The organism is Kocuria carniphila (genome assembly GCF_004136555.1).
In the GTDB taxonomy this organism is placed as follows: Bacteria; Actinomycetota; Actinomycetes; order Actinomycetales; family Micrococcaceae; genus Kocuria; species Kocuria carniphila.
Genome location: NZ_NOIT01000015.1, coordinates 57,672 through 106,172, shown reverse-complemented (window position 1 = coordinate 106,172; position 48,501 = coordinate 57,672). Strand labels below are relative to the sequence as shown.

At 64.2% G+C, this 48,501-nt stretch carries 43 protein-coding genes, 3 tRNA genes, 1 pseudogene and 1 riboswitch (1 of these 48 cut by a window edge); of the genes and pseudogenes, 16 read left to right on the top strand and 31 right to left on the bottom strand.

All coding sequences use genetic code 11. The annotated features are described in order from the left end of the window. Positions 1-73: 73 nt before the first annotated feature. Positions 74-952: pseudogene (locus EWV37_RS12040) on the top strand (HAD-IC family P-type ATPase); the annotation flags it as partial. 123 nt (positions 953-1,075) lie between these two features. Here the strand turns inward: EWV37_RS12040 and EWV37_RS12035 are convergent. The 5 genes from EWV37_RS12035 to EWV37_RS12015 form a co-directional block, all read right to left on the bottom strand. Continuing rightward, positions 1,076-1,837 carry an IclR family transcriptional regulator gene (locus EWV37_RS12035; RefSeq protein WP_129701823.1) on the bottom strand — a complete coding sequence of 254 codons (762 nt, stop codon included), beginning with the start codon at positions 1,835-1,837 and terminating at the stop codon, positions 1,076-1,078. Between the two features lie 168 nt (positions 1,838-2,005). Beyond that, positions 2,006-5,896, bottom strand: coding sequence for a DNA-directed RNA polymerase subunit beta' (locus EWV37_RS12030; protein ID WP_095796567.1), 3,891 nt, complete (start codon positions 5,894-5,896; stop codon positions 2,006-2,008). Between the two features lie 64 nt (positions 5,897-5,960). Beyond that, positions 5,961-9,470: a DNA-directed RNA polymerase subunit beta gene (gene rpoB / locus EWV37_RS12025; RefSeq protein ID WP_095796566.1), complete on the bottom strand. Its 3,510-nt coding sequence runs from the start codon at positions 9,468-9,470 to the stop codon at positions 5,961-5,963. A gap of 306 nt (positions 9,471-9,776) precedes the next feature. Further along, complete coding sequence (gene ctaD / locus EWV37_RS12020) at positions 9,777-11,501, bottom strand: aa3-type cytochrome oxidase subunit I (RefSeq protein WP_095796565.1); 1,725 nt, start codon at positions 11,499-11,501, stop codon at positions 9,777-9,779. A 207-nt stretch (positions 11,502-11,708) separates the two neighbouring features. After that, positions 11,709-12,452 carry an MBL fold metallo-hydrolase gene (locus tag EWV37_RS12015; RefSeq protein WP_129701821.1) on the bottom strand — a complete coding sequence of 248 codons (744 nt, stop codon included), beginning with the start codon at positions 12,450-12,452 and terminating at the stop codon, positions 11,709-11,711. A 208-nt stretch (positions 12,453-12,660) separates the two neighbouring features. On the opposite strand from EWV37_RS12015, the gene EWV37_RS12010 reads away from it, so the two are divergent. Together EWV37_RS12010 and EWV37_RS12005 are read left to right on the top strand one after the other, a co-directional pair. Next, complete coding sequence (locus EWV37_RS12010) at positions 12,661-13,710, top strand: iron-containing redox enzyme family protein (protein ID WP_095796563.1); 1,050 nt, start codon at positions 12,661-12,663, stop codon at positions 13,708-13,710. Beyond that, entirely contained in the window at positions 13,707-14,096 is a 390-nt protein-coding gene (locus EWV37_RS12005; protein ID WP_238663246.1) for a CDGSH iron-sulfur domain-containing protein, read from the top strand. The genes EWV37_RS12010 and EWV37_RS12005 overlap by 4 nt, the downstream gene beginning before the upstream one ends. Before the next feature lie 169 nt (positions 14,097-14,265). On the opposite strand, the gene gcvT is transcribed toward EWV37_RS12005, so the two are convergent. From gcvT to EWV37_RS11965, 8 genes are all read right to left on the bottom strand, one after another. Further along, the gene (gcvT, locus tag EWV37_RS12000) at positions 14,266-15,411 is read right to left on the bottom strand and encodes a glycine cleavage system aminomethyltransferase GcvT (RefSeq protein WP_129701819.1); all 1,146 of its coding nucleotides are present in this window, start codon (positions 15,409-15,411) and stop codon (positions 14,266-14,268) included. Beyond that, positions 15,411-18,308, bottom strand: a complete 2,898-nt coding sequence (gcvP, locus tag EWV37_RS11995) for an aminomethyl-transferring glycine dehydrogenase (RefSeq protein WP_129701817.1) — start codon at positions 18,306-18,308, stop codon at positions 15,411-15,413. Before gcvP ends, gcvT begins: the two co-directional genes overlap by 1 nt. Positions 18,309-18,478: 170 nt before the next feature. Then, a riboswitch (glycine riboswitch) is annotated at positions 18,479-18,582 on the bottom strand. Positions 18,583-18,734: 152 nt separating this feature from the next. Next, positions 18,735-19,121, bottom strand: a complete 387-nt coding sequence (rplL, locus tag EWV37_RS11990) for a 50S ribosomal protein L7/L12 (protein WP_095796560.1) — start codon at positions 19,119-19,121, stop codon at positions 18,735-18,737. A gap of 126 nt (positions 19,122-19,247) precedes the next feature. Beyond that, the gene (gene rplJ, locus EWV37_RS11985) at positions 19,248-19,781 is read right to left on the bottom strand and encodes a 50S ribosomal protein L10 (protein ID WP_095796559.1); all 534 of its coding nucleotides are present in this window, start codon (positions 19,779-19,781) and stop codon (positions 19,248-19,250) included. Positions 19,782-20,102: 321 nt separating this feature from the next. Next, entirely contained in the window at positions 20,103-20,936 is an 834-nt protein-coding gene (gene fdhD / locus EWV37_RS11980) for a formate dehydrogenase accessory sulfurtransferase FdhD (RefSeq protein WP_129701815.1), read from the bottom strand. 6 nt (positions 20,937-20,942) lie between these two features. Next, on the bottom strand, positions 20,943-21,989 hold the full coding sequence (locus EWV37_RS11975; protein WP_238663245.1) for a molybdenum cofactor biosynthesis protein MoaE: 1,047 nt from the start codon (positions 21,987-21,989) through the stop codon (positions 20,943-20,945). Next, complete coding sequence (gene moaC, locus EWV37_RS11970) at positions 21,986-22,468, bottom strand: cyclic pyranopterin monophosphate synthase MoaC (protein WP_095796557.1); 483 nt, start codon at positions 22,466-22,468, stop codon at positions 21,986-21,988. Before moaC ends, EWV37_RS11975 begins: the two co-directional genes overlap by 4 nt. After that, positions 22,461-23,759: a molybdopterin molybdotransferase MoeA gene (locus EWV37_RS11965; protein ID WP_095796556.1), complete on the bottom strand. Its 1,299-nt coding sequence runs from the start codon at positions 23,757-23,759 to the stop codon at positions 22,461-22,463. Before EWV37_RS11965 ends, moaC begins: the two co-directional genes overlap by 8 nt. A 45-nt stretch (positions 23,760-23,804) precedes the next feature. Here EWV37_RS11965 and moaA point away from each other — a divergent pair, with 45 nt between their 5' ends. Genes moaA through EWV37_RS11950 form a run of 3 tightly spaced genes read left to right on the top strand, consistent with a single transcriptional unit; the run spans position 23,805 to position 26,410 of the window. Continuing rightward, positions 23,805-24,881 (top strand): GTP 3',8-cyclase MoaA, encoded by a 1,077-nt coding sequence (gene moaA / locus EWV37_RS11960; protein WP_095796555.1) that lies wholly within the window; start codon positions 23,805-23,807, stop codon positions 24,879-24,881. A 7-nt stretch (positions 24,882-24,888) separates the two neighbouring features. Next, complete coding sequence (locus EWV37_RS11955) at positions 24,889-25,152, top strand: MoaD/ThiS family protein (RefSeq protein ID WP_095796663.1); 264 nt, start codon at positions 24,889-24,891, stop codon at positions 25,150-25,152. After that, positions 25,145-26,410, top strand: coding sequence for a molybdopterin molybdotransferase MoeA (locus EWV37_RS11950; RefSeq protein ID WP_238663244.1), 1,266 nt, complete (start codon positions 25,145-25,147; stop codon positions 26,408-26,410). The genes EWV37_RS11955 and EWV37_RS11950 overlap by 8 nt, the downstream gene beginning before the upstream one ends. A gap of 8 nt (positions 26,411-26,418) precedes the next feature. Here EWV37_RS11950 and EWV37_RS11945 read toward each other — a convergent pair whose 3' ends face one another. The 6 genes from EWV37_RS11945 to EWV37_RS11920 all read right to left on the bottom strand — a co-directional run bounded on the left by EWV37_RS11945 (position 26,419) and on the right by EWV37_RS11920 (position 30,443). After that, complete coding sequence (locus EWV37_RS11945; RefSeq protein WP_129701813.1) at positions 26,419-27,573, bottom strand: GNAT family N-acetyltransferase; 1,155 nt, start codon at positions 27,571-27,573, stop codon at positions 26,419-26,421. Between the two features lie 202 nt (positions 27,574-27,775). After that, complete coding sequence (rplA, locus tag EWV37_RS11940) at positions 27,776-28,486, bottom strand: 50S ribosomal protein L1 (RefSeq protein WP_095796552.1); 711 nt, start codon at positions 28,484-28,486, stop codon at positions 27,776-27,778. A gap of 90 nt (positions 28,487-28,576) precedes the next feature. After that, positions 28,577-29,005, bottom strand: a complete 429-nt coding sequence (gene rplK, locus EWV37_RS11935) for a 50S ribosomal protein L11 (RefSeq protein WP_016995820.1) — start codon at positions 29,003-29,005, stop codon at positions 28,577-28,579. A 135-nt stretch (positions 29,006-29,140) separates the two neighbouring features. Next, entirely contained in the window at positions 29,141-30,001 is an 861-nt protein-coding gene (gene nusG, locus EWV37_RS11930; protein ID WP_095796551.1) for a transcription termination/antitermination protein NusG, read from the bottom strand. A 44-nt stretch (positions 30,002-30,045) separates the two neighbouring features. After that, positions 30,046-30,309, bottom strand: a complete 264-nt coding sequence (gene secE / locus EWV37_RS11925) for a preprotein translocase subunit SecE (RefSeq protein ID WP_129701811.1) — start codon at positions 30,307-30,309, stop codon at positions 30,046-30,048. A 61-nt stretch (positions 30,310-30,370) separates the two neighbouring features. After that, positions 30,371-30,443 (bottom strand) — tRNA-Trp (locus EWV37_RS11920). 243 nt (positions 30,444-30,686) lie between these two features. On the opposite strand from EWV37_RS11920, the gene EWV37_RS11915 reads away from it, so the two are divergent. Together EWV37_RS11915 and EWV37_RS11910 are read left to right on the top strand one after the other, a co-directional pair. Further along, positions 30,687-31,895: a pyridoxal phosphate-dependent aminotransferase gene (locus EWV37_RS11915; RefSeq protein WP_129701809.1), complete on the top strand. Its 1,209-nt coding sequence runs from the start codon at positions 30,687-30,689 to the stop codon at positions 31,893-31,895. Next, positions 31,896-32,282: a hypothetical protein gene (locus EWV37_RS11910; RefSeq protein WP_129701807.1), complete on the top strand. Its 387-nt coding sequence runs from the start codon at positions 31,896-31,898 to the stop codon at positions 32,280-32,282. Between the two features lie 74 nt (positions 32,283-32,356). Here EWV37_RS11910 and ppk2 read toward each other — a convergent pair whose 3' ends face one another. Then, the gene (gene ppk2 / locus EWV37_RS11905; RefSeq protein WP_095796548.1) at positions 32,357-33,268 is read right to left on the bottom strand and encodes a polyphosphate kinase 2; all 912 of its coding nucleotides are present in this window, start codon (positions 33,266-33,268) and stop codon (positions 32,357-32,359) included. Between the two features lie 182 nt (positions 33,269-33,450). Here ppk2 and EWV37_RS11900 point away from each other — a divergent pair, with 182 nt between their 5' ends. Next, a complete protein-coding gene (locus tag EWV37_RS11900) occupies positions 33,451-34,482 on the top strand; it encodes a 6-phosphofructokinase (RefSeq protein WP_129701805.1) in 1,032 nt (343 codons plus the stop codon). A 147-nt stretch (positions 34,483-34,629) separates the two neighbouring features. Here the strand turns inward: EWV37_RS11900 and ygfZ are convergent, their stop codons facing one another. The 3 genes from ygfZ to EWV37_RS11885 form a co-directional block, all read right to left on the bottom strand. Beyond that, positions 34,630-35,853 carry a CAF17-like 4Fe-4S cluster assembly/insertion protein YgfZ gene (gene ygfZ / locus EWV37_RS11895; protein WP_095796546.1) on the bottom strand — a complete coding sequence of 408 codons (1,224 nt, stop codon included), beginning with the start codon at positions 35,851-35,853 and terminating at the stop codon, positions 34,630-34,632. Continuing rightward, on the bottom strand, positions 35,850-36,458 hold the full coding sequence (locus EWV37_RS11890; RefSeq protein ID WP_095796545.1) for a nitrobindin family protein: 609 nt from the start codon (positions 36,456-36,458) through the stop codon (positions 35,850-35,852). The genes ygfZ and EWV37_RS11890 overlap by 4 nt, the downstream gene beginning before the upstream one ends. A 116-nt stretch (positions 36,459-36,574) precedes the next feature. Further along, positions 36,575-37,183 (bottom strand): hypothetical protein, encoded by a 609-nt coding sequence (locus tag EWV37_RS11885; RefSeq protein WP_129701803.1) that lies wholly within the window; start codon positions 37,181-37,183, stop codon positions 36,575-36,577. Positions 37,184-37,392: 209 nt separating this feature from the next. On the opposite strand from EWV37_RS11885, the gene EWV37_RS11880 reads away from it, so the two are divergent. The 7 genes from EWV37_RS11880 (at position 37,393) to asd (ending at position 43,171) form a co-directional block, all read left to right on the top strand. Then, complete coding sequence (locus EWV37_RS11880; protein WP_129701802.1) at positions 37,393-38,076, top strand: winged helix-turn-helix transcriptional regulator; 684 nt, start codon at positions 37,393-37,395, stop codon at positions 38,074-38,076. A gap of 34 nt (positions 38,077-38,110) precedes the next feature. Further along, on the top strand, positions 38,111-39,034 hold the full coding sequence (gene mshD, locus EWV37_RS11875) for a mycothiol synthase (protein ID WP_129701800.1): 924 nt from the start codon (positions 38,111-38,113) through the stop codon (positions 39,032-39,034). A 91-nt stretch (positions 39,035-39,125) separates the two neighbouring features. After that, a complete protein-coding gene (locus tag EWV37_RS11870; RefSeq protein WP_129701798.1) occupies positions 39,126-40,073 on the top strand; it encodes an NUDIX hydrolase in 948 nt (315 codons plus the stop codon). A gap of 122 nt (positions 40,074-40,195) precedes the next feature. Next, positions 40,196-41,017 carry a thymidylate synthase gene (locus EWV37_RS11865; RefSeq protein WP_129701796.1) on the top strand — a complete coding sequence of 274 codons (822 nt, stop codon included), beginning with the start codon at positions 40,196-40,198 and terminating at the stop codon, positions 41,015-41,017. Continuing rightward, positions 41,014-41,562 carry a dihydrofolate reductase gene (locus tag EWV37_RS11860; RefSeq protein ID WP_129701794.1) on the top strand — a complete coding sequence of 183 codons (549 nt, stop codon included), beginning with the start codon at positions 41,014-41,016 and terminating at the stop codon, positions 41,560-41,562. Before EWV37_RS11865 ends, EWV37_RS11860 begins: the two co-directional genes overlap by 4 nt. An 85-nt stretch (positions 41,563-41,647) precedes the next feature. Further along, positions 41,648-41,992 carry a GNAT family N-acetyltransferase gene (locus EWV37_RS11855; RefSeq protein WP_095796538.1) on the top strand — a complete coding sequence of 115 codons (345 nt, stop codon included), beginning with the start codon at positions 41,648-41,650 and terminating at the stop codon, positions 41,990-41,992. A 42-nt stretch (positions 41,993-42,034) separates the two neighbouring features. Continuing rightward, the gene (gene asd, locus EWV37_RS11850; protein WP_095796661.1) at positions 42,035-43,171 is read left to right on the top strand and encodes an aspartate-semialdehyde dehydrogenase; all 1,137 of its coding nucleotides are present in this window, start codon (positions 42,035-42,037) and stop codon (positions 43,169-43,171) included. 8 nt (positions 43,172-43,179) lie between these two features. Here asd and EWV37_RS11845 read toward each other — a convergent pair whose 3' ends face one another. The 8 genes from EWV37_RS11845 to EWV37_RS11810 form a co-directional block, all read right to left on the bottom strand. Then, a complete protein-coding gene (locus tag EWV37_RS11845) occupies positions 43,180-43,590 on the bottom strand; it encodes a PGPGW domain-containing protein (protein ID WP_095796537.1) in 411 nt (136 codons plus the stop codon). A 14-nt stretch (positions 43,591-43,604) separates the two neighbouring features. Next, positions 43,605-44,723, bottom strand: a complete 1,119-nt coding sequence (locus EWV37_RS11840; RefSeq protein ID WP_095796660.1) for a UDP-N-acetylmuramate dehydrogenase — start codon at positions 44,721-44,723, stop codon at positions 43,605-43,607. Between the two features lie 17 nt (positions 44,724-44,740). Next, the gene (locus tag EWV37_RS11835; protein ID WP_095796536.1) at positions 44,741-45,217 is read right to left on the bottom strand and encodes a MaoC family dehydratase; all 477 of its coding nucleotides are present in this window, start codon (positions 45,215-45,217) and stop codon (positions 44,741-44,743) included. Next, entirely contained in the window at positions 45,217-45,666 is a 450-nt protein-coding gene (locus tag EWV37_RS11830) for an FAS1-like dehydratase domain-containing protein (RefSeq protein WP_095796535.1), read from the bottom strand. The genes EWV37_RS11835 and EWV37_RS11830 overlap by 1 nt, the downstream gene beginning before the upstream one ends. 100 nt (positions 45,667-45,766) lie before the next feature. Beyond that, positions 45,767-45,840 (bottom strand) — tRNA-Met (locus tag EWV37_RS11825). Between the two features lie 55 nt (positions 45,841-45,895). Continuing rightward, positions 45,896-45,967 (bottom strand) — tRNA-Thr (locus EWV37_RS11820). A gap of 115 nt (positions 45,968-46,082) precedes the next feature. Then, positions 46,083-48,080, bottom strand: coding sequence for a DEAD/DEAH box helicase (locus EWV37_RS11815; RefSeq protein ID WP_129701792.1), 1,998 nt, complete (start codon positions 48,078-48,080; stop codon positions 46,083-46,085). A 156-nt stretch (positions 48,081-48,236) separates the two neighbouring features. Further along, on the bottom strand, positions 48,237-48,501 hold the 3' portion of the coding sequence (locus tag EWV37_RS11810) for a DUF2079 domain-containing protein (protein ID WP_238663243.1). 1,328 nt of this gene lie beyond the right edge of the window; only the last 265 of its 1,593 coding nucleotides appear in the window; its start codon lies beyond the right edge, outside the window; the stop codon is at positions 48,237-48,239.

Sequence of the window (48,501 nt, the reverse complement as noted above, 5' to 3'; positions counted from 1 at the left end):
CACGCCAAAAAACGGCTCAGTGCCGATCCGGGATATCGGCCGCCGGCCCTAACCTGAGTCGGTGGATCGAGGCTTAGCGGCAGCGGCCGAGTCCGACAGTGAACACCCCCTCGCTCGTGCCATTACCCATGCAGCCCAGCAACGCGGTCTGGAACCACCTCGAGCCAGGAACTTCACGTCCTCCCCAGCCATCGGGGTTAGGGCCACCGTCGACAACATGGTCATCGAAGTTGGGGGCCCGTACCTTCTTGAGCAGCGCTCCTTCAAGGAGTTACCCATCTCAGCGCAATGGCGAAATGAGGGTGCGATCATCCTCCACGTCATTTCCGACGGTCAGGTGATCGGTGCTTTGCGTCTCGCCGACGCAATCCGCACCGAGTCACGCGACGCCGTTGACGCTCTCCACGCTCAGGGCGTTCAGGTCGTCATGATCACCGGCGATGCAGAGGCCGTGGCTCAAGCGGTTGCCGACGAGCTTGGTATCAACCGTGTCTTCGCCGGCGTGCACCCCGAGGACAAAGCCATGAAGGTCGCGGAGCTCCAAGGCGAGGGCCGCAAGGTTGCGATGGTCGGCGACGGAGTCAACGATGCTCCTGCGCTGGCCCAGGCCGACGTCGGCATCGCCATCGGCGCGGGCACGGATGTCGCCATCGGATCGGCCGGAGTCATCCTGGCTAGCTCCGACCCCCGTTCGGTGCTCTCGGTGTTAGAACTTTCTCGTGCGAGCTTTCGGAAGATGAAGCAAAACCTCTGGTGGGCTGCCGGGTACAACTTGATCTCCGTACCTCTCGCCGCGGGCATCCTGGCTCCGATCGGGTTCGTTCTGCCCATGAGCATCGGCGCAATCCTCATGTCCGCATCGACAGTCGTCGTGGCACTCAATGCTCAATTACTGCGCCGTCTCAACCTGGCCCCGGAAGTTAGCACTGATCACATGCTCCACAGCCGGTAGACATGAGGTCGGGCTTCGGGCCCTTCCCTCACGTCCGCTCAATATGCGGCGGCTGTGGACGCACAGACATTCATCCAGGACGCGGCAAAGGTTTCTGCTACAAAGGACAACCTTTGACAGTTGTTACAGTGCGCCCATGGCACGGGAGATTCCGCGCGAGGCAACCCTTAACGTTTGCACGACGCCGGGCACTTCTGCCGGGCCCATATCCTCGAGCGCCATGACCACGCCCAGCGCCACCGGGCGGTGCCACTGTGGCACCCGTACCGGCACCGAGATACCACCGGTTTCCTGGTCAATTCGACCGCGTTGCAGGGCATAACCGCGTTGCGCGAAACGGCGCAGGTCAGTCATCAGACGATCCGTAGGAATCCCCTCGGGAAAACTGTCGTCGCGCACCCGCTGGCAATATTCCGTGACGAAAGACTCCGAGTATTGGGACATCAGCACCAGCCCCGCCGCCGATTGGTGCAGGGGTAACCTGCCCGCCACGTTCGAGCGCAGCGGCACATCCGACTTCTTGCCGAGGATCCGCTCGGCGAACAGAACGTCGTCGCCTTCCACGACTCCCACGTGCACGTGCTGTCGAAGCACCGCGTGGACGTCCGACATGAACGGGATGGCAACCGACGCCAGGTCCTCTGCCAATGCGGCCCGGGAGGCCAGTTCCCACAACCGGGTCCCCACCCGATAGCCCTGCCCGCGGGCGGACTCGATCCAGCCGATCTGCTTCATATCTGTCAATAAACGGTGTGCAGTGGACGTGGGGAGCTGAGCAGAACTGGCGATGTCCTTGAGCTGCAACACCGGGGTCTCTGAACCGAACGCCGCCAGAATCCGTTCCACGCGAGCGAGAACCGAATCACCCGACGTCGAATTCGCCATGTCGCCCTCCTGCCCCGCCAAAGCGGGCCCTGCCCGTGCCAGTACCACCACCAGAATTACCTGTACCCAGCGTAGTCTCCCGGACAACGCCGAAGGCCGGCCCCCACATCCTTGGGGACCGGCCTTCGGTCGAACGAACTACGGCAGCTCAGCTACCGCGTCGTGTGATCAGTTGGTGCCGAAGTCGTAGTCATCCAACGGGATGGCCTGGAACTCCGAACCCAACGCACCCGAGTTCTCCTCGGCGTAGCTGAAGTCAGCGAACGCGGAAGGATCGGTGAACATCGAGGCCTTGGCCTCTTCGGTGGGCTCCACGTCAACGTTGTTGTAACGTGCCAGGCCGGTACCGGCCGGGATGAGCTTACCGATGATCACGTTCTCCTTCAGACCCAGCAGCGGATCCGACTTACCTTCCATGGCCGCCTGCGTCAGAACGCGGGTGGTCTCCTGGAAGGACGCGGCGGACAGCCACGAGTCGGTCGCCAACGAAGCCTTGGTGATACCCATGAGCTCCGGACGGCCCGCTGCGGGACGCTTGCCCTCGGCCACCGCACCGCGGTTGGCCTCCAGGAAGCGCACGCTGTCCACCAGCTCACCCGGCAGCAACGCGGTGTCGCCGGACTCGATGATGGTCACGCGCCGCAGCATCTGACGGACGATGACCTCCACGTGCTTGTCGTGGATGCCCACACCCTGGGAGCGGTACACGCCCTGGACCTCGTCCACCAGGTGCTTCTGAGCCTCACGAGGACCGCGAATACGCAGCACCTCCTTGGGGTCAACCGCACCGGTCACGAGCTGCTGACCGACCACCACGGAATCACCGTCGTGCACGAGCAACTTGGCGCGACGCAGCACCGGGTAGGCAAATTCCTCGTCGCCGTTGTCCGGGACAATAACGATCTTGAGGGACTTGTCGGTGTCCTCGATGCGCACGCGGCCGGCCACCTCGGAGATCGGGGCGACACCCTTGGGGGTACGCGCCTCGAAGAGCTCCTGAATACGGGGCAGACCCTGGGTGATGTCACCGTCCGAGGAGGCAACACCACCGGTGTGGAAGGTACGCATGGTCAGCTGAGTACCGGGCTCACCAATCGACTGCGCAGCCACGATGCCCACGGCCTCGCCGATGTCCACCAACTGGTTGGTGGCCAAGGAGCGACCGTAGCAAGCAGCACACACACCCACGGCGGACTCACACGTGAGCACGGAGCGCACGCGGACCTCGTCGATACCGGCGGTGAACAGCTTATTGATCAGGGCGTCGGACATGTCCTGTCCGGCCTCGGCCACGATCTCGCCGTTGGCGTCGACCACGTCCGTAGCCAGCACACGACCGTGCACGGTGTTCTCGACGTCCTCGTGCAACGAACGCACACCGGACTCGTCGGTCTCCGAGACGGGCAGCACCAGACCACGGCTGGTCTGGCAGTCCGCCTCGCGAACGATGACATCCTGCGAGACGTCGACCAGACGACGGGTCAGGTAACCCGAGTTGGCGGTACGCAGCGCGGTATCGGCCAGGCCCTTACGAGCGCCGTGGGTAGCGATGAAGTACTCCAGAACCGACAGGCCCTCGCGGTAGGAGGACTTGATCGGACGGGGCATGATCTCGCCCTTGGGGTTGGCCACCAGACCACGGATACCCGCGATCTGACGGACCTGCATCCAGTTACCACGTGCACCCGAGGACACCATGCGGTTGATGGTGTTGCTCGCGGTCAGGTTGTTACGCATGGCCTCGGCGACCTCATCGGTGGCCTTGGACCAGATGTCGATCAATTCGGAACGACGTTCGTCGTCATCGATCAGACCCTTGTCGTACTGGCCTTGGATCTTCGCGGCCTGAGCCTCGTAGCCCTCCATGATGGCGGGCTTCTCCGGCGGAGTCGCGATGTCCGAGATCGCCACGGTCACACCCGAACGGGATGCCCAGTGGAAACCGGCGTCCTTGAGCAGATCCAAGGTGTGAGCCACCTGGGTCATGGGGTAACGCTCGGCAAGATCGTTGACCAACGACGACAGGTGCTTCTTGTCGGCGACGTTCTCGTCCCACGGGTAATCCTCGGGCAGCGTTTCGTTGAAGAGCACGCGACCCAGGGTGGTCTCGACGAGGGCGGGCTGGCCGGGTTCCCAACCTTCGGGAGCCTCCCAACCGGCGTACGGCACGAAGTTCTCAAGCTCGATCTTGACCTTGGAGTTCAGGTGCAGCTCGCCGGAGTCGTAAGCCATGATGGCTTCGGCCACCGATGAGTAGCTGTTGCCTTCACCGGCCCAACCGTCACGAACGGTGGTCAGGTGGTACAGACCGATGATCATGTCCTGCGAAGGCAGGGCGATCGGCTTACCGTCCGAGGGCTTCAAAATGTTGTTCGAGGACAACATCAGGACCCGAGCCTCGGCCTGAGCCTCCGGGGACAGCGGCAGGTGCACTGCCATCTGGTCACCATCGAAGTCAGCGTTGAACGCACCACATACGAGCGGATGCAGCTGAATGGCCTTACCTTCAACCAGCTGCGGCTCGAACGCCTGAATACCCAGGCGGTGCAGGGTGGGAGCACGGTTCAGCAGAACCGGGTGCTCGGTGATGACCTCTTCGAGGACATCCCACACCTGCGGGCGGTAACGCTCCACCATGCGCTTGGCGGACTTGATGTTCTGAGCGTGGTTGAGATCGACCAGGCGCTTCATCACGAAGGGCTTGAACAACTCCAACGCCATCTGCTTGGGCAGACCACACTGGTGCAACTTCAGCTGCGGACCCACCACGATGACCGAACGGCCCGAGTAGTCCACACGCTTACCCAACAGGTTCTGACGGAAACGACCCTGCTTACCCTTCAGCATGTCGGACAGCGACTTGAGCGCACGGTTACCCGGTCCGGTGACGGGGCGGCCGCGACGGCCGTTGTCGAACAGCGAATCGACAGCTTCCTGGAGCATGCGCTTCTCGTTGTTCACGATGATCTCGGGAGCACCAAGATCCAGCAGACGCTTCAAACGGTTGTTGCGGTTAATCACGCGGCGGTACAGGTCGTTGAGGTCCGAGGTGGCGAAACGGCCACCGTCGAGCTGAACCATGGGACGCAACTCCGGCGGGATCACCGGAACGGCATCCAGGACCATACCCAACGGGGAGTTGTCGGTGGTCAGGAACGCATTGACGACCTTGAGGCGCTTCAGGGCACGGGTCTTGCGCTGACCCTTACCCGTGGCAATGGTCTCCTTGAGAGACTCGGCTTCCGCAGCCAGGTCGAAGGTCTCCAGACGCTTCTTGATGGCCTCGGCGCCCATGGAGCCCTCGAAGTACATGCCGTAGCGATCCACCATCTGGCGGTACAGGGCCTCGTCACCCTCGAGGTCGTTGACCTTGAGGTTCTTGAAGCGGTCCCAGACCTTTTCGATGTGATCGATCTCGCGGTCGGCGCGCTTACGCACGTTAGCCATCTGACGATCGGCGGAGTCACGCAGCTTGCGCTTCTCGGCGGCCTTGCCGCCTTCTTCCTCGACACGAGCCAGCTCGGTTTCGAGGTCACGGGCGATCGCAGCGATGTCTGCGTCGCGGGTGTCCTCCATCTGCTTCTTCTCGCGGTCGATGGCAGCCTGCAGGTTGGGCAGGTCGTCGTGACGGGCCTGCTCATCCACGGAGGTGATCATGTAGGCAGCGAAGTAGATGACCTTTTCGAGGTCCTTCGGAGCCAGGTCCAGCAGGTAACCCAAGCGCGACGGAACGCCCTTGAAGTACCAGATGTGGGTGACGGGAGCAGCGAGCTCGATGTGGCCCATCCGCTCACGACGCACCTTGGCGCGAGTCACCTCGACGCCGCAGCGCTCACAGATGATGCCCTTGTAACGGACACGCTTGTACTTACCGCAGTAGCACTCCCAGTCCCGGGTGGGGCCGAAGATCTTTTCACAGAACAAGCCGTCTTTCTCGGGCTTGAGCGTGCGGTAGTTGATGGTTTCGGGCTTCTTGACCTCGCCGTAGGACCAGCTACGAATCTGGTCCGCGGTGGCCAGGCCAATACGCATGAGGCCTAGTGAAGAATCGTTGGACATAAGGTCCTGTCCCTCTTTCTAAAAATCCTGAAGTTGTTCGTGCTTACCGGTTACGAGTGGGGAATCAGACCTCTTCGACCGAGCTGGGCTCGGAGTGCGAAAGGTCAATGCCGAGCTCGTCGGCTGCACGGAAGCTGTCATCTTCGGAATCACGCATTTCCACTGCGTTGCCGTCCGCCGAGAGGACCTCGACGTTCAGGCACAACGACTGCATTTCCTTGATGAGCACCTTGAAGGATTCGGGCACACCCGGTTCGGGGATGTTCTCGCCCTTGACAATGGCTTCGTACACCTTGACGCGACCGTGAACGTCGTCGGACTTCACCGTGAGCAGTTCCTGGAGGGTGTACGCGGCACCGTACGCTTCCAGCGCCCACACCTCCATCTCACCGAAGCGCTGACCACCGAACTGAGCCTTACCACCCAGGGGCTGCTGGGTGATCATGGAGTACGGACCGGTGGAACGAGCGTGGATCTTGTCGTCCACCAAGTGGTGGAGCTTCAAGATGTACTGGTAACCGACGGACACGGGGTCCGGGAACGGCTGGCCGGAACGACCGTCGAACAACCGGGCCTTGCCGCTGCGGTCGATCAGACGATCGCCGTCGCGGGTCGGGTTGGTGTGATCCAACAGGTCGAAGATCTCGTCCTCGCTGGCGCCGTCGAACACCGGGGTGGCCACGTTGGTGGGGCCGGAGCTCTTGGGGAAGTTGGACAGGCGGTCCAACCACTCGGGGTTGCCTTCGATGTTCCAGCCCTGCTTGGCGAGCCAACCGGTGTGAACCTCGAGCACCTGGCCCAGGTTCATACGGCCGGGCACACCCAGCGGGTTCAGGATCACGTCAACGGGGGTACCGTCCGCAAGGAACGGCATGTCCTCCATGGGCAGGATCTTGGAGATCACACCCTTGTTACCGTGACGACCGGCGAGCTTGTCGCCGTCGGTGATCTTGCGCTTCTGGGCCACGTACACGCGAACCACCTGGTTCACGCCGGCGGGCAGGTCGTCGTCCTCGTCGTCGCGATCGAACACGCGGACGCCGATCACGGTGCCGGACTCGCCGTGGGGCACCTTCAGGGAGGTGTCACGCACTTCGCGGGACTTCTCACCGAAGATGGCGCGCAGCAGGCGCTCCTCCGGGGTCAACTCGGTCTCACCCTTGGGGGTCACCTTGCCCACCAGGATGTCACCGGCCTGAACCTCGGCACCGATGTGGATGATGCCGCGCTCGTCCAGGGCGGAGAGCACTTCCTCGGACACGTTGGGGATGTCACGGGTGATTTCCTCGGCACCGAGTTTGGTGTCGCGGGCATCGATCTCGTGCTCCTCGATGTGAATCGAGGTCAGAACGTCCTCGGAGACCATGCGCTGGGAGAGGATGATCGCATCCTCGTAGTTGAGGCCTTCCCAGGACATGTAGGCAACCAGCAGGTTCTTACCCAGTGCCAGCTCGCCCTGGTCGGTCGAGGGGCCGTCGGCGATGACCGTACGGTCCTCGATCCGCTCGCCCTCGGAGACGATCACGCGCTGGTTGTAGGTGTTACCCGGGTTCGAACGAACGAACTTGTTGATCGGGTAGAGCTTGGTGGTGCCGTCGTCGTTGAGAACCTTCACCTGATCGGCGGAGACCTCTTCGACCACACCCGGCTTGATGGCCAGAACGGAGTCGCCGGCGTCCATAGCGGCGTAGCGCTCCATACCGGTACCGACCAGCGGTGCTTCCGAGACCAACAGCGGCACAGCCTGACGCTGCATGTTGGCACCCATCAACGCGCGGTTGGCGTCGTCGTGCTCGAGGTACGGAATCAGGGCGGTGGCCACCGACACCATCTGGCGCGGGGACACGTCCATGAACTCGACGTCCGAAGGCTCGACCAGCACGGCTTCACCGGAACCGTCAGCGGCACGTGCCAGAACGGCGTCCTCGGCGAAGTGACCGTCCTCGGTCAACGGTGCGTTGGCCTGCGCGATGGTCACGCCACGCTCGTCGTCCGCGGTCAAGTAGCTGACCTCGTCCGTGACCACACCGTTGACCACCTTGCGGTAAGGGGTCTCGATGAAGCCGAACGGGTTGATGCGCGCGTAGGTCGCCAACGAACCGATCAGACCGATGTTGGAACCCTCAGGGGTTTCAATCGGGCACATCCGGCCGTAGTGCGAGGGGTGCACGTCACGGACTTCCATGCCGGCGCGGTCACGGGACAGACCACCCGGGCCCAGCGCGGAGAGGCGACGCTTGTGCGTCAGACCGGCCAGCGGGTTGTTCTGGTCCATGAACTGCGACAGCTGGGAGGTTCCGAAGAACTCCTTGATGGCGGCAACAACGGGACGGATGTTGATCAGGGTCTGGGGCGTGATGGCCTCGACGTCCTGAGTGGTCATGCGCTCGCGAACCACGCGCTCCATACGGGACAGGCCCGTGCGGATCTGGTTCTCGATGAGCTCGCCCACCGCGCGGATGCGACGGTTACCGAAGTGGTCGATGTCGTCCACGTCAACGTGAATTTCGCGCGGCTCCCCGTCGCGGACACCCTCCATGGTGCTGCCACCGGCGTGCAGGGTGACCAGGTAACGAATCATGGCCACGATGTCGTCCACGGACAGCACGGAAGCGTCCGCATCCGTGAAGGCCTTGTCCAGACCCAGCTTGCGGTTGATCTTGTAGCGACCCACCTTGGCCAAGTCGTAGCGCTTGGGGTTGAAGTACATGTTGTCCAGCAGGGACTGGGCAGCATCAACCGTGGGCGGCTCTCCCGGACGCAGCTTGCGGTAGATGTCCAGCAGGGCATCCTCGCGGGTTTCGGTGGTGTCTTTCTCGAGGGTTGCGCGGATCGAGTCGTACTCGCCGAACTCCTCGAGGATCTTGGATTCGGTCCAGCCCAGTGCCTTGAGCAGAACGGTCACGGACTGCTTACGCTTGCGGTCCAGGCGAACGCCCACCTGATCGCGCTTGTCGATCTCGAGCTCGAACCATGCGCCGCGGGACGGGATGATCTTCGCGGAGAAGATGTCCTTGTCCGAGGTGCGGTCCTGGCCCTTTTCGAAGTAAGCACCGGGGGAACGCACCAGCTGAGAGACGACCACGCGCTCGGAACCATTGATCACAAAGGTTCCCTTTTCGGTCATGAGCGGGAAATCGCCCATGAACACGGTCTGCTGCTTGATCTCACCGGTGGTGTTGTTCATGAACTCGGCCTTGACGTACAGCGGCGCCGAATAGGTGGCGTCACGGTCCTTGCACTCGTCCATGGTGTATTTGGGGTCGTAGAACTCCGGCTCGGAGAACGACAGGGACATGGTGCCCTGGAAGTCCTCGATGGGGGAGATCTCTTCGAAGATGTCCGACAGGCCGGACGTGGTGGCCACGCCGGTTTCGCCGGTCTCCTGGGCCTGTGCCAAACGGGCCTGCCAACGCTCGTTGCCCACCAGACGGTCAAAGCTGTCCGTCTGAAGTGCAAGCAGGTTGGGGACGTCCAGCGGCTCGTGGATCTTTGCGAAGGAAATTCGGCGAGGAATGTTATCGCTCGTGGGGTGATTGGCGGTGACGTTCGAATCGGTGCTCGAGGCGACCAAGATGTGATCCTTCCACAGACATGCAGTGAATTCGCGAGGTTCCCGAGATGAGAATTGGGGGCCGGTGTTGGCTGATTGCGCAACACGCCCCGGTGGCGCCCACCGCTATATGAAGGCACGCATGTATAAGGGACAACGCAAGCTATCAGTCTAGGACTTTTTTTCCACTTTGTCCAGACCCGTAGTGGACGGACGGGACAACTCGTCGTAAGATACCCCGCCCCTCCGGTTTCCGACCTCCCCTTCCGTGCCGAACCCCCACCCAGGACGACGACGCCGCTCGGCCGGGTTTCGCGGCCGGGGTCATCAACTGCCGCGTGTTCCGACACCCCCGGCCACCGGTTTCCCGGCGTCGAACTGTTGACTGGCAAAGGCCGCCAACTCCGGATGATGTAAATCCAGGGCGGGCCGTTCGGAGCGAATGCGGGGCAAGGATGCAAAGTTGTGGCGCGGTGGCGGGCAGGACGTGGCCCATTCCAACGAACAGCCGAAGCCCCAAGGGTCGTCCACCTCCACTTTCTTGGCGTGCCGGTGGGTGACGTACACGTTCCAGAAGAACGGAATCATGGACAGCCCCAACAGCATGGCTCCGGCGGTCGAGAGTTGATTCATCCACGTGAACCCGTCCTCCGGCAGGTAGTCCGCGTACCTGCGGGGCATACCACTGACCCCCACCCAGTGCTGGATGAGGAAGGTCATGTGGAAGCCGATGAACAGCATCCAGAAGTGGACCTTACCCAGCCGCTCGTTGAGCATCTTGCCGGTGAACTTGGGCCACCAGAAGTAAAAGCCAGCGAACATGGAGAACACCACGGTGCCGAACACCACGTAGTGGAAGTGCGCGACCACGAAGTACGTGTCAGATACGTGAAAATCCAGGGCGGGCGTGGCCAGGATGATGCCCGTGAGCCCTCCGAAGAGGAACGTGAAGAGGAAACCGAGGGCCCACAGCATGGGCGTCTCGAACGTCACCGAGCCTTGCCACATCGTGCCGATCCAATTGAAGAACTTCACACCGGTTGGCACCGCAATCATCATGGACATGAACGCGAAGAAACTCAGCGCCACCGCTCCGGTGACGAACATGTGGTGGGCCCACACCGTGATGGACAGCGCGGCGATCGCGATGGTCGCGAAGACCAGACCCTTGTACCCGAAAATCGGTTTCCGGGAGAAGACCGGAATGATTTCGGACACGATGCCGAAGAACGGCAGGGCGATGATGTACACCTCGGGGTGACCGAAGAACCAGAACAAGTGTTGCCACAGGATGGCGCCGCCGTTCTCCGGATCGAAGATGTGTCCTCCCATGCGCCGGTCCATACCCAGCGCAAACAGCGCGGCGGCGAGCGGTGGGAACGCCATGATCACGAGCATGGACGTCAGCAGGATGTTCCACGTGAAGATGGGCATGCGCCACATGGTCATCCCAGGAGCGCGCATGCAGAGGATCGTGGTGATGAAGTTGACGCCGCCCAAGATGGTGCCGAAGCCCTGCAGTGCCAGCCCGAATAACCACAGGTCTCCACCCACACCAGGGCTGAAGGTCGTGTCATTGAGCGGGGCGTACGCAAACCATCCGAAGGACGCCGCACCCTGCGGAGTGACGAACCCGGCCATTGCCACGAGGGACCCGAACAGGAAGAACCAGAACGCTAGCGCGTTGAGCCGGGGGAACGCGACATCAGGGGAGCCGAGTTGAATGGGCACCAACACGTTGGCGAAGCCGATGAACAGCGGTGTTCCGAACATCAGCAACATCAAGGTGCCGTGCATGGTGAACAGCTGGTTGTACTGCTCCTTGGTCTCCAGGATCTGCAGACCGGGATCGAAGAGTTCGGCGCGGATCAACAGTGCCATCACACCGCCCACACAGAAGAAGGCGAATGACGAGATCAGATACATGTATCCGATCGTCTTGTGATCGGTCGAGGTGAGCCAGCCGACGATCATCCGGCCCTTGGACCGGGGCACCGCGGGTGCTTCGACTCGCTGGCGGCGTTCGGTTGCCGTGTACGCGTGGATGGCCATGACATGTCCTAACCGAGCGGTTCAGCTCTGGTGCAGGAGCGACTTCTCCGAGACGATGAGACGAGAAGGGGCCCGTGTCAGTCCACGCTACGCGGTGGCCATCGCAAATGGTATGCCTACTCATTAGTTTCTTGCTGCTTTAATGATTCGCCCATTAACTACCATCATGCAGACCACCGTCCTGGCCACGTCCGGTTCACCCGGCCGCTAAGCAACTCCCCTGCGGCGCGCCTCATCGGCCGCCTGCTCAACCCCTCGCAGCCACGGGTCCCCATGCCCCGGAAGCACCACCGTGGCGCCGGTCTGCGCCAAGGCGCGCAGTGATTCCATGGCCATGGCGCTGTCCGCGGTCGCCGCCTTTGCCACAATTCGAGGCCCGGTGAGCGCAGTGTACGGATCCAGCGTGACGAGCGCGTCACCGGTAATCAGCGCGTCGGATTGGGGCATGTGCAGGGCGCAGTGCCCGTACGTGTGGCCGGCAGAGAGGACCACCCTGAGACGCCCCGGAACAGGAACCTCCTGCCCCGCTTCGAGCGGCTGTGAGACCGTCACCCCCTTCACCGCTGCCGCGCCCCCGAACACCATGGACAGCAGCACCGGGATGGCCCGAGGGTGTCGCAAGGGATACGCCGCGGCCGGATTCTCATGCGCGTAACGGTAGGGGTGCGCGGCCAGGGTTACATCCTGGTGGTGGGCATACACCGGAATATCGAGACGCTCAACGAGTTTGGCGGCCACTCCCACGTGGTCGAAATGGGCGTGTGTCAGCACTAATGCCTTGAGGTCTGCGGGTGCTCGCCCGAGTTCACGGATCGCATGCCCCAGTTCGTTCCAGACCCTCGGAAGACCCGCGTCCACCAGGGTGAGTCCCTGATCGTCCTCGAGCAGATAGCAGTTGACGTTATGACTCTGGATCAAATGGATTCCGGGGGCCACATTCTTCAGGAACACGTTTCTTCCCTCCCAGCCCGTAACCCATGAACGGGCATACTCGCCCGGAACAAGGTTCGGACCACATACTGGTAGTGGACGACCCACCCAAGCTAAGCCGCCTTATAGTAGATTACGGTCCGTCCTCTGCGGTGTCACGCATGGTGGGCCACACTGTTGGGTCCATGTATACACGCAGGATGCTGCGAGTGACAGAAAGTTGAGACCGGTGACCACACTCAAGGAAAGAACCGAGGCCCCCACTGCCCGAGGGCTTGCGAGCTCGGCGCTGATCGCCCTATTGACCAACGGGCACCCATCCCCCGAAGCGAAGCTCGAACTGGGTGCCGCAGTCGAACGGGCGCTGGACGAGTGCCACGACATCAAGACCGACGAAGACCTTCAGCTCTCCCTCTTCCTGCTGTACCTGCTGCACTACGGCCCGGCCGAGTTCGTGCGCGGCGAATGGGAGTGGGACCCGGACCTGATCCGTATTCGCTCATCCATCGAGGAACGCTTCGAAGCACAACTGCGAGCCGAGGTCGAACTACCCTCCCCGCTCCCCCGTGACGGCAAGGCCGCCGCGGAAATGCTTTTCGAGATGACTCAACCTGCCGCCAAGCCGGGCACCGCCATGTGGCTGGCCAAGAACGCCACCGAGGACTTGCTTCGGGAGTTCCTGATTCAGCGTTCCATCTACACGCTGCGCGAGGCGGATCCGCACACGTGGTCCATCCCCAAGCTCCAGGGACGCGCCAAGGCTGCCATGGTCGAGATCCAGGCCGACGAATACGGTGGCGGTCACCCGGACAAGGTGCACTCGGAAATCTTTGCCCGCACCATGCGCAACTTCGGCTTGGACGACACCCCTGATGTCTATTTGGACGTGGTACCGGCGAGCACCTTGGCCTCGACCAACCTCATCAGCATGTTCGGTCTCCACCGCCGCTTGCGCGGGGCCAATGTGGGGCACCTTGCGGCCTTCGAAATGACTTCGACGATCCCCAACAAGCACTACGGCAACGCGTTCCGCAAGCGTGGCTACGGCCAGGACGTCACCTGGTACTTCGACGAACACGTCGAGGCCGACGCCGTGCACGAACAGTTGGCCGCCCGAGACCTCGTGGGCAACCTCGTCGATGACGAACCTCAGCTGACCGAGGATATCTTCTTCGGGGCCGCCGCGTGCCTCTACGTGGACGGACGCGCGGGTGATCACATGCTGGAGGCATGGTCCTCGGGCCGGTCTTCGCTGCTCACCCCGGAACCCCGGGTATGAGCGCGGACAGGACCGACGACATGCCGCACCCCCACAACGAGGGGGCGCTGCCCGATCGTTCCGTCCCCCGCGAGTCGCAACCACTGTCCCGCACGCAGAACGATCTCAGGGATGCAACGGAGCTGTCCGAGACCGATGCTTCTGCGGAACCCCGGCCGGCGCCCGGCTCCGCCGAATCGCCCGTGATCACCGTATGCCCCAAGGGTCCCCTGTTGGTGCGCGGGGATTTCCTGATGGCTGCGGAGCCCGGTGCGGAACCGCTACCGCCCGAACGCAAGGTCATTGCCCTGTGCCGGTGTGGGATGACCAGCATCGCCCCGCACTGCGACGGTTCCCACAAGCTGGCCAAGGTTCGCGCCTTCATGCCGCGCAAGGACCGGGACTGACCAAACCGAGCCCGAAAGCTCCCGCGTTCCGGTAGACATCGACACGCCAAGAGCGTGCCTTCCGAAACCAGCACTGACCTCGAAGGACTCAACGGGCCGGATACCTCGAACGAGGTATCCGGCCCGTTGTCGTGACAGCGTTTGCTGAACGGAACGTCTGAAGCGCTGGTCAGCCGCGCTTGTAGAACGGCAAGTCGGTCTGCTTGACCTCAATGTCACGGCCGCGGGCGTCTTGAACGCTCACGTCGCCGTCGGCGATCCGGCCCAGCGCGTCCGTGGCCACAAGGGCCATGGCAATGGGCTTGCCCAGCGTTGGCGAGGGCAGTCCACTGGTGACAACCCCCACCGTCTCCCCGCCCGAGACCACGGTGTAGTCGGCGCGAATGGGCTTGCGGCCCACACCTTCCAGACCCACCAGGGTGCGCTCGGGATCGGACTCGACCACGGCCGCCAGCGCCTCACGGCCTACCGTGTCCGTGCCCGCTTCACCCTTCTTGCGCAGCGCGATCTCCACGAGTTTGCCCAGGCCGGCCTCGGCCGGGGTGATCTCGGTCGACAGTTCGTGTCCGTACAGCGGCATACCGGCCTCGAGCCGCAGCGAGTCACGCGCGGCCAGTCCGGCCGCAGACACGGGAGCGTCCTCGGTGGACAGCTTCTTCGCAGTCTTCAGGAGCGCGGACCACAGCGCCGGGGCGTCCTGGTTGCTGCAGTACAGCTCGAAACCGTCCTCGCCGGTGTAACCGGTTCGAGCCGCCAGAACCTCCACGCCCGCACAGCGAGCGTGAGCGGCGGCGTAGTACTTGAGATTTTCGACGACGTCGCTCGGGTCCAGGTCCGTGGCCTTGAGCACCTCGAGAGCGCGGGGACCCTGCACGGCGATCAAGGAGGTCTCGGCACCCTGGTCGGTCACAACGACGTCAAAACCCTCGGCGCGAGCGGTCAGCTCACGCGCGACCACTTCCTGGTTGCCCGCGTTGGGGACCACCAGGTAGCGGTTCTCCTCGAGCCGGTAGGTGATCAGGTCGTCGAGCACCCGGCCGGCCGCGTCCACGATCACCGAGTACTTGGCGCGGCCCACGGAGATCGCGGACAGCACGCCCACCAGCGCGAAGTCCAGGAACGCCCCGGCCTGCGGACCGGAAACCTCCACCTCACCCATGTGGGACAGATCGAAGATTCCGGCACCGCGGCGCACCGCGTGGTGCTCAGCGGTGTCACTCGCGTAGCGCACGGGCATGGACCAGCCGCCGAAGTCGGTGAACCGGGCGCCCAGTTCCTCGTGGGCCGCGTACAGGGCAGTTTTCTTCTCGCTCATCAGTTCTCCTCCCCCGCAGCAGCGGCGGCGTAGGCGGCGTCGAACGCCTCGATCGGCGGGCACGAGCACACCAGGTTACGGTCCCCGGCAGCGTTGTCCACGCGACCCACGGGCGACCAGTACTTGACCCGACGCAGCGAGGGCACGGGGTAAGCGGCCTGCGAGCGCGGGTACGAGCGATCCCACTCGTCGGCAGTGAGCACCTGGGCTGTATGTGGGGCATGGCGAACCACGGAATCCGCAAGCGCGACCTTGCCGTCGGCGATCTCCTGCATCTCGGCATGGATGGTGCGCATGGCCTCGATGAAACGATCCAGTTCCTCTAGGGACTCGGACTCGGTGGGCTCCACCATGAGTGTGCCCGCCACCGGGAACGCCAGGGTGGGTGCGTGGAAACCGAAATCGACCAGTCGCTTGCACACGTCCTCTGCGGTCACACCGGAGGCCTTGGTCATGGCACGCAGGTCCAGGATGCATTCGTGGGCAACCAGTCCACCGTCGCCGGAGTACAGCGTGGGGAACACGTCCGAAAGCGACCGGGAGATGTAGTTGGCGCTCAGCACGGCCGTGCGCGTGGACTCGGTGAGCCCCTTGGCACCGGTCATGGCGATGTACATCCACGTGATCGGCAGAACACCGGCCGAACCGAAGGGGGCCTGCGAGACAGGGAAGCCCGCGCCGCGCTCGTCGAGCTTGGCCTCCACTGCGTTACCGGGCAGGTAGGGCACCAGATGCTCGGCCACGGCCACGGGACCCACGCCGGGCCCGCCACCGCCGTGTGGGATGCAGAAGGTCTTGTGCAGGTTCAGGTGGGAGACGTCTCCGCCGAACCGGCCCGGACGTGCCAGACCCATCAACGCATTGAGGTTCGCGCCGTCCACGTACACCTGGCCACCGGCATCGTGAATGGCCTCGCAAACCATGGAGATGTCCGTGTCGTACACGCCGTGGGTCGAGGGGTAGGTGACCATGATGCCCGCGAGCTCGTCACCCACCGATTCGATCTTGGCCTTGAGGTCCTCATGATCGATCAGACCGTCCGCTGCGGTCGCGACCACCACGACCTTCAGGTCCGCCAGAACCGCCGATGCCGCATTGGTTCCGTGGGCGGAAGACGGGATCAGGATGGTCTTGCGCTGGGTTTCCCCGCGGTCGACCTGGTAGCGGCGGATGGCCAACAGCCCGGCCAGCTCGCCCTGCGAACCCGCGTTGGGCTGCACGGACACTGCTGCGTAACCGGTGATCTCCGCGAGCCAGCCTTCGAGCTGCTCGATCAACTCGTGCCATCCCTGTGCCTGGTCCTGTGGGGCCAGCGGATGGATGTTGGCGAACTCCGGCCAGGAAATGGGCTCCATCTCCGCAGCGGCGTTGAGCTTCATGGTGCACGAACCCAGCGGGATCATGGTGCGGTCCAGCGCCAGGTCCTTGTCTGCCAGCTGACGCAGCCAACGCATGAGCGAGGTCTCGGAACGGTGCGTGTGGAAGACCGGGTGGGTCATGTACTCGTCCGTGCGGTGCCACTCCTCTGGAACACCATCCAGGAGATCGGAGCTGCGCTCCACGTTCTCCCCGATGGTGCACGCCTCGGACACCGCTGCCAACACGTCCTCGACGTCCTCGCCGGTGTGAGACTCACCGAAGCTCACGCCCACGGTGTCCTGGTCCACGCGGCGCAGGTTGATGCCGCGCTGTGCCGCAGCAGCCAAGATGTCATCGGCCTTGCCCTCGACCGTGAACGTCACTGTGTCGAAGAACCGCTCGTGCGCGACCGAAATACCGCGCTCGCGCAGCCCCTCCGCGAAGACCGTGGCCAGCCCGTGCAGGCGCTCGGCCAGCTCACGCAGCTTTGCGGGACCGTGGTACACGGCGTACGCGGCGGCCACGATGGCCAGCAATGCCTGAGCGGTGCAGATGTTGGAGGTCGCCTTCTCGCGGCGGATGTGCTGCTCGCGGGTCTGCAGGGCCAAACGGTAGGCGGGGGCACCGGAGGAATCCGTGGACACGCCCACGATGCGACCGGGCATCGAACGCTCCACGCCCTTGCGGGTGGCCATGAACGCGGCGTGCGGACCACCGTAGAACAGCGGCACACCGAATCGCTGGGCGGAACCTACGGCAATATCGGCGCCGGCAGAACCCGGGCTCTGCAGCATGGTCAGGGCCAGCAGATCGGTGCTCACGGTCGCCAGAGCACCGGCCTCGTGGGCAGCCTCGATCACGGAGCTGGGATCGATGACATCACCGTCCGCGCCGATCTGCGCGACGACCACACCGAAGAAGTCTCCGTCCGAGGCCAAGGTGGCCGCGGCGTCGTCGGCGCCCAAGTCCGCGATGACCAGCTCGATGCCGGCGGCGCGAGCGCGGCCGGTGAGAATGGCGAGCGTCTGCGGAAGGGAACGGCTGTCAACGATCACACGGGAGCTACGGGACTTGCGGTTGGCGCGGCGCATCATCAGAACGGCCTCGGCCACGGCGGAGGACTCGTCCAGCAGGGACGCATTGGCCACGTCCATGCCGGTCAGGTCGATCACGGCGTTCTGGAACGTAAGCAGCAGTTCCAAGCGGCCCTGGGAAATTTCGGGCTGGTACGGGGTGTACGAGGTGTAGAAGCCCGGGTTCTCCAGAATGTTGCGGCGGATCGCGGCGGGGGTGACCGTGTCGAAGTACCCCTGACCGATCATCTGGCGCATCACGGTGTTCTTGCCCGCGATGGTGCGGATGGCCGCCAGCGCCTCGGTCTCGTCAAGGGGCGCAGGCAGGTCCAAGGTGTCGCGGAATCGGATGCTCTCGGGGACGGCCCGATCAATCAGCTGATCGAGGCTGTCCACGCCCACGGCGTTGAGCATGGTGGTGATGTCATCGGCGTCTGGGCCGATGTGGCGGGGCAGGAAAGACATGTGAGGGTCTCCTGGGTTACTTGAGGGCGTGCTAAGTCCCGGTGAGTTCCTCCCCGCTCTGTACATCAACCTGAGAGATTTCGCCGGTGGCCGCGGATATCCGCGATCACCGACCTGCCCCGTCGGTGCTCGGCCGCGGCGTCATGCCAGGGACGAGCTCTTCAGAGTGGCCTGGTGCGGCGGTACGGGTGCCTGAGAGATTCCCGGGGAGGGTTTGCTCCTTCGGCGATGGCGCGATGCTTACGCACCCGCCATGCTCTCCCGCCGCACTGTGACGGCCAAGATGGTCAGTCCTAGTTTCGCACAACCCCGGGCAGCACAAAGCCCCGCACCGAAAACAGTGCAGGGCTTTGCGAAGTAGCAGTACCGCCACCTGCCCTTGCGGGTCAGGCTACGCGGCCGTACCTGCGCTCGAAGCGCGGGGAATTACTTGACGGTGACGGTAGCGCCAGCAGCCTCGAGGGATTCCTTGGCCTTGTCTGCGGCTTCCTTGTTGGCACCTTCCAGAACGGGCTTGGGAGCGCCGTCCACGAGGTCCTTGGCTTCCTTCAGGCCCAGGGAGGTCAAGGCACGAACTTCCTTGATGACCTGGATCTTCTTGTCGCCTGCAGCTTCGAGGATGACGTCGAACTCGGTCTTCTCTTCCTCAGCAGCAGCTTCGCCGCCGGCGGCGGGAGCGCCACCAGCCACGGCCACGGGGGCAGCAGCGGTTACGTCGAAGGTCTCTTCGAAGGCCTTGACGAACTCGGACAGCTCGATGAGGGAGAGCTCCTTGAAAGCCTCGATCAATTCTTCGGTGGTCAGCTTAGCCATGGTGTTGGCTCCTTCTTTTACGTGGTTGTCAGTGCCCGCGGGCGCTGACGAGGTTTTGCGTGGTGATAGAACACGGGTTCATCCGGCCGGAACCGGAACCCGAAACCCAGGGGATCCCGTGAGGGATCAGGCGGCGTTCTCGCCCTGTTCCTCGACCTTGGCACGCAGGGCTTCTGCGGTGCGCACGGTCTTGGACAGCGGGGCCTGGAACAGCGCGGCAGCCTTGGACAGGGACGCCTTGGCAGCGCCTGCGACCTTGGCCAGCAGAACCTCGCGGGACTCGAGGTCCGCAAGCTTCTTGATCTCCGCTTCGTCCATTGCAACGCCGTCAAGGTAACCGCCCTTGACGATCAGCTCCGGGTTGTCCTTGGCGAAGTCACGCAAGCTCTTGGCAGCTTCGACAGGGTCACCCGAGATGAACGCGATAGCCGAGGGGCCGTTAAGCTGGCCCTCGAACGCGTCGATGCCGACTTCCTTGGCCGCAATTGCGGTCAGCGTGTTCTTCACCACGGCGTATTCAGCGTTCTCACCGAGTGCGCGGCGCAGCGTCTTCAGCTGAGCCACGGTGAGCCCGCGGTACTCCGTCAGGACGGCAGCGTGCGAGTTGGAGAAGAATTCCTTCAACTCCGCAACCGCGGCAGCCTTTTCAGGATTCGCCATGGTGCTCCTTCCTTGCTTGTGTATGCCGGATTCTCGTGATCCGCTTCGGAACACAAAAAAGCCCCGCGCAGATGCCCGGGGCTCGACCTGATACACAACGCAAACGGTTCACTCCGCAGGACGCTGTCGAAAAGATTCGTGCTGGTTCACCTGCGCTGGCCATTCTCCGTTTCCGGAGAACTCTTCGATCACACAGGCTTGCGCACGCGTGATGACCGGCGGTCTTAGGTACGCACCAATGTACCCGACGATTTCGGGGCACGCCAAATCGACAGTTCCCGCACCACGTTCCGCAGATTCGGATGTCTCGTGGCGAGCTTTCTACTCCCTGATCCGCTCCGGGTGCGTGTACACGTTGCACGTGCCGCGGCGGTTGAAACCCACCACGGTCACCCCGTGCTCGCGGCCGTGCTTCACCGCGAGTGCCGAGGGCGCGCTGACGGCCGAGAGCACCGGGATTCCGGCCATGGCGGCCTTGCTGACCAGTTCGAAGGATGCCCGGGCGGACACTTGCAGTACGCAGTCGTTGAGCGGGAGTTTGTCGTGGTGCATGGCCCATCCGATGACCTTGTCCACGGCGTTGTGCCGGCCCACGTCCTCCCGCACCACGAGCGGCTCCTGGGTCGAGGCCAGGAACAACCCTGCGGCGTGGACTCCCCCGGTCGCATCGAAGACCTTCTGATGATCGCGGAGTTCATCGGGCAACCGCACGAGCCGTTCCGCTCCCATGACCGGGCGCACCGGCGGCAGCGGATACGAACTCGGCTTGACGATCTCCTCCATGGACGACGTCCCGCAGACCCCGCACGAGGACGAGGTGTAGACGTTGCGCGCTGCAACCCTCTTGGGCCCCGGCGCTCCCGGAGCCAGCCGCACGTCGATCACGTTGTAGGTTCGATGGCCGTCCTGGTCCACACCCGAGCTGTAATCCATCCCCGCAATGTGGTCCATCTGCCGGACGACTGCTTCGCTCAGCAAGTAGCCGGGCACCAGTTCGAAGTCGTGGCCGGGCGTGCGCATGGTCACGGTGAACTGTTCGCCGTTGAGCCGGATCTCCAACGGTTCTTCACCCGCGAGCTTGTCCGGTCCGGTGAATTCTTCACCGTCCGCAGACAATTTCCGTACTCGAGTGGGAACCACGATTCTGCTGACCATGAGTCGTCATCCGTCCAGGCCCACCCACGAATGGGTGCCATCGGTATAGGTCTGTCGCTTCCAGATGGGCACGCGGGCCTTGATGCGGTCCACCAAGGCATCACACGCCGCAAAGGCTTCCTTGCGGTGGGCGGACGCGACCGCGGCTTCCAGTGCACTGTCCCCCACTGCCAGCGAGCCGATGCGATGTTCGGCCCAGATCCGCACCTGCGGGAACTCCACCGCGATCTCCTCGGCCACCTGGCGGATCACGGTGTCGGCATCCGGGTGAGCGCTGTACTCGAGTCCCGTAACGCCCGAGCGGCCGTCGTCATGGTCACGAATCACACCGCTGAAGCCCACCACCGCCCCGCAGTCAGCCGCGCTCACGGCCGCTTGGGCGCGCGCCGGGTCCAAGGGCTCGTTCGTCACCTGTGCGTGCAGTACTCGGGACGACGACGCCGCTGGCGCGGGTTCGGCTGCCGTACCGCGCTCCTCCCCGTGGCCGTGCACGTCCTCCAGTTGAGCGCTGATATGGTCCAGCAGCGGTTCGAGCACCGCCATCCCGTCCTTCACCCCACCCTTGGAACCGGGCAGATTCACGACGAATGTCATACCCACTTGACCTGCCACCCCGCGGCTCATTACGGCGGTGGCGGTCTTCTGAAGCCCATACGCCCACAAGCCGTGCATGACTCCGGGGGATTCCCGTTCCAGGATCCGCGCTGTGGCTTCCGGGGTGACGTCGTCAGAGTTGAGACCGGTTCCGCCGCTGGTCACGATGAACCTTGGGCGTTCGGCCTGCGGTGTCTGTTCTGTGAGCTCGCGCAGGGTTTGCTCGACCTCCGGACCGTCCGGAATCACGCGCACCGGATCCACGGCGAGCCCCATTCCGGTGAGCCACTCGTGCAGGATGGGGCCGCACAGATCCTGGGCCGTGCCACGTGCGGCGGACGAGGACACGATCACGACCACCGCGCGGCGGCCCAGCAGGTTCGCCCCGTGTGATTCGTCCCGATGGGGACCGTGATCTTTGACCCCGTGCTCATCGCTGGGCCCGTGGGTGTCGGTCACTGTCTGCTCCAATCGCCGCTCTTACCGCCGGACTTGGCCACGACCTGCACGCCCGTGATCTGGGCGGCCTTGTCCACGGCCTTGATCATGTCGTAGAGCGTGAGTCCGGCAACGCTGGCCGCCGTCAGGGCTTCCATTTCCACCCCGGTGACACCGCGTGTTTTGACCGTGGCGCTGATGCTCACACGGTCTTCGCCCGGAACCAGATCCACCGTGACCTTGGACAACGGCAGCGGGTGGCACAGCGGAATCAGATCAGGAGTGCGCTTTGCCGCCATGATGCCGGCAATCCGGGCCACGGCCAGGGCATCGCCCTTGGGGAGATCGCCGGTGGCCAGCAGCTCGATGACGTCCGGTCGCGTGATCACCTCAGCTACCGCGGTGGCTTCGCGAGACGTCACGGCTTTCTCGCTCACGTCCACCATGTGCGCCGTGCCGTCTTCGCGCACGTGCGTCAACCGTTCCTGGTTGTCACTCACTGGCCGTCTCCTGTCTGATCGCCCCGCCACTGACGGGCAAAATTTGTACGCGTGTCCCGGACGTGAGTTCGTTGGCTCCCGCGGGGATCCGCAGCAACACGTTAGCGCGCGCGGCTGACATCAACAGGTGCGACGACGCTCCCCCCACGCAGCGCACGACAGGTTCCCGCGCGGCGTCGTCCGTCGTTTCGAGAACACCCCGACGCAGCTGGGTGCGACCGGGCAGACCGCGTACTGGTTCTGCGAGAACCGCGGAGGCCCAGCGGGGTGGCGTGCAGCAACCCCAGACGTCCGCAAGAGCGGGCCGCAGGAACATCTCGCACGAGACCCACGTGCTGACAGGGTTGCCGGGAAGGCAGACCACGGGTACGTCCCGGTACACGCCCAGGCCCTGGGGCCCTCCTGGCTGCATTGCCACGTGCCCGAACCACATCTGGGCTTCACGTTCCAAGGTCACTCGGACCACCTCGAAGGCGCCGGCGCTGATCCCCCCGCTCGTGATGATCAGATGGGGAGCTGCGCCGGCCACGGCCTTTCGAAGTCTCCGGGAAAATTCTTCCGGGTCGTCCGTGACGCTGAGCGTGGTCACGGAGAACGCACCCGCTTCCTCGAGCCACGCCTCGAGCAGCGGACCATTGGCGTCGTAAATGGCACCGGGTTCCAAGGGTTGCCCGGCCGCGAGGACTTCGTCCCCACCGGTCACCACCAGGACGGCTGGGCCATTTCGCACCGTCACCGTGGCAGCGCCGTCCAGACCCAGTGCGGCGCACGCACCCAGCGCGGCGGGTCCCAGAGTGGTCCCGGCGGGCAAGGCGACCGAACCGCGTTCGACGTCGCTGCCCTCCGCGCGCACGAAAGTCCCGGGGTCAATCGTGGCGGCGTTCTCCGCCGTGACGGTGATGCGATCGGTGTCGAAGGATGAGGGTGTGACTCGCTCCACGGGAATCACGGCATCGGCGCCGGCGGGCAGGGCGGCTCCGGTCATCACGGCCATGGCGGTGCCGGGTGCGAGGGCCGACGGCGCGGCCCCGGCCGCCTGCGTTCCGGACACGGGCAGCGTGACGTTTCCTTCTCCATCCGGAGTCCTGCGAAACTCCGAGCTGCGCACGGCGAACCCGTCCATTTGGGAGTTCGTGAAGGGCGGCAGCGAGATCGGAGCCGTCAGGTCCCGAGCGAGCACGCGGCCACGCGCCCGAGCCAAGGGAAGCTCGAGACCGGCGACGGCGGCGTCGTAACCGTGGGCGAGGGCGTCGCAGACGGCTGCGGCGTGATCGTCGATGCTGCGGCTCATACCCCCTACCCTAAGCGGGCTGGACACACGCCTTAGACTGGCCCCATGTCCGTTTTCCTCGGTATCCCGCAAGCGCTACCGACCCGGGGCGTGCCCGAACAGGGGCCCCTGGTGGATCGCTTCGGGCGCGTGGCCACGGACCTGAGAATTTCGATCACGGACAAGTGCAATTTGCGCTGCACGTACTGCATGCCCGCGGAGGGAATGGACTGGCTGTCCAAGTCGTCCCTGATGACCACTGACGAGATCGTGCGGCTCACCCGCATTGCCGCAGAAGAATTCGGGGTCAAGGAACTCCGGCTCACCGGCGGCGAGCCCCTGATCCGCCCGGACCTCGAAGAAATCGTGGCCGCGGTGACCGAGGCGCTGCCCGGCTTCCCAGTTTCCATGACGACCAATGGGATCGGCCTGGCCCAGCGCGCCGAAGGGCTTGTCGCGGCTGGCATGACCCGCGTGAACGTCTCCCTGGACACCCTGTGCGCCGAGACGTATAAGCAACTCGCGCGCCGCAACAAACTCAGCGAGACCCTTGAGGGCGTGGCCGCCGCGCAGGCTGCGGGGCTGTCTCCGGTGAAGCTCAACGCCGTCTTGATGCGCGGCGTCAACGACCGCGAAGCCCCCGAGCTGCTGCGCTGGGCGCTCGAGCACAATTGTTCGCTGCGCTTCATCGAGCAGATGCCGCTCGACGCCGATCACGGCTGGACCCGCACCAACATGGTGACCGCTGCGGAGATTCGCGAGGACCTCTCCGAGCACTTCGATCTGAGCGCGGATCGGGATCCGCGTAACGGCGCGCCCGCGGAGAAAATGATCGTGCGCGAACGCGGAGGAACAGAAGTTATCGGCACCGTGGGCATCATCGCCTCCGTGACCGAACCGTTCTGCGCGGACTGCACGCGCACCCGCATCACCGCCGAGGGCAGGGTGCGCTCGTGCCTGTTCTCCCACCACGAGACAGACCTGATGCAGTTGCTGCGCTCTGACGCAACAGACCACGACATCGCCCAGCGTTGGCGGGCTGCCATGTGGGTCAAACCCCGCGCCCACGGCATGGACCACGCGGGCCTGGACTCCGAGGATTATGTTCAGCCCGATCGCAGCATGAGCGCCATTGGAGGCTGACACAACAGTGCTCGTTCGTTACTTCGCGGCCGCCGCCGCATCCGCAGGCACCGAGCAGGAAGAAGTGGCCGCTGACACGGCCATGACGCGTTCGGAACTTCAGCAAGTGCTCACTCATTTGCACCCCGTGGCCCCCGCGGGTGAAAAGACCCTGGCGCAGGTCCTTCCTCAGTGTTCCTGGCTGGTCAATGGCGTGGCCCGCAAGGATCCGGAATCGCCCATTGCTCCGGCGGCCACGGTGGACGTGCTGCCTCCGTTTGCCGGTGGCTGAGTCAGCGCCCCCGCCCCCATTGCCCGACGGAACGTGGTGGCGCGGCGTCGAGGTCGTTCGCCATGCACGCCGTGGCGCTGCGCAGCACATCGCTCACGAGCTGGGCCGTGCGCTGGTCAGCACCCGTTCTTCCGCCGTATCGGTGGACCTCGTGGACGCGGTCGGAGCGACCCTGGCCTGCGATGTCCACGCGTTGTGCCCTGTGCCCCATTACGCCTCGAGTGCCATGGACGGTTATGCCGTGTGCGGCTCGGGCCCCTGGCGAGTGATGACCGGGGACACTTCTGTGCACGATGCCGCGTCCACTGCGGCTCTCGAATTGGCTCCGAGTCAGGCCGTGCCCGTGGTGACGGGCGGGGTGATCCCCGGCGGAACCGACACCGTCATTCGGGATGAATACGCGCTGCGTACCGGAGATGAATTACGGTTCGACGATTCCTGCCCGACCTCCGAACTCGAGGGCCGGCACATCAGGCCCGCAGGGACCGAATGTCGATCCGGCGAAAGGATTCTCACCGCCGGGAGCGTCCTGAGTCCGGCGGACATCGCCTTGGCCGCGGTGAGCGGGGTGGACAAGGTACCGGTGGTTCCCGTTCCGGATGCACGGCTACTGCTCACGGGTTCGGAGGTCCAATCCTCAGGGGTTCCGACACCGGGGTTCGTCCGCGACGCCTTCGCGCCCACGGTGCCGCCCGTTCTCACGTCCCTGGGCGCACGTGTCGATTCCGTGCGGCGGCTGCCCGACGACGCTGCTGTCTTTGCGGCCGCCCTCGACGTCGCGATCACGGACCGCGTGCCGCTCGTCATCACGACCGGAGGCACGGCCCGCTCCCGCGCCGATCACGTGCGAGCGCACCTGGAACGTCGTACGACACCGATCATCGACGAACTGGATCTTCAACCCGGTCATCCCACTTTGTTCGCCGCGTGCGGCCCGGGCACCGCGGTGCTCGCCCTGCCGGGGAATCCCTTGGCAGCCATGACGGCGCTGACGGTGTTGGCTGTGCCATTCCTCTGCGGACTCCTGGGCCGCCCTGCTCCGGTGCCGGTCAGCGTGACGGTCGCCCACGAGATTGCCGGCACCCGCCGCGAACGGTTGGTCCCGGCTTTCCAACACGCCGACGGCGCCTGGTCACCATGCAGGCAGATCGGCGCCAACATGCTTCGAGGGTTGTCCAGCGCCCAAGCGCTGCTGAGTGTGCCGGTCGAGGGCTTATCCGCAGGTGCCCGGACCGAGGCCTTGGCCCTGCCCTGGTAGACCCTGGGTCAGTCGGCCCGGAAATCCCTCATCCACACGGCGGACTGCCCAGCGTCCTGGAAACCCAATTGTACGTTGACCCAGTTCATCCGGTCGTTGCCGGTGTGGGTCCACGAGTACACCGTGTCCACTTCGGGTTGCACCTCGACCAGTTGTTTGAGGTTGGCCATTTTCAGTCGCATGCCCAGCCGGCGCCCTCGGTGTTCGCGGATCACCAGCGTCTCGTCCTGGAGGGCCAGGGTGGGTCGGTGCTGCGCCAGGATCAGTTCGGTCATTCCCACCAGCTCACCGGCGTCCCGGTCCTCGGCCACGGCCATGAGGGACCGGTCTCCGTCTTCTTCGCGCAGCTGCTCGGTGCGGCGCACGCGTTCGGCGTCCCACGGGTCCGGATCGGTCACGATCGGCTTCACGAAGGAGTCGCTCGGCAACCGCGCGTGGAGTCGAGCCAGCGGCTCCAACAAGTGTTCCGGCGCAGAACCAACCCACGTGTGCAGTGCGTAGCGATCGGCGAAGGGTACTTCTTCCAACGACCGTTCGATTGCCTCGAGGCGCTCCTGCGGCAAGGGAACGTCCAGCAGCGCGAAACTGCTCACGGTCTGAAGTTCGTAGCCGGCGTGCTCGGCAAAGCGGGTCTGCCGGTGGCTCGCAGGAAGTTTCCCGGAACCGTCCGCGGCGTCGATCCATTCGACACCCACACCGCTGGTTTCACCGCCCATGACGCTTCCGTCACCGGGACCGGCCGGGGCTCGCAATTCCGACGCCGGATGTTCCGTCACCAACCGGATCACGCGCCGCGATTCCCCGTACGCCAGTTGCTCGGCCGCCGACAACAAGGTCCGTCCGATGCCTTCGGACAGTTCGTCCGGGTCCACGTCCACCACGATCTGGGCGACATCAGTGTCGGCGATCAACGGCATGCGCACCTCCGCCCGACCGACCAGCCGACCGTCCATGTAGGCACACAGAATATTGACCCGTTCGTACGGGTCCTTGAGGTCACGGTAGATGTCATGGGCCTCATTGCTCAGCTCGGAGGTCCCCCACACGTAACGACGCGAGGCCTGCACGAGGGCGGCTACCTGCCCGAGTTGATCCTGCGCGGCCTGATCGAACTCGTCAGGGATACGCATCAGCTCAATGGCAAGCGCTGATGTCTGACTCACGGGGGACTCCTTTCACGCTCCGAGCTGTTCGGAACGCACCTGCCTACAATCGATCATGCACCATTGCAGCCGATTGAAATAGCAAGTCTACTGCCTAGTTTACCGCTGCGGCCTCGGGCAAGACAGAAGGGCCCGGCCATGAATGGTCCGAGCCCTTCTGTTCTATAGCGTCAACCGTGCCTCATCCGGGCACGGGCGATGCTCACGCCTCGCTGACAACCTCGGTGGCGTTCGGGTCCACGGGAACACCCGGGCCGAACGTGGTGGCAACGGTGGCCTTGGTGACGTAACGGCCCTTGGAAGCGGAGGGCTTCAAACGAAGCACCTCTTCCAGTGCAGCGCCGTAGTTCTCGGCCAGCTTCTGAGTGTCGAAGGACGCCTTGCCGATGATGAAGTGCAAGTTGGAGTGCTTGTCGACACGGAAATCGATCTTGCCGCCCTTGATGTCGCCGACAGCCTTGGCCACGTCCATGGTCACGGTGCCGGTCTTGGGGTTCGGCATCAGGTTACGGGGACCCAGAACCTTACCCAGACGACCGACCTTGCCCATCATGTCCGGGGTGGCCACGGCGGCGTCGAAGTCCACCCAGCCGTCCTGGACCTTGGCGATCAGGTCGTCGGAACCCACGTAGTCGGCGCCGGCTGCTTCAGCAGCCGCAGCCTTGTCACCGGTTGCGAAGACGACCACGCGAGCGGTCTTACCGGTGCCGTGGGGAAGGTTCACGGTGCCGCGAACCATCTGGTCCGCCTTGCGGGGGTCAACGCCCAAACGCATGGCCACCTCGACGGTGGGGTCGGACTTGCTGCCTTCGGCCAATTCCTTGGCCAGGGCGACTGCGTCGGCGGGGGCGTAGAACTTGCCCTCTTCGATCTTGGCGGCAGCCGCCTGGTATGCCTTGCTGCGCTTTGCCATCTGCTTGTTCTCCTTGTGCAGTTGTGGTCTGCGGACCGCGCTCGGCCCTGCCACGGGAAAATGTCTGGTACTGAGAGCTAGTTAGAGCGCTCAGGCAACCTCGATGCCCATGGAACGGGCAGTGCCGGCGATGATCTTGGCAGCAGCCTCGACATCGTTGGCGTTGAGGTCTTCCTTCTTGGTCTCGGCGATCTCACGGACCTGGTCCATGGTGATCTTGCCGACCTTGTTGGTGTGGGGCACACCGGAACCCTTGGCGACGCCTGCAGCCTTCTTGATCAGCTGAGCAGCCGGCGGGGTCTTGGTGATGAAAGTGAACGAACGGTCCTCGTAGACGGTGATTTCCACCGGCACGATGTTGCCGCGCTGGGATTCCGTGGCCGCGTTGTAGGCCTTGCAGAATTCCATGATGTTGACGCCGTGCTGACCCAGTGCGGGACCCACGGGAGGAGCCGGGTTAGCGGCACCTGCCTGGATCTGCAGCTTGATCAGGCCTGCGACCTTTTTCTTGGGAGCCATGTGATGGTCCTTTGCTTGCTGTACGTACCGCCGCACAGGAGCGTACGACGGCGGGTGGTCACCGTGGCGCGGTGACCGAACGGAAACGCCCCGGACCAAAGCTCATCCGGGGGTGTCCGAAAATTAAAGACCAGATCAGATCTTGGTGACCTGGTGGAAGCCCAGGGTGACCGGGGTTTCGCGTTCGAAGATGGACACCAGCACCACGAGCTGCTGGGATTCCACCTTGATCTCGGAGATCGTGGCGGGGAGGGTCTCGAACGGACCTTCCTTCACGATCACGGACTCGCCGACCTCGAAGTCCACGGTGATGGCCGGTTCCGCCGCACCGCCCGCGGCACCGCCGCCGGAGGTGTCGCCCAGGCCCTTGGCCTTCTCCGGGGTCTCGAACACCGGTGCGAGCATCTCGAACACTTCGTCCATGCGCAGCGGCACGGGGTTGTAGGCATCCTGCCCGACGAATCCGGTGACGCCCGGGGTGTGGCGAACCGCGCCCCAGGAGGCGTCGGTGAGGTTCATGCGAACCAGCACGTAGCCGGGGATCCGAACGCGGCGCACGGTCTTGCGCTGGGCGTTCTTGATCTCCACGACCTCTTCCATGGGCACCTCGATCTGGAAGATGTCCTCTTCCATGTTGAGGGACTGGATACGGGTCTCCAGGTTGGTCTTCACGCGATTCTCGTAACCGGCGTAGGTGTGAATCACGAACCAGTCGCCCTCTTGGCGGCGCAGCTTGGACTTGAACTCCTCGACGGGGTCGACCTCGTCCTCGGTGTCCTGCTCCTCAGCACCCTCTGCCTCTGCCGGTGCCTCAGCCGGGGCTTCCGTGGCGTCGGCCTGATCGACGTCTGCGGTCTCGGTCTCAGCCGGGGCCTGCTCAGCCTGATCGGCAGTGGCGGACACGCTCTCGGCAGCCTCTGACTGCGCAGCATCCGCCGAGGCGGACTCCGGCTGCGTTGCCTCAGTGGCTTCGTTTTCGAGCTCGTGGTCGGTCACTGGTGATTCCTGCTTTCTATGGACGACTAGAAGATTGAGTGGTCTCAGGCCTGTTCGCCGTTGCCGAAGAGCCAAATGGCAACCTGACCGAAGCCCAGGTCCAGAAGCGAAATCAGCAACATCATGAAGGCCACGAAGACCAGCACGACCAGAACGTAGTTGACGAGTTCGCGGCGAGAAGGCGCCACGACCTTCTTCAGCTCGCCGATGACCTGTCGGATGAACAACCAGATGCGACCAAAAAAGCCCCGCTGCTGATTGGATCCAGCGGGTTGGTCCGAGGTTTCTCCGGTAACGGTGTGCGACATCGGCTCTCCCCTGCGTGGATTGGTTCCCGGCGGTGGTTTATGTGCCGTTGTAGGTCTGAAGCAGGGCAGACAGGACTCGAACCTGCAACCTGCGGTTTTGGAGACCGCTGCGCTACCAATTGCGCCACTGCCCTTCAGTTTGCGGCTTGTTCACACAAGACCACGAACACGGTGCATGAGCTTACCACCTTCGCCCGACCGATCCGGCACTCGGTCCGAATTCAGGCGTGCGAAAGTAAACGCACCAACAAGCCATGGTACGCGCACGGGGCCCTCCGTGCAAAGCAAGCAGATCCGCGCCTAAACTGGGAGGCGAGCGCCTACTGGCTGCGCAGTCAGGGCGGACGCCGTCACCGAACCGAGGAGAGTTGACCACCATGCCCCCAGCTCAGCAGCGAATTTCCCGCAAGATCGACGCGATTGCCGAGTCCGCGACCCTCGCGGTGGACGCGAAGGCCAAGGCGCTCAAGGCCGAGGGGCGTCCCGTGATCGGTTTCGGTGCCGGTGAACCCGACTTCTCGACCCCCGATTACATTGTCGAGGCTGCCGCCGAGGCTCTCAAGGATCCCAAGAACTTCCGGTACTCCCCCGCCGCAGGCCTGCCCGAGCTTCGTCAGGCAATAGCCGACGCCACCGCTCGTGATTGCGGCTGGACCGTAGAACCGTCGCAGGTTCTGGTCACCAACGGCGGCAAGCAGGCCGTGTACGAGGCATTCCAGACCGTGGTGGACGAGGGCGACGACGTCTTGCTCCCCGCCCCCTACTGGACCACCTATCCCGAGGCCATCCGCTTGGCCGGGGGCAACCCCGTCGAGGTGTTTGCCGGCGCGGATCAGGATTACAAGGTCACCCCCGAACAGCTTGAGGCCGCTTACACGGAGAACACCAAGGCACTGCTGTTCTGCTCGCCCTCCAACCCCACCGGTTCGGTCTACAGCGCCGAGGAGACCAAGGCCGTGGGCGAATGGGCCGCGTCCAAGGGCATCTTTGTGATCAGCGACGAGATCTACCAACACCTGACTTACGACGGCGTGGAGTTCACCTCGATCGCCCAGGCCGCTCCCGAATTGCACGAGCACCTGATCCTGCTCAACGGTGTGGCCAAGACCTACGCGATGACCGGTTGGCGCGTGGGGTGGATGGTCGGCCCCAAGGATGTCATCAATGCCGCCGCCAACCTGCAGTCCCACCTCAGCTCCAATGTGAACAACGTGGCCCAGCGCGCGGCACTCGCCGCCCTGAACGGGCCCATGGACCAGGTGACTGCCATGCGCGAGGCCTTTGATCGCCGTCGTCGGGTGATCGTTGACGGGCTCAATGCCATTGACGGCGTGGTCTGCCCCACCCCCACCGGCGCGTTCTATGCCTATCCGGACGTGACCGCACTGTTGGGTCGCGAATTCGACGGCGTGACGCCCCAGACCAGCGCAGAGCTGGCCGAAATGATCCTGGAACGGGCCGAAGTGGCTGTGGTCCCTGGTGAAGCGTTCGGCCCGTCCGGTTACCTGCGCCTGTCCTACGCCCTGGGAGACGATGATCTTGCCGAGGGCCTGTCCCGCCTACAGAAAGTTCTGGGAGCCAAGTAGATGAACTTCAAAGAAACCCTGCACTCCGTGGACCAGCAGCTACCCTCCCCCGTGGAGATGCCCAGCTCCGCCGTGGTCGCCAGTGGTCTGATCGGTGGCTACGCCGTGGCCCGCCTGACCAAAATCCGCGCGCTGGGCGGTGTGGCCCTGCTGGCGGACGGCGTAATGGCCGGACGCACTTGGTACAAGTCCGCCGGACCCGCCACGACCGCGGGCCTGAGCGTGCTGTACCTGGCGGGCTTCGGGTTGTCCCACCCGCTGGCCAAGAAGATCGGCGCGTGGCCCTCCGTGCTGACCGTGGCGGCCGTCAACTCGGCGGCCTCGTGGTTCCTGGTGGACCGCCACAATTTCGCCCGGGCCGAGGAGGAACTGAACGAGATCGCCTGAGGGATCAGCCAGCAGAAGCAGGGGCCCGCACCACGTGGTGCGGGTCCCTGCTTCTGTTCAACGACCGGTGGTCGTCAGTCGTCCACGGCGTCGCGGCCGCGCCGGACGATCAGCGGATCCGGTGGGTACACCACCGAGGTGTCCTTGTCCTCGTAGTCGAACTGGTTGAGGAAGTAGCGCATGGCGTTTAGTCGGGCACGCTTCTTGTCGTTGGACTTGATGGTGATCCACGGCGCGTGGTCCGTGTCCGTGCGGCGGAAGGTCTCTTCCTTGGCCACGGTGTAGTCCTCCCAGCGGTCCAGGGAAGCCAGGTCCATGGGCGAAAGCTTCCAACGGCGCACGGGGTCGATCTGGCGGATCGCGAAGCGGGTGCGCTGTTCGTGCTGGGTCACGGAGAACCAGAACTTGGTCAGGTGAATTCCCGCGTCCACGAGCATCTGCTCGAACGTGGGTGCCTGCTCCATGAAACTTTCGTACTCTTCGTCGGTGCAGAAGCCCATGACGCGTTCCACGTTGGCACGGTTGTACCACGAACGGTCGAACAGCACGATCTCGCCATTGGTGGGCAAGTGTTGGATGTAGCGCTGGAAGTACCACTGACCCAATTCACGGTCCGACGGCTTGTTCAGCGCCACCGTACGTGCGGCACGCGGGTTGAGGTGCTCGGTGAAGCGTTTGATGGTGCCGCCCTTGCCTGCGGCGTCACGGCCCTCGAACACGATCACGTGCTTGAGGTCATTGTCCTGACCCCAGTACTGAAACTTGAGCAGCTCGATCTGGAGCTGGTACTTCTCGAGTTCGTAGTCCTCGCGGGACATGCGCTCGTCATACGGGTAGCCCTCGCGCCACGTCTCCACGGCGCTTCCACCTGGATCGATGAGGTCCGGGTCCGGAGACTGCCCGTCCCGCACCGTGTACCCCTGTTCCACAAGTTTGTCGATGAACTCGCGGAGGTTCTCCCGTGCCGGTTCCTGCTGCGGGGTCATATGTCCTCCTAGTGGGTTGTGCCGCGGGCGGCACCTGTATACGTCTCGCGATCAATCCTAGTTGGCGGGGTTAACGAGTGTTGAACACGGCGCGGTACCGGCCTTCATCCGCAATACTCCCAACTCACTAGACTGGAAACGGAAGGTTCGACACTCGATCACCCAGGAGCGCTGAAGCACGCATGAGAATTGGCCTAATGACGAGCGGTGGAGACTGCCCCGGACTGAATGCCGTGATCCGCGGTGCTGTCCTGCACGGAATCAAGTCCTACGACCACGAGTTCGTGGGCTTCCGTGACGGTTGGCGCGGTGTGGTCGAAGGCGACATCATGGACCTTCCTCGCCAGAGTGTTCGTGGCCTGGCGCGCCAGGGCGGCACCATTCTGGGCACCTCGCGGACCAACCCGTTCGACGGCCCCAACGGCGGTCCGGAGAACATTGCCAAGGTGCTGGAGGCCAACGAGATCGACGCGATCGTTGCCATCGGCGGCGAGGGCACGCTGGCCGGCGCCAAGAGGCTTGCGGATGCGGGGCTCCCCGTGGTGGGCGTTCCCAAAACCATCGACAACGATTTGAAGGCCACCGACTACACGTTCGGTTTCGACACCGCCGTGTCTATCGCGACCGACGCCATGGACCGATTGCGCACCACCGGTGAATCACACCACCGCTGCATGGTGGCTGAGGTCATGGGCCGCCACGTGGGCTGGATCGCGCTGCATTCCGGCATGGCGGCCGGTGCCCACGCGATCCTGATCCCCGAATACGGGGTCTCCATGGAGCAGGTCTCCAAGTGGGTCAAGGAAGTCTACGACCGCGGTCGCGCACCGCTCGTGGTCGTGGCCGAGGGTTTCATCCCCGAAGGCTACGAAGAGGCCATCGCGGGCAAGGGCCAGGAAGCATCCGGCCGACCGCGCCTGGGCGGCATCGGGGATTACGTGACCCGTGAGATCGAGGACATCACCGGTATCGAAACCCGTAACACCATCCTGGGGCACATCCAGCGCGGCGGCGCGCCCACCGGTTTCGACCGTGTACTCGCCACGCGTCTCGGCATGGCTGCAGCGACCATGGCCGCGGATCAGGACTGGGGTCAGATGTGCGCCCTGCGCGGCACCGACGTGGTGCGCGTGGACTTCGCCGAGGCACTGGACGGCCTCAAGGAGGTCCCGCTGGATCGCTACGAAGAGGCCATGGTGCTATTCGGGCGGTAGTCTCCCGGCGGCGTCGGCGAACCGGCGCTGGCGAACCGGCACCGGCCCCACTGCAAGGCAACCCCTCCCCGTGGCCGGGGCAGAGAGATGAATCGCGGCGGTTCAGGTAGCTACCTGAACCGCCGCGATTCTCTTGTCTGGCGAGACCTAAAGTCGCATGCCGCCGTCGCGAGGTCCGCGCATGAGGTCCTTGGGCCTACCGACCACGGAACCCGCGTCGGGCTGGACCACCACGGTCTGGGCGGCAGACCATTGCTCGGTCGATCCCGCGTCCTCGGCGCCCTCCGGCAGGGTGGCGTCAGCCTGTGCCGCGGCGCTTTCGACAGTGTCCCGCACCAGCAGCTCGGCCTGCGGGTCCACGTTGCGCTTGAGCACGGCCAACGCAATGGGGCCGGCCTCATAATGCAGTCGCGCCGACGTCACCTGCCCCACCTTCTTACCGTTGAGCGTGACCTCCGCCCCCGCTGACGGCAGGGTGTGCTGGGACCCATCGAGATCCAGGAACGTGAGCCTACGCGGCGGGTGTCCCAGGTTGTGCACACGGGCCACGGTCTCCTGCCCCTTGTAACAACCCTTGGACAGGTGCACTGCCGTGCGCATCCAGTCGAGCTCGTGGGGAATGGTCTTGACATCCGTTTCGGCACCCCAGCGCGGGCGCCACGCGGCAATGCGCAGCGCCTCCGCGGCCCAGGAACCCGCCGGGACGAGTCCACGCTGGTTCAGTGCAGTTGCCGCTGAATCCAGTACCGTCATAGGAATCAGGTGCTCGAACCAGGGGCGTTCCAGCCCCGGGTGTTCCGGTGCCGCACTGTAAGCGTAGCCACCCGGAGAAATCTCGGGCCAGGGATCGCGCCACGTGATCACGGATGCCGACGCCGCCTGCTCGCCTTCCGGGGCACCGGCCAGTTCCGAACTCAGATCCTTGGTCGCGGCAATAACGGCCCACTGGTCCGTGACGTCCGCAACGTCGACCCGCAGGGCGAAGCGCATCGACTCCAGCCACGCAGCCAACCCCGGTGCTTCCTGGGCCTCGGCAATGAGCCACGTGGTGGTCCCGTCATCCACGGCGTGGGGAGCGTACTCAACCCTGCCTTGGACGCTCAGGAACATGGTTTCGGTGCTCTGTCCTGGCTTCAGACCCGTGAGCACCTGAGAAGACAGCGTGGTGAGCCAATTGAGACGATCAGCGCCGGTCACGGTGACCACGCCGCGCTGCGACTGGTCCACGTACCCGGTGCCGCGCGCGAGGGCGCGTTGTTCGGGAACGGGATCTCCGTAGTGGCCTGCCACCCCCTCGTCCAGGCCTTCTGCCTCCACCGCGCCGGGACGCGACAGAAGAACGGATCGGTACGAGGATTCAGTGGAAGTCACTGTTGCGGATCAACCTTTTTCAGTTCGGCGGAGGCGTGCGTGGCCAGTTCGTGACCGTTGGCGGCCATGTCCCAGGCCCACATGAGATTCCCATTGACCAGACCGTAGAGCCGGGTCCCGGAGGCGTACTCCTTGGAACCCTGAGCGCGCATCACGGCGTCAGTGGCCAGGTCCACGCGAGGTCCTTTGATCTGCCCCAGGTACAGCTCGGAGATGCCGCCGGGGTGCAGCATGGACACGGAGATGTCGAAGCCACCGTCCGCGTTGCGCAGATCCTCGACGTCTTGTGCGGCCTTCAGGACCGGCACGGGATCGGGTGGCAGCATGCCGGGACCGATGTCGCCGTCTTCGCGGGGACGAGCCAGTTCCCAGAAACCCTGTTCGTAGGTGGCCTCGCGCTGGGATTCGCCCTCTTCATTGAGGAGCGTGGTTTGGGCACGATAGATCACGAACGGCAGACCGTGCTGCTCGAACGTGACTCGTTGCCGGAACGCACGCTGTTCGGCGTCTCCGTAACCGACGAAGCCGTCACCCTCCCAGGTTCCCAGGAGCCATGCGAACGGCACGAGCTCCGGGGTGAGATTGGTGGGGATCTCTACGGGCATGGATTTAGAGCTGGCCCTTGTAGAGGCTGGTGATGACCTTCAGTGCAATGCCGCCGATAGCGAGACCGGCCAGAACCAACAGGACGAGGAAGAAGATTTCGAGTGCAAGCATGGCTCTAAGCTACCACGGAGCCCAGCACCCGACCGGCAAAAAGTGCGGCCACGCCGAGTAGTGCAACGGGTGTTACGCCGAGGGTCAACAGGCCCCGTCGCTTGGGGGTTTCGGGCGCTGCCGAGATGATCCGGAATCCCACAACGGTGATGATGACGGCCAGCGGCAGGCCCACGCCCGCCAGGGTCACCCAGGTTCCCAGTCCGTACAGTTCTTCCACGTGGCCCAGGCCGACCCAGCCGGAGGCACTGACAGCGGCGAGTACGCCTGTGACGGAGGCCAGAGTGGATTCCAGGCGCCCCTTGGCACCTTCGCCGCGCACGAGCTCGGCCACGCACACGGCCATGAACGCCACACCCACCACCGCGGGAAGCCAAATCAGTTGCTGATCCGGGACGAAGGTGACGAGTGAGCACGCGATGACACCCGCCACCGCAATGATCACGTTGTGCCTACGTCGCGCGTTGATGCCCGTTGCAGCGGGCCATCCCACGGCGATGACCACGGCCATGGCCACGGAGACGATCAAGGGGAGCCAGCCGCCGAGCACACTGGCGGCGAGGGCAAGAATCAGCGAGACGGCGGCAGCGCCGATGATTCTTGCGTATCTCATGGGTGTCCTTCGCGCACGGTCAGGGAAAAATGCTGCCTTCAGCCTAACCGCCCCCGCGTGGGGAACACGTCAGCGTGCAACTGGACCGGAGCTTGGATGTCCCGCCATGTCGGTGAAAGTTAACGGACCTTTCGAATATTTATAATGGTCGTCACAGCCTCCCGGGGAACTCCCGTACGGGGCTCCGCTCACCACTGACGGGATGATCCGTGCTCCAGATTGTGCTGCTCAGCGATGCAACGAACGCGCTTGCCGGCGTTTTGCCGGGACTCGAACTGCTGTCGCACAAGATAGAGGTGGTGCCCCTCAGCTCCCCCGGGGCGCTCAAGCGAGTGCAGCGACCGGATGTCGTGGTTCTCGACGGCACCTCCAACATGGTGGCCGCGCGCAACACGGCCCAAGCCTTGGCCGCTCGTGACAACCCCGCCCCCGTGCTCGTGGCCCTGACCGAGGGCGGAATGGCGGCCGTGGCGGCGTCGTGGTGTGTCACGGACGTGGTACTGACCAATGCCGGGCCCGCGGAGATCGAGGCGAGACTGCGGCTCGCGAGCGCCAAGGTGGCCGAGGAATCCGAGGATGACACGTTGATCCGCGCGGGCAACGTGACCATCGACGATGGTTCCTACACCGTGAAGATCGGCGGCACTCCGCTCAACCTCACCTACAAGGAATTCGAGCTGCTCAAGTTCCTGGCGCAGAACGTGGGGCGGGTCTACACACGGGCTCAGTTGCTGTCCGAAGTGTGGGGCTATGACTACTACGGCGGCACTCGCACGGTGGATGTGCATATTCGAAGGCTGCGCGCGAAATTGGGTGCCGATCACGAGCACCTGATCACCACGGTGCGTAACGTGGGGTACAGCTTCACGGCGGGTCGGGACACCGAGTCCTGACGCGCCGGTCAACCGCTCGTAGTGGAGGTATGCCATGGCCGTGACCATTTTCAGCCAGGACGGAATCACCGATTCCGCAGCAGTGTCGGACTTGGCTCAGCGAGCCGCACGCGCCGACGGCGATCCCCCCTTCTCGGACCAAACTCTGGTTGACGTGCGTTCGGCCAAGGCGGGGCTCCGGTCGGTCACCGCCGTCCAGGACGGCGCCCTGGTGGGCGCGGCCGTCATCAATCCCGATCCGGATCAGGCCTCGACCTTCACGGTTGAACTGGTGGTGGACCCCGAACACCGCGGTGCGGGAATCGGCACGGCCCTCGCGCGTGAGGTCCGTGGGCAGGTCGAGGGCACCGTGGAGGCGTGGGCCCACGGCAATCATCCGGGTGCTCAACGGCTCGCGGAAACCTACGGGCTGAGCTCCGTGCGAGACCTCTACCGGTTGAAGCGCTCACTGCGTGGGGCGTCGGATCTTCCCCTGCCGGTGGACTTGGCCGAGGGCCTCGAGATCCGTCCGTTCGAGGTGGATCGTGATGAGAACGGCTGGCTGCGGGTCAACTCCCAAGCCTTCTCCGAACACCCCGAGCAGGGCAAGATGACTCTCGACGACCTGCGGCAGAGGGAAGCCGAGGACTGGTTCGACGCACCCGGCTTCCTGCTGGCCGTACGCGCGGAGGATCCCCAGGACATCCAGGGTTTCCACTGGACCAAGATTCACCCGGCCTCTGATGGTTCGCCCGCGATGGGCGAGGTCTACGCGGTGGGCATCTCCCCCGAGCAGCAGGGCCGCGGTGTGGGCAAGGCGCTGACTGCGGCGGGCATCAACTACCTCGCGGATCAGGACCTCGAGGATGTCATGCTCTACGTCGACGGGGACAACACCGCAGCCATGGCTCTGTACGAGAAACTCGGTTTCGAGCGCTGGCACCTGGACGTGATGTTCCGGGGCGAGATCACCGGATAGCGGATCACCGGATAGCATCGAAGAGGTGCCGCTCCACCCCTCAAGGTGGATCCGTGTGCGCCACCTCGGTCCATCAGACAGAGAGCGGGTCATGGCGAAAAGTAATGCCTCCGGAAAGATCGACATCTACGCCGCAGGCTGTTTGTGCTGGCGTATCAGCGCAGGTGAGCTACAAGTGCTGGTCATTCATCGGCCGCGTTACGACGACTGGTCCTGGCCCAAGGGCAAGCAGGACAACGGGGAAACTCTCCCGGAAACCGCGGTGCGTGAACTGCGTGAAGAAGTAGGTCTCTCTGTGCGCCTTGGTGTGCCACTGCCTGAGATCCGCTACCAGGTCAAGGACCAGTGGAAGCTGGTGAAGTACTGGGCCGCCGAGATCTCACCGTCCGCCAAGGCCAAACCGGATCACGGTGAAGTGGACGAGCTCCGATGGGTGTCCGCCGACCACGCGCGCAAGATGCTGACCAACGACGACGACCGCGAGCCCCTCGACGAGCTGGTCCGGTTGCACCGCCACGGAAACCTGGCCACCCGCTCCGTGATCATCGTGCGCCACGCCAAGGCCAAGCCCCGTTCTTCGTGGCAGCGGGCCGAAGGTGACCGCCCCCTGGCCGCCACGGGCAAACGGCAAGCCCTGGCCGTCACCCGCTTGTTGGCCGCCTGGCAACCCCGCCGGGTCATCACCTCTCCGTGGTTGCGCTGCATGTCCACGGTGATTCCGTTCGCCAAGAAGTACAACGCCAAGGTCAAGGAACGGTCGCAGTTGACCGAGGCCTCCCACAAGCGTTCTCCCAAGAAAGCTGCCGCCGTGGTCGAGCAGCTCTTCGACATGGAACATCCCGTGGTGCTGTGCACGCACCGACCGGTGCTCCCGACCGTCTTGAAAGTACTCTCCCGCCATATGCCCAATTCGTTGGGCGACGACCTGCCGGAGTCGGACCCGTACCTGTCCCCCGGCGAGATGATCGTGCTGCAAATGCCCCGGAACAAAAAGAGCCGGGCCGTGAGTTGTGAAATCATCACCCCGTTCGACGACTGACCCCGGAGGGTCAACCCGGCCTTTCTCCTCGACCCAGTACCCGTGGCCGCCGGGCCCGCGCCCGCCGGGCTGCCCCGCGATCAAGACAACGACACCGGGTCGTATTCTGCACAAAGGAAACCATGACCGTCATTCCCACGCCCTACGAAGACCTCCTGGCCGAAGTCATGGCCGACGGTGCGATCAAGTCCGACCGCACCGGCACGGGCACGCGCTCCGTATTTGGTCGTCAGATCCGCTATGACCTCTCGGAGTCCTTCCCTCTGCTGACCACCAAACGTGTGCACTTCAAGTCCCTCGCCCTGGAACTGCTGTGGTTCCTCTCCGGATCCTCGAACGTGCGCTGGTTGCAGGAACGCGGCGTGAGCATCTGGGACGAGTGGGCGGACGAAAACGGTGATCTGGGTCCGGTGTACGGCGTGCAGTGGCGCAGTTGGCCGGCCGGTCATGGGGAGAGCATCGACCAGATCGCCCGCGTAGTGGAATCCATCAAGACGTCGCCGCATTCGCGCCGTCACATGGTGACGGCGTGGAACCCGGCCGAGGTCGAGAACATGGCGCTGCCGCCGTGCCACGCCCTGTTCCAGTTCTACGTCCAGCCCCGTGAGGACGGCCCCGATGCCCTGAGCTGCCAGCTGTACCAGCGTTCGGCGGATCTGTTCCTGGGTGTGCCGTTCAACATCGCGTCCTATGCGCTGCTCACCATGATGGTGGCTCAGCAGTGCGATCTGGTGCCCGGTGAGTTCATCTGGACCGGTGGTGACTGCCACATTTACAGCAATCACGTGGAACAAGTGACCAAGCAGCTGGCCCGCGAGCCCTACCCGTATCCTCAGTTGAAAATCCTGCGCAAACCGGAATCCATCTTCGACTACGAGTTCGAGGACTTCGAGGTCGTGGGATACAAGCACCACCCGGGTATCAAGGCGCCGGTGGCGGTATGAGCGCCAAAGGATCGGCACGCCCCACCGTGGGTGGCATCTGGGCGCAGAGCCCGGAGGGTGTGATCGGCAAGGACGGCACGATCCCCTGGCACGTGCCCGAAGATCTGCGATTCTTCTCGATCACGACCACCGGGAATCCCGTCATCATGGGCCGCCGCACGTGGGAATCGTTCCCGCCCAAGTTCCGCCCGTTGCCGGCCCGACCGAACATCGTGGTCACCAGCCACCCCGAGACCGTGGCGAGCGACCAGGTCAACGTGTGGACGGCGGCGTCGTACGCCGAAGCCCTGGATCTGGCCCAATCGCTACTCAACCAGCCGGACGGCGACATCTGGGCGATCGGCGGGACCCGCATCTGGGCCGACGCCCTCGCGCACCCAGAACTGCCGCTGCGCCGGGCCTACGTGACCACCGTGGACCTACCCGTCGAAGGCGATACCGTGGCGCCGGAACTGGATGAGTCCTGGAGCCATCGCGAACTGGCCGACTGGGCCGAATCGAGCAAGGGCCCCCGCTTCCGCGTGGACGAATACACCCGGACGTGAGTCTTCGCGCGACTCAGTGCGCGGTGCCCTCGATACATGCGATAGCGTGATCTTGACCACATCAACCTTGGAGGATTGAGCCACCGTGACTACTGGCCCCACACCGAGCATTCATGAAAGCCCCACGCTCGAGCTCCGCGCCAATCCCGACCTCGGTCGTTACGACCTGTGGGACGACCAGCAGTTCATTGGCTTCCTGGGCGTGGAAGTCCTCGAGGACGGCACCGTGGACGTGCAACACACCATCGTGGCCGAGGCCTTCGGCCGCCAAGGTTACGCGCGCACGCTGGTGACTTTCGTTTTCGATCAGTTCCGCGAACAAGGCGTGAAGATCCGCCCCACCTGCACGTACGTGCTCGATTACCTGGAGCGGTTCCCGAGTTACCGGGATCTGGTCGCCGAGACCCCGGATCCCCGCAACCAGGAGTAACTGTGATTCGTGCCCTATCCATCGGTCGATAGACTGGGCGGCATGACTTCACAACCCTCAGCCGTAGGCTTCATCGGCTGGCGCGGCATGGTCGGTTCCGTTCTGATGGACCGTCTGCGCGCCGAGAACGATTTCGCGAGCCTTGATCCCGTGTTCTTCTCCACTTCCAACGCCGGAGGTGCCGCACCCACCATTGACGGTCTGGGCGACACAGGCACGTTGAAGGACGCCTACGACATTGAGGCTCTGTCCGCGCTGCCCATTCTGGTGACCGCGCAGGGCGGCGACTACACCAAGGCCGTGCACTCCAAGTTGCGCGAGGCCGGCTGGGACGGCGTCTGGATCGACGCGGCGTCCACGCTGCGCATGGAGGAGTCCTCCATCATCCCGCTGGACCCGGTCAACCGCGACGTGATCGACGCCGGCCTGGCGCGCGGCGTCAAGGACTTCACCGGCGGTAACTGCACCGTCTCGTGCATGCTCATGGGCCTGGGCGGGCTGTTCAACAACGACCTGGTCGAGTGGACCACATCCATGACCTACCAGGCCGCCTCCGGTGGCGGTGCCCGCCACATGCGCGAGGTCATTCAGCAGTTCGGCGACATCCACGGTTCGGTCTCGGATCAGCTCGCCGACGCCGCCTCGGCCATTCTCGAGATCGATCGCGCGGTACTCGCCAAGCAGCGTTCCGGCGAATTGGACGCATCTCAGTTCGGTGTCCCGCTGTCCGGGTCGCTGATCCCCTGGATCGACGCCGACCTGGGTAACGGCCAGTCCCGCGAGGAGTGGAAGGCCGAGGCCGAGACCAACAAGATCCTGGGTCGCTCCGGCAAGGATTCAATTCCCGTGGACGGGTTGTGCGTGCGCATTGCGGCCATGCGCAGCCACTCCCAGGCGCTGACCATCAAGTTGCGGGAAGACATCCCGGTGGACGAGATCGAGCGGATCATTGATGCCGAGAACCAGTGGGCCAAGGTCATTCCGAACACCAAGGAAGCCAGCACACAGGATCTGACTCCGGTGGCTGCTTCCGGTTCGTTGGACATCCCCGTGGGCCGCATCCGCAAGCTCTCGATGGGCCCGGAGTACATCTCCGCCTTTACCGTGGGAGATCAGCTGCTGTGGGGTGCCGCTGAGCCCCTGCGCCGCATGCTCAAGATCGTGACAGGCACGCTGTAAGTAGGTAGTTACTTCTCGTTCGTTTCAGGGGCCGTGACACGCATGTGTCGCGGCCCCTGAACTAGGTGATGGGGCTTGTCACGGGCTCGGCGGAAGCGCCACTCGGCCACGATGTTGGACCACCAGCGCCACGCCGTGATCGCCAGCCGCTTGACTCGTTGGTTGAGCCGGTGCGCCCACGCGAATTCGGTGCTCCATAGTCCGATGCCCAGAAAGATGAACAGCCATCCCGGGCCGGGGGTGACCAGCATGATGATCCCCAGCACCACGAAGACCGCGCCCAGCACGGTCACCAATGTCAGGTGAATCGCGCGCAGAGCGGGGTGCTTGTGCGAGAAGGCCTTGATCCGCAGCACGGTCCTGTGGATCCGGCCGCCTTCCTCGCCTCGCCGGATTTCTTCCTGTAATTCGGAACTCATACTGAAGCGAGCACCTAGAGGCTCATCCCCAGCAGGACAGGCTCGGGAACCAGGCGCACGCCGAACACGTGCTCCACACCGTCGCGCACGGTGCGCGCCAGCGCCGCTAAATCATCCGAAGACGCCCCACCGCGGTTGGTCATGGCCAGGGTGTGCTTTGTCGAGAGGGCTGCGCGGCCGTTGGCCACGGTCTCCCCGTCAAGGTCCAGCTGCTGATTGCGGGACCCTGGAAGGCCAAACCCCTTGGCAAATCCGGAATGATCGATCAGCCAGGCTGCGGAGAGCTTGGTGGAACCGGGGATCTCGTGACCGGCGGCGTCGAGCACCGGATAGCGTGGGGCGTCGTCCGGGATGCTTGCCAGCCGGGCGGGATCGTCCACGATCGGGTTCGTGAAAAACGACCCGGTGCTGTAAGTGTCCCGATCCTCAGGGTTGAGCACCATGCCCTTGGAGGCGCGCAATCGCAGCACGGTCTCGCGCACGGTGTCCAAGGGTGCGCACTCGCCGATCTCGACGCCCAGCGCTCCTGCTAGCTGCCCATAGCGCACAGGGAGACCCACCTCCTGCGGGAGCAAGCGGAAGGCCACGGAGAGCACTACATAGCGCGGTGATCCGTGTTCCATGCTCCGCTTGAGCACGGAATCACGATAGGAGAATTCCAGCTCGTCCGCGCTGAAGGTTCGGGGTTCCCCAGCCTGACGGTCCCACGTGTGGACATTTTCAATGGTCTGTGAGACCTCGGTGCCGTACGCGCCCACGTTCTGCACGGGGGTTGCACCCGTGGTGCCGGGAATGCCCGAGAGCGTCTCCAGGCCCGCCAAGCGCTGCTCCACGCTCCACAGCACCGCTTGATCCCACGAATGACCGGCCTGGACCGTCACGAGGGTGCCCATGGCCGGATCCGTGTCGAGCACGTCGATACCCTGAGTGGCCACGTGCACCACCGTTCCCTCGAAGCCGTGGTCCGAGGCCAAAATGTTGGATCCGCCACCCACGATCAGGACCGGCTCCCCAACTTCATCGGCCTGTGCCACCGCCTGGACCAGTTGCTGTTCGGTCTCCGCCTTGAGGTAACGGGTCGCGGGGCCTCCCACCGCAGTGGTGGTCAGATCGGCCAGTCGGGGTGCGTTCATGATGGACAACTCTAGTGCTAGAACTTCACAACAACCTGAGCCTTGACCAAGACCTTGAGCGCCTTGGCCTCAGCCGGATCCGCACCTTCCTGGGCCAGATCCGGGGCGGTCACGGTCAGGTCCACACGCACGGTGCGAGCGTCCGGATCCACCAGGCCGATCGCGCCGCGCACCGACAACGCCGTGCTCGGTTCGACCTCACCGTCGAAACGGTTGGGCACGACCACGGGCTTGGTGAAACGCGTCTGATAGTCGACGACGGCGCCCGCGTCACCAGCCCACTCCGTCACCAGACCCACCGCGGCTCCCATGGTGAACATTCCGTGGGCAATCACGTTGGGAAGACCCACGTTCTGGGCGAAGTCCTGATTCCAGTGGATCGGGTTGAAGTCACCGGAGGCACCGGCGTACTTCACGAGGTCGGCACGGGACACCGGCACGGTGCGCTCACCGATGGACTGGCCCTTTTCGAGCTGATCGAATGCGATGTTCATTACTGATCCTCCCCGCGTACCAACAGCGACGACGTGGTGGTGGCCACCTGGTCTCCCCCGAGCGTGGTGATTTCCACCCGGGACGTGATCATGGCCCCGGAACCCAGCGGACGCACCTGGTCCACCGTGACCGCGGCGAGCAGCTCGTCACCGGCCACGATGGGACGGTGGTGCGTGAAGCGCTGCTCGGTGTGGACCACGCGCGAGAAGTCGATGCCCGCGCTCGGGTCCTGGATCAGAGCGGCGTCGGCGCGCTGGGACACGATGATCGCAAAGGTGGGCGGAGCCACGAGATCGTCGTAGCCGGCGGCCTGGGCGGCCTCGACGTCGAAGTGGACGCCGTCCGTGGCCTTGACCGCCGAGGCGAACTCGCGGATCTTCTCTCGGGACACCTGATAAGCGGGGGCGGCGGGGTACGTGCGCCCCACCACCTCTTCTGAAATAGCCATGGCTCTCCTCGGTCGGACGGAAGATTTTCCCTCAGCCTACTGGGCCGACCGGCACGGCATAGAAAAAGACGCCGTTCCGTGTGGAACGACGCCTTGAAAGTAGCGGTGGACGGGCTCGATCCGTCGACCTCACGATTATGAGTCGTGCGCTCTAACCAGCTGAGCTACACCGCCATTTCATGAACGAACCTGCGGCTCGTTCACACAAGCCGCAGGCCCTCATCATGAGAGCCCCGACCGGGAATCGATCCCGGGACCTCCATCTTACCAAGATGGCGCTCTACCACTGAGCTATCGGGGCAACGCGGAAAACTCTAACAGCATTTCGGCGAGTTGCAAAAACGAGGTGAACTCGCCGAATCCGCAGAGTATCCGCGGGGTGCCGACCACCCTGAATCGGGCGGTCAGCGGGTCTATCAGCGGTCGCGGAAGCCACCATTGCCCTTGGGGAAGCCCTTCTTGCGGGGGCGATCCTGGTACGAGGAGCCACCGCTGCGGGGGCGGTCACCGCCGCGGAAGCCTCCGCGGTCACCGCCACGGTCGCCACCGCGGTCCGAGCGGCCGCCGCGGTCGAAACGACCACCGCGGTCACCGTCGCGGTCACGGAACCGGCCACCCTCACGGGAGCCTCCGCGAGATCCGCCACCGGGTCCACGATCCTCCTGGATGCGGATCGGGGAGCCGTTGATGCGGGTATTGGAGAGTTTGTCCATGGTGCCTGCGGGCAGGTTCTCGGACAGGCCCACCAACGTGAAGTTGGGGTGGATGTCGATCGCGCCGATCTGCGACCCGTTCAGGCCGCCTTCGTGGGTCAACGCACCCACGATGGCACCCGGTGCCACGCGGTCGCGATGGCCCACGGCCAGCTTGTAGGTTCGCATTCCGGCCTCGGGTCCACTGCGGCGGCCACCGCCGCCACGAGGTCCGTCGGAGCCCTCACGGCGCTCACGGTCACGCTTGCGCTGGGGGACCTCGGGCAGCTCTTCAGCCAGGAAGGGGCGGCCGTCCTGAGCGATCACAGCGAGGGCCGCAGCAATTTCAGCGGCATCCACGTCGTGCTCGTTCTCGTACTGCTCCACGAGCTCACGGAAGAAGGAGAGATCCTCGGACTCGATGGTCTCCGCGATCTGGTTCGCGAAGTTCTCCTTGCGGGTGCGATTGACATCCTCCACGGACGGCATGCGCATCTGCTCGACCGGCTGCCGCGTGGCCTTCTCGATGGCGCGCAGCAGGTACTTCTCGCGCGGAGTCATGAAGAGGATGGCCTCGCCCTTGCGGCCCGCGCGGCCGGTACGGCCGATGCGGTGCACGTAGGACTCGGTGTCGTGAGGGATGTCGTAATTGACGACCAGGGAGATGCGTTCGACGTCCAGGCCACGAGCGGCGACGTCGGTGGCGACCAGGATGTCGACCTTGCCGTCACGCAATGAGTCCACGGTGCGCTCACGCAGGTTCTGCGGAATGTCACCGTTGATCGCTGCTGCGGTGTATCCCCGGGCCTTGAGCTTGTCGGCGATTTCCTCGGTCGCGGCCTTGGTGCGGACAAAGACGATCACGCCGTCGTAGTCCTCGACCTCGAGCACGCGAGTCATGGCGTCCAGCTTGTGCGGGCCCATGACCTGCATGAAGCGCTGACGCGTATTGGTGCCCGTGGTGGTCTTGGCCTTGACCGTGATCTCCTTGGGATCGCGCAAGTACTGCTGCGCGATGCGGCGGATGGCCTTGGGCATGGTGGCGGAGAACAGCGCGACCTGCTTCTCCTCCGGGGTCTGGCTCAGAATCTTCTCGACGTCCTCCGAGAAGCCCATGCGAAGCATCTCGTCGGCTTCGTCCAACACCACGTACGCGATGTCGTCGAGCTTGAGCGAACCCTTGCTCAGGTGATCGATCACACGGCCGGGGGTACCCACGACGACCTGAGCACCGCGGCGCAAGCCGGCCAGCTGCGGGCCGTAGGAGGAACCGCCGTACACGGGCAGCACAGTGAACTCGTCGAGGTGGGTTGCGTAGGAACCGAAGGCCTCGGCCACCTGGAGCGCGAGCTCACGGGTGGGGGCCAGCACCAGAACGCGGGTGGAACGCTGCGGGCCGTGCAGGTCGGACAGCTCAGCCAGCTTGGACAGTGCCGGAACCGCGAAGGCCGCGGTCTTACCGGTACCGGTCTGGGCCAGGCCCACCACGTCGCGGCCGCTCAGCAGAGCGGGAATGGTGGCTGCCTGGATGGGCGAGGGGTACTCGTACCCGACATCGTCGAGAGCGGCCAGGATGCGGCCGTCCACGCCGAGGTCGGCGAAGGTAGGGGTGTCGGGCTTGGAATCGGCGGGCTCAGGAACGTTTTCAGCGTCCTGGGGAGCCTCGGTAGTGGTGGGCGTCTCAAGCTCTGCAGCAGTTTCAGGGGTGAATTCAGTAGGCATGGGTGAACCTCGCTTCGGTGGGGTGGAAATGATTGACACCGGCGCGTGCGGTCCTACCGCGTGTGCCTCTGATCGACATGCCTGCTACGGCGAAACGATTTAATGAGGACATAAAAACCGGAATGATAACGCCCTACTCTAGCGCACATCGTCACGTTACGGAGACTCCCGTTCCAACAAGATGATGTTGGCCTCATCACGTACGGTGACATACGTCTCCCCATAGAGCTCCTCCGCGTACTCCGAGGCGCCTTGCGGAGGGTCCTCTCCCCACGTGCCACCTTCGCGGTCGATCACCACGAATTCGGGGGCGGGATCACCGGGATTGCCGATCCAGTGCACGTCCGCGCGGGACACCAGCCCGTTGATCAGCGTCAAGTCCGTTGCCACGGATGCGCCTTCCGGTACAGCCTGGACCGTG

Coding starts and splice junctions, on each gene's coding strand:
- EWV37_RS12035 (WP_129701823.1), bottom strand. CDS start 1,837: ATGGCGAATTCGACGTCGGGTGATTCGGTTCTCGCTCGCGTGGAACGG.
- EWV37_RS12030 (WP_095796567.1), bottom strand. CDS start 5,896: ATGTCCAACGATTCTTCACTAGGCCTCATGCGTATTGGCCTGGCCACC.
- ctaD (WP_095796565.1), bottom strand. CDS start 11,501: ATGGCCATCCACGCGTACACGGCAACCGAACGCCGCCAGCGAGTCGAA.
- EWV37_RS12005 (WP_238663246.1), top strand. CDS start 13,707: ATGAGCGCGGACAGGACCGACGACATGCCGCACCCCCACAACGAGGGG.
- gcvT (WP_129701819.1), bottom strand. CDS start 15,411: ATGAGCGAGAAGAAAACTGCCCTGTACGCGGCCCACGAGGAACTGGGC.
- gcvP (WP_129701817.1), bottom strand. CDS start 18,308: ATGTCTTTCCTGCCCCGCCACATCGGCCCAGACGCCGATGACATCACC.
- rplL (WP_095796560.1), bottom strand. CDS start 19,121: ATGGCTAAGCTGACCACCGAAGAATTGATCGAGGCTTTCAAGGAGCTC.
- rplJ (WP_095796559.1), bottom strand. CDS start 19,781: ATGGCGAATCCTGAAAAGGCTGCCGCGGTTGCGGAGTTGAAGGAATTC.
- fdhD (WP_129701815.1), bottom strand. CDS start 20,936: ATGGTCAGCAGAATCGTGGTTCCCACTCGAGTACGGAAATTGTCTGCG.
- EWV37_RS11965 (WP_095796556.1), bottom strand. CDS start 23,759: ATGAGCCGCAGCATCGACGATCACGCCGCAGCCGTCTGCGACGCCCTC.
- moaA (WP_095796555.1), top strand. CDS start 23,805: ATGTCCGTTTTCCTCGGTATCCCGCAAGCGCTACCGACCCGGGGCGTG.
- rplA (WP_095796552.1), bottom strand. CDS start 28,486: ATGGCAAAGCGCAGCAAGGCATACCAGGCGGCTGCCGCCAAGATCGAA.
- rplK (WP_016995820.1), bottom strand. CDS start 29,005: ATGGCTCCCAAGAAAAAGGTCGCAGGCCTGATCAAGCTGCAGATCCAG.
- secE (WP_129701811.1), bottom strand. CDS start 30,309: ATGTCGCACACCGTTACCGGAGAAACCTCGGACCAACCCGCTGGATCC.
- EWV37_RS11915 (WP_129701809.1), top strand. CDS start 30,687: ATGCCCCCAGCTCAGCAGCGAATTTCCCGCAAGATCGACGCGATTGCC.
- EWV37_RS11910 (WP_129701807.1), top strand. CDS start 31,896: ATGAACTTCAAAGAAACCCTGCACTCCGTGGACCAGCAGCTACCCTCC.
- ppk2 (WP_095796548.1), bottom strand. CDS start 33,268: ATGACCCCGCAGCAGGAACCGGCACGGGAGAACCTCCGCGAGTTCATC.
- EWV37_RS11900 (WP_129701805.1), top strand. CDS start 33,451: ATGAGAATTGGCCTAATGACGAGCGGTGGAGACTGCCCCGGACTGAAT.
- EWV37_RS11890 (WP_095796545.1), bottom strand. CDS start 36,458: ATGCCCGTAGAGATCCCCACCAATCTCACCCCGGAGCTCGTGCCGTTC.
- EWV37_RS11885 (WP_129701803.1), bottom strand. CDS start 37,183: ATGAGATACGCAAGAATCATCGGCGCTGCCGCCGTCTCGCTGATTCTT.
- mshD (WP_129701800.1), top strand. CDS start 38,111: ATGGCCGTGACCATTTTCAGCCAGGACGGAATCACCGATTCCGCAGCA.
- EWV37_RS11870 (WP_129701798.1), top strand. CDS start 39,126: ATGGCGAAAAGTAATGCCTCCGGAAAGATCGACATCTACGCCGCAGGC.
- EWV37_RS11865 (WP_129701796.1), top strand. CDS start 40,196: ATGACCGTCATTCCCACGCCCTACGAAGACCTCCTGGCCGAAGTCATG.
- EWV37_RS11860 (WP_129701794.1), top strand. CDS start 41,014: ATGAGCGCCAAAGGATCGGCACGCCCCACCGTGGGTGGCATCTGGGCG.
- asd (WP_095796661.1), top strand. CDS start 42,035: ATGACTTCACAACCCTCAGCCGTAGGCTTCATCGGCTGGCGCGGCATG.
- EWV37_RS11845 (WP_095796537.1), bottom strand. CDS start 43,590: ATGAGTTCCGAATTACAGGAAGAAATCCGGCGAGGCGAGGAAGGCGGC.
- EWV37_RS11840 (WP_095796660.1), bottom strand. CDS start 44,723: ATGAACGCACCCCGACTGGCCGATCTGACCACCACTGCGGTGGGAGGC.
- EWV37_RS11835 (WP_095796536.1), bottom strand. CDS start 45,217: ATGAACATCGCATTCGATCAGCTCGAAAAGGGCCAGTCCATCGGTGAG.
- EWV37_RS11830 (WP_095796535.1), bottom strand. CDS start 45,666: ATGGCTATTTCAGAAGAGGTGGTGGGGCGCACGTACCCCGCCGCCCCC.
- EWV37_RS11815 (WP_129701792.1), bottom strand. CDS start 48,080: ATGCCTACTGAATTCACCCCTGAAACTGCTGCAGAGCTTGAGACGCCC.